Source organism: Blastococcus sp. SYSU DS1021, from assembly GCF_054050995.1.
Window position 1 is genome coordinate 1 of sequence record NZ_JBJHAL010000033.1, and the last position, 50745, is coordinate 50745.

Below are 50745 nucleotides of genomic sequence, written 5' to 3' on the forward strand. Positions count from 1 at the left end.
CCCCCCCCCCCCCCCCCCCCCCCCCCCCCCCCCCCCCCCCCCCCCCCCCCCCCCCCCCCCCCCCCCCCCCCCCCCCCCCCCCCCCACCACTCCACCGCAGCCCGTCCCCCTCCAACCGGTCCCCGCCACCTCCAGGAGCCGACCATGCCCCACCCGCCCGCGGCCGACCTCAGCGCCCCCGCCGCAGCGCCCCCACACGTCGCGATCCGGCGGGCCGCACCTGCCGACGCCGCCGTCGTCGCCGCGATGGCCGGCGAGATCGCCGCCCACGAGGACCAGAGCGCACACGTGCACGTCGATGTGGAGAAGTGGCGCCGGATGCTCGACCGCCCCGATGTCATCGTGCTGCTCGCCGAGCGCGCCGGACAGGCCGTCGGCTACGTCTCCGCCCTTCGCCAGCTGCACCTGTGGACCGGCGGCGACGTGCTCAACCTCGACGACCTCTACGTCCGCCCCGGCCACCGCGACGCCGGCGTCGGCCGCCATCTCATGGCCGCCCTCGCCGCTCTTGCCGCGCCCGAACAGCTGCTCATCCGCTGGGGCATGGAGGTCGACAACGCCGACGCCCAGCGCTTCTACCGCCGCCTCGGCGCCACCCTGCGGCCCAAGGTGCTCGCCGCCTGGACTCCCGCCGCCTACCGCCACCTCGCGTCCGCCCGCCCCCAGCCGGAGAACTGATGAGGCTCCACCTGCGCCCCGCCACGGCCGGCGACCTCCCGGCCGCGGCCGCGCTCCTCGCTGACGCCTTCACCGACTACCCCTGGACCCGCTGGACCGTCGCCGCCGACGACCACGACCGACGGCTGACCGCGCTGCAGGAGCTGTACCTCACCGCCGTCGCCCTGCCCTACGGGCACGTCGATCTCGGCTACACCGCCGAGCGCCTGACGACGGTCGCCGTCTGGCTGCCCGGCACCGCCATCCCCGACCAGGTGTGGCGTGAGATCGGGGCGACGGTCGCCGACCTGGCCGGTGACCGCGCGGCCACGGCCGCCGCAGCCGACGCCGTGCTCGGCCCGCACCGGCCCGGCGGCACACATCTCCTGCTGGCCAGCGTCGGCGTGGACAGGAGCCACCAAGGGCGGGGCATGGGAGCCGTCGCCCTCGCACCAGGGCTCACCCGCGCCGATCGATACGGGCTGCCGGTGCACCTGGAGACCAGCGCGGCGCGCAACGTGCGCTTCTACCAGCGCCTCGGCTTCTCCGTCACCACCGCCGTCGACCTGCCGGACGGTGGGCCGCGCACCTGGTTGATGCATCGCGAGCCCCCTGCGGCGGTGGCCGACCCTGCCGACGCCGGGAGTGCGTCCGGAGCAGCGCCCATCCGGTGAACGGCTTCCTGCTCGCACTCATCGTGGCCTGCGAGGTCGGCTTCTGGTGCCTGCTCGGCGCCGGCCTGATGGTCCGCTACCTCCTGCGCCTGCGCCGCACCAGCGCGGTCCTGCTGGCCGGCGCCCCGGTGCTCGACCTGGTCCTGCTCATCGCCTCCTTCCTCGACCTCCGCTCGGGCAGCACAGCCGGCGCCGCGCACGGGCTCGCCGCCGTCTACATCGGCTTCTCCGTGGCGTTCGGGCCGCTCACCCTGCGGTGGGCCGATCAGCGCTTCGCCCACCGCTTCGCAGGCGGCCCGCCACCCGTGCGCCCCCCGGAGTACGGGCAGGCACGCGCTCGCCACGAGTGGAAGCTGTGGGCCCGCGCGCTCGCCGGGTGGGCGGTCGCCTGCAGCCTGCTCGGCCTGGCCGTCCTCGCCGCCGACGATGCCGCGCGCACGGCGCACCTGGCCGGCTGGATCAACGGGCTCACCGCCGGCGTCATCATCTGGGCGCTGGCCTGGCCGCTGCCCTACACCTTCTGGCCGAAGACCCACCGTTCACGATGCCCCACCTCGTGACCGGTGCACGATCGGCCGGTCCACCGGCACCGCCGACCGGTTCACGAGCCACTTCGGGAACGGTCACTGCTTCGTTGACGCATGTGCTGGTCCAGCAGCATCCCGATCAGCAGCGCGAGCGGGTCGCGGCTCAGCAGCTCGTCGGCGGCGGCGTCCTGGGCGATGCGGAGGGTCGGCACACCCGAGATGGTGCCGCAGAGCGATCCCGTGGCAATCACCACCGAGCACCGCGGGCCGTATGGTTCCGCCGGTGGACGATGTGCCTGCCAGAGAGCTCGTTCCAGGTTTTGTGAACGAGCGCTGACTTCCGGCTTCGCTCTACCCCGGTCACCACCACGCCGTCCGCATCCTGGGCGCCGGGCGCCACTTCCCGACATGCATAACGAGCTGGCGCGCGGTAGCGTCGCAACAGTAGTTGAGCATTCAATGAGATACGCCGACTGCTGCCCGTCATGTCCGAACCAACGCGCTACAGGGAGAACCGTGCCCAACATCGCTGTCGTCTACTACTCGTCGACCGGGAACGTCCACCAGCTCGCCGCCGCTGTTGCTGACGGCGCCCGCGAAGCCGGGGCCGAGGTTCGCCTGCGTCGAGTCCCCGAGCTGGCTCCCGAGGAGGCCATCGACTCCAACCCGCTCTGGCGCGCCCACGTGGACACCACCGCCGATCAGGTCGAGGTGGCCACGCCGGCGGACCTCGAGTGGGCCGACGGCTACGCCTTGGGCACGCCGACCCGATTCGGCACCCCTGCAGCCCAGATGAAGCAGTTCATCGACACCCTCGGTGGGCTCTGGTTCACCGGGAAGCTGGCCAACAAGGGCGCCACCGCCTTCACGAGCGCGCAGAACGTCCACGGCGGCCAGGAGTCGACGATCCTGACACTGTTCAACGTGTTCTCCCACTTCGGGGCGGTCATCGTGCCGCCCGGCTACACCGACCCCCTGCTGTTCGAGGCCGGCGGGAACCCCTACGGCGTCTCCAACGCCTCGGGCGGCCAGGCGGCGACCGCCAACCAGGCCGAGCTGGCCGCGGCCCGCTACCAGGGCCGCCGCCTCGCCGAGGTGACCGCCAAGCTCGTCGCCTGACATGGATCACGGTTCCTGGGGCTGCTCCGCGGACTCGCCCCAGGAACCGGCCAGATCCAAGATCCCGGCGCTACCGCCGCAAGGTCGCCAGCGCCTCTCCCGCCCATACGGCACGGAGCGCGAACTCCACCCCGTCACGGGTCACCGGGCGCGTCGGCTGCCGCCCTTCCAGGGGCCACGCGGGTAGCGAGGGACTCTCGCGCCGCGGCCGCTCCGCGGGAAGCCGCGGTCAGAACCGGCCCTCCTCGTCGCGGCGGGCGAACTGCAGTCGACTTCTTCAGCTGCTTCGTCGACGCATGTGCTGGTCCAGCAGCCTCCCGGCCAGCAGGGCGAGGGCGTCCCGGCCGAGCAGCTCGTCGGCGGCGGCGTCCCGGGCGATGCGGAGGGTCGGCACGCTCGCGAATCCAGCCACGGGTCAGGGGGACGCCCTCCTGGCGACCGCGCTCCTCCACGACCGCAGTGCGCCGGAGCGAGACGCCGCCCAGGGCCCGGCCCCGTGACGGCGTGGTGCCGCCGCCCCTAGCCTGGAGCAGATGCAGTGGCCACGGTGGGACAGCTCGGCACGCTGGTGGCTGATGGCTGCGGCCGTCGTCATGGGCGCAGCCGCGGCTGTCGCGGAGCTCTGGTGGACGACCGCCGGCATGGCCGTCCTCGTCGTCGGTCACCTCGCCGCCCTCGTCCGCCAGCGTCGTCGAGAAGCCGGCGAGGATCGCCCGGGCCAGTGAGCCCAGCCGGACGCACCCGCTCTGCGAGCATCGACCCGCAACCGCAGCGCACGTGCCCGGCTCCGCCGCGCAGCACCCGCGCCTCCCCCGGTGCCCTCCACCCCGAGGGGACGCCCCGGTGGGCTCCGCAGGGAGTCGCGGACCGCGAGAGGATCGGGAGATGCCGCGCCGTCCAGCTCTCCGGGCCACCCTGGCGCTGGTGCTGGTCACGACCGTGCTCGCCGTCGCGGGGCTGGTGTGCCACCCGGCCGTGCGCGCGACCGCGAAGGCCGTGTTCGTGCTCGACAGCGCGCTCGACGGGCCGCTCCCCCGGCCGTGGGCGCCACCGGTCGAGCGCAGCGAGCAGCAGTTGGGGGACGTGGTCGTCGACCGCTACTCGCCCGCTGCTGTCGCGCCGCCGGTCCTCGTGGTGCCCGGTGCGGCCCCCGCCGGGCGGGACGACGAGCGTGTCGTGTCCCTGGCCTCGTCGCTCGCCGCCGCGGGGCGGGAGGTGGTGGTCCCCGAGCTGAGCCTCTACGGGCGGGTGCTGGACGTCGACGACCTCGACCGGGTGGTGGAGGTGGCCGCGGAGCTCTGCCGCGGTGGCGATGAGCTGGTGCTCCTCGGGTTCTCCTACGGCGGGTCCCTCGCCCTGGTCGCGGCCGCCGACGAGCGCGTGGCCGGCTGCATCGACCTGGTCGCGACCTTCGGCGCCTACGCCGACCTGGTCGGGGTCCTCCAGGCGGCGGTGACCGGGGTCTCTGTCGTGGACGGTGAGGTGCACCCGTGGCAGGGCTCCGACGAGTCCGTCGTCCGCACGGTGCTCCAAGACGCGGCGACGCAGCTGGTGCCCGAGGATCAACGGGAGCCGCTGCGCCGCGCGCTCGAGCGGCACGATCCGAGCGGTCTGCCCGCCGCCGCGCGCCACGTCTACCGCATGGCGACCACCGACGACCCGATGCTGGTGGTCGACCTCGCCCGGAGCCTCCCGCCGCCCGGGGACGCCCTCGTGGAGACGTTCTCCCCCGTCGACGTCGCCGACGACGTCGAGGCCGACGTGCTGGCCGCACACGCCCTCGACGACCCGGCCGTACCGGTCGCGGAACTCGTGCGCCTCCAGCGGGCCTTCCCCGAGGCGGAGGTGGCGGCTGTTCGTTCCTTCGAGCACGTCGACCTGGCCACGGACGCCGACCTCGGCGCCCTCCTCAGCGATCTGGTGACCGCGTGGGGATTCATGCAGGGCGTGCTGCGGGCGCAGGAGGACTGGCCCTGGGACTAGGGGCTCAGGGCGCGACCTCGTCGACCAGGTCCTCCGCGGCCCTGTGCGTGCGCCGCAGCAGCACCTCGCCGCCGGCCCAGAGCGCCCCGAGGCCCGCGACGATCAGGACCCACGGCGGATCGGGCCACTCGATGATCGACTGCACGTGGCGGTGCAAACCCAGGACCAGGCCGGCGAGGTGCACGAAGGGCAGGAGGAAGAAGGGCTCGTCTCGATCGCCGCTCCATCGGGGTCGTCCGGCGGCAGGGTCGTGACCGGGGTGACATGTCGCGGACGAGGCGACGAGGCAACGCGGTTCCGCCGTCCCTAGCCCGGGGCCGTGCGCAGGATGCGACCGGAGAGGGCGTCCCGCGACTCCCGGGACGGTCTGCACGGGTGGACCGGCGGCGGAGGCTAGTCCGAGACCTCGCGGGCGTCCTCGTCACCGGAGGAGACGAGGAGCCGCTCGGCGAACGCTGCTTCCAGGCTCTCGGTGAGCAGGTAGACCACCCCGCCGAGGAACGGCGCCAGCGCCCAGACGGCGACGTGCGAGAAGAAGGCGCTCAGCAACGCCGCGGCGCCCAGGCCGACGAGCACGGACAGGATGTTGAGACTGGTGCCGAGCGCCAGGGTCTGGGTGGGGTGCTGGGGCATCGGCCGCCGGAAGCCGGCCGAGAGGAGGCCCTCGAGGAGGGTGAAGGACATGACCGCGCCCGCCGCGTAGAGGAAGATGCGCGGCAGGTCGGGCGGCCCCTGCGTCACCTGGCAGACCCCGAAGGTGACGGTGGCGAGGATGGAGAAGCCGAAGGTGGTGCTCTCCCGCCCGACCGTGCTGCGCATTCCCCGGACGACCGTGCTGCCCACGCTCTCCGTGTCCCTGTCCGTCGGCACGACATCCCCCTCGCAGTTCCGGTAGCGGCGTGCTCCGGTAGGCCCGGACCGCTGCGACTGCCCGCCATACCCAGACGCGCCGACCCATGCCTCCGGGGAGCGTCCGCGGCAGCCCCGCTACGGAGATGCGCCCCCACGCTCCTGCGCCGGCCGGGTGCAGCGCAGGCGGGCACCGTGCTGGAACTCGCTCGGCCACGGCCCGCACACGCCCGTGCGAATCACACGCCTGTCCCTCCCGGCCACCTCGGCCCCGCCCCGTTCTGCGGTTACGACGATCACGTGAGCAGTCCTTCGTGCAGGGCACGAAGGACTGCATTCGTCCGGTCGCGTGCGCCCAGCTTGAGCAGGATGGCCGAGACGTGGTTCTTCACCGTGCCCTCCACCAGGAACAGCGCCCCCGCGATCTCCCGGTTGGTACAGCCCTCGGCCATCAGCCGCAGGACCTCCAGCTCGCGGGTGGTCAGCGCCTGGACCGCCGGGGCACCGGCGTCAGCCGGTGGGGCCCCGGAGCGGACGGCCCGCAGCAGCCGATCGGTGATCGATGGGGAGATGAGCGTGCCACCCTCGGCCAGGGTGCGCACCGCATCGGTCAACTGCTCCAGGGTCACGTCCTTGAGCAGGTAGCCCCGCGCCCCGGCTCGGAGGGCTCCGAGCACCAGCGTGTCGTCGTCGAAGGTCGTCAGGACGAGCACAGGGATCTCGATACCGCGCTGGTGCAGCTGCTCCAGCGTCCAGATGCCGTCGTGGCGAGGCATGCGCAGGTCGAGGAGGACGACGTCTGGCGCCGTGGCCGCGATGACCTCCAGTGCCGACTGCCCGTCGTCTGCCTCGCCGACCACCGCCACCTCGGAGAGCTCCAGCAGTGTGCGGATGCCCTGGCGGACGAGGGTCTGGTCGTCCACCACCACGACCCGCGTCACGTCACCGGCGCCCGGGCGGTGACGCGAAAGCCCTCGCTCCCGTCGAAGGTCACGTCACCGCCCAGCGCCTCGAACCGCTCGGCGATCCCACGCAGCCCGTTGCCGGGCGTCGGTTCCCGCGCACCGCGTCCGTCGTCGACAGCGGTCAGGACGGCTCGGGAGCCCTCGGCACGCACCTCGATCCGGAGGGTGCGGGCACCGGCGTGCTTGATCGTGTTGGTCAGGATCTCCTGCACGGCACGGACGAACGCGGCGGTCTCCTCCTCGCCGGCGCGTACATCGCGGTCGACAGCGACGGAGACGTCGAGCCCCGGGATGTCCCGGGCCACCTGACGAAGCGCCTCGGCGAGATCCGGCGACTCGGTCCGCAGCCGGCCCACGGTGCTCCGGACGTCCGCCAGCAGGTCCCGCGCGACCCGGCCCGCTCGGTCGACGTGCTCGCGTGCCTGCTCACCTGGCCGGTGGCGTGCCGCCTCCAGCTCCAGGCTGAGGATGGTGAGCTGGTGCCCGATCAGGTCGTGCAGCTCGCGGGAGATCCGCACCCGTTCGGCCGTGCGCGCCGAGTCCGACAGCAGGACGGCGGCAGCCTGCAGGTCGATGTGCGCCTCGGTCAGCTCCCGCCGCATCCGCTGCTCGCGGATCATGGCCACCGAGCTGAGGACAGCGGCCAACTGGATCAGCAGGTAGAAGCCCGAGACGACGAGCACCTCGGGGGAGGCACCGTCCCGACCGGTGGAGTAGGCGAGAACGGCGGTGTTGAGCCCGACCAGGAGGATGCCGGCACCCAGCGGCGCGACGTGGACGCTCACGGCCGCGGTCACCACGAGGAGGACCGGCAGCAGCCCCACGTGGGGGGCGGCCAGGACGACCGACCAGGAGAGGACGACGGCCGTGGTGAGAGCCCCGTACCTGAGCGCAGCCGGTCGCTCGATGGCCACGGCGGACAGCAGCGTGACGATGAACCCGGCGAACAGCACGATCCACCAGCCACGGGGGATCGATGTCTCGGCGACTCCGAACAGCACCGGCCCGACGACCACGACGGTCACGACGAGCATGGCGAGGCCCGACCACTCCTCGGGTCCGAGTCGTCGCATACGAGGAGCCTAGGGGCCGCTCGAGAGCCGGCCAGGTGCCGGAAGTCATGGTCACAGCTCCTGACCATCGGCACAGGCGACCGGGCGCAGGCCGCACCTAGCGTCGCAGCCATGGGAACTGCAGCTCCGGTGATCGATGCCGAGGACCTGCACAAGCACTACGGCGACAGAGTGGTCGTCGGCGGTGTCACCTTGCGGGTCGACCGGGGTGAGGTGTTCGGCGTCCTCGGGATCAACGGCGCGGGCAAGACGACCCTGGTGGAGATGATCGCCGGGTTGCGCAGGCCCGACCGCGGACGGGTGAGTGTCCTCGGCCTCGACCCGCACCGCGACCGGGCCCAGGTGCGCCAGGTCCTGGGCGTCCAGCTGCAGCAGGCCCACTTGCACCACGCCCTGACGGTCGCCGAACTGCTGGCGCTCTACCGCACCTTCTACCCCCGCCCCCGGCCCGCCGAGGAGCTCCTGGAACTGGTCGGGCTGCGAGAGCACCGCGACGCGCGCTTCGAGAAACTCTCCGGCGGCCAGCAGCAGCGACTGTCCGTCGCCCTCGCGCTCGCCGGTCGCCCGCAGGTCGCGATCCTGGACGAACTCACGACGGGCCTCGACCCGCGGGCCAAGCGGGCGATGTGGCGGACGATCGAGCGCCTCCGCGACGAAGGCGTCACCATCCTGCTGGTCAGCCACGCGATGGAGGAGATCGAACGCCTCTGCGACCGCGTGGCCCTCCTCGAGAGCGGCCGCATCATCGCCGTCGACACACCCGGCGGCCTGGTGACCCGGGCAGGTGCCGACGACCTCGACGACGCGTTCGTCGCCCTGACCGGCAAGGAACTGGAGGACGACGGATGAGCACCGAGGCGACGATGCGGCGTCACCGCCCGGGCCTGACGTCGTGGCTGACCCTGATCACCTGCGAGGCCAAGATGGTCGCGCGCGACACCTCCGGCCTCGTCGTGCCGATCGTCGTGCCGCTGCTGATCCTGGTGATAAACGCTTCGGCGGCCGGCGACGAGGTCGTGACCAACGGGCGCACCGTCTTCGACGTCTTCGTCCTGCCACTGGTGTTCACGATCGTCGTCGCGACCATCGGGATCATCAACCTGCCGAGCTTCCTGGCCTACTACCGTCGCACCGGGATCCTGCGGCGCCTCGCGGTCACCCCGGCTTCGCCGGTCATGGTGCTCGCTGCACAGGTCGCCGTGGGCGTGTTCCAGGCAGTCATCGGCATCGCACTCGCGCTCGCACTCGCGGTGGGCGTGCTCGACGCCAACCTCCCGGTGCGTCTCGGCGTCGCCACGGGCGTGCTCCTGCTGGCGATGGCCGCGATGTACGCCGTCGGCATGATCGTCGCGGCGACGGCGCCGACACCCAACTCCGCGGTCGCGATCGGACTCGTCACCTTCTTCGCCCTCGGCGCCCTCGGGGGGTTGTTGGGCGGCCGCGACTCCCTGCCGGACGCCCTCGCCCTCCTCGGCGAACGGCTCCCCTTCGGAGCAGCCGTGCAAGCCCTGTCCTCGGCCTGGGCCGGCGTCGCGGTCGACCCCGTCCATCTGCTGAGCCTGGGCGCGACGACGGTCGTAGGCGTAGTCCTCGCCGCTGCGCTCTTCCGCTGGGACTGACGCGGAGGCGCCTGGCCGCCTCCGACCAGCCGGCGCGGACGGGCACGCCTGGCACTGGTCGGCTCGGGGATGCCCGCGAGACGGTCCTCAGCGGGGGTGGCTGTGCGGCCGCGCGCCCTCGGGCGCGGCCCGCCGTTCGACGTAGGCCTGGATGGCCACGAAGGCGGTGACCACGAGGCCGGCGCCGATGGCGAGGGCGAACATCGGCAGCCCGCCGTCGTCCGGTGCCAGCAGGGTCCGCTCCTCGTCCTGCCACGGCCACAGCGCGCGCAGGCACCCCACCATGAGGCCGCTCATGATCGCCAGGGTCAGGGCGCGGTGCCGGTGGAGGGCTGCCTGCAGGGCCTTCACGAACATCCCCAGCCCGAGCGCCGCGCCCAGGGCGAAGGCGCCCACGTAAGCGAGATCGCGGTCGTTCACCGCGGTCAGGGTGGGCTGGTAGAGGCCCAGTGTCAGCAGGAGGAAGGAACCTGACAGCCCGGGCAGCACCAGCGCGCAGATCGCCACCGCCGCGGCGACGACGACCACCGCCAGGGGTGGGTCCACGTCACCTGCGGGCGGCAGGCCGGTGAGCACGAACGCCGCGACGGCGGCCAGCACCGCTGCGGCGGCGTCGCGCGAGGACCAGCGCCCCACCATCCGGGCCGGCACGATGATCGAGAACAGCACCATCCCGAAGAAGACCGCGCGGGCGCCCACGGGGTGGTCGGTGATCACCGGCTCCAGGAGGCGGGCGGCGGCGAGGACGGCGAAGAGCATGCCGACGAGCACCGGGACGATGGTCGACCACTCCGCTCGGCCCACCTGCTCCCGGGCTCGCGCCCACTGGCCCGTCACGGCCAGCCGCAACGCGGTCACGACGTGCCCGGCACCGTCGATGAGCCGCTCGTAGACCCCCACGACGAGGGCGACCGTTCCCCCGCTGACCCCCGGCACGACCTCCGCGGCGCCCATGGCCACGCCGCGGAGGACGTGACCGGGGGCGGGAGGCAGGCGCGACGGCCGCTCGGGTGGGGCAGAACTCTCGTTCACTGGTGGGCGCACCAGGACGAAGTTACCGCCGACACCCTGGCGCGATGTGGTCGTCGACCGGTGCGCCGCGAAGGCGTCGTGTGACGGAGCTGCCCGCCCGGTCCCACCGTTCCCGGCTGGCGCGATCGAGGCCCTCCCGTTGAGGTGGTCATCGGCGTCGACAGTGGCGCCCTGACACCTCCGGAGGTCACCCGCGTGAACCAGACCCAGTTCCTCTGGGACGGCTGGGACCCGATCCTGCGCATCCTCCTGGTCGGCACCCTCGGCTACATCTGGCTGGTGCTGCTGCTGCGCGGCACCGGCCCCCGCAACATGGCCAAGATGACGCCGTTCGACTTCGTCATCACCGTGACGCTCGGCTCGGCGTTCGGCCGGGTGCTCACCGCCTCGCAGGTGCCGTTGTCGGAGGCGTTCGTGACGTTCGCGCTCCTCGTCGCGCTGCAGTGGCTGTTCGCCGCGGGGCGGGCGCGGTGGTCTGCCCTCAGGCGGCTGGTGGACCCCGGCCCGACGCTGCTGTTCCACGACGGGCAGCCGGTGGACCGCGCGCTGCGCCGGCACCGCATGATCGAGGCGGACCTGCACTCGGCGGCGCGGGAGAAGGGGTTCGGTTCACTGGACGACGTCGCGGCGGTGATCCTGCAGGCCGATGGCACGCTCGCCGTGGTCGGCGCGGGCAAGATGGGCGACGGCGCTTCGGTGCTCCCCTTCACCTCGACCGGGAGGTGACGACGACGGCGGCGCGCCGCCCAGGGTCGGCACCGGCCGTCGTCGTGGCCATGATCAGCTTCTCCCGGTCGGTGTGCCGCGACCGATCCGGCAGCACCATCGGCGCCGCGGCTGTGGCGGGGCTGTGCGCCGGCCCCGCCCTCCATGCGGGTCCGCAGGTCCCCGCCCGTCGCCGGCGGGGGCGCGGGAGAATGCCGAGGTGCGAGCGGTGGTGAGCCGGGTGAGTACAGCGGCTGTAACTGTGGACGGCGGAGTCGTGGGCGAGATCGGCCCCGGCTTGCTGTCACTGGTCGGAGTGGGCCGGGACGACGACGCGGACCGGGCACGGGCGATGGCGCGCAAGATCCACGAGCTGCGCATCTTCCCGGGGCCTGACGGCGCGGTGTCCGCGTCCGACCTCGGGCTGCCGCTCCTCGTCGTCAGCCAGTTCACGCTCTACGCCGACACGCGCAAGGGCCGCCGCCCGTCCTGGCAGGACGCCGCCCCGGGCGAGCTCGCCGAACCCCTCGTCGACGAGGTCGTGGCCGAACTGCGCCGCCGCGGCGCGACCGTGGCCACCGGGGTCTTCGGTGCCAGCATGCGGGTCTCGTCGGTCAACGAGGGGCCGATGACCCTCCTCCTGGAGGTCTGACCTGCGGAACCGCCCGGGGTCAAATGACATGACTGGGACCCCGCGGCCCCGGGTACCGAGGGGTGACCGAAGACACTCCCTGTCGGTTTGCTGTGAACGGCGGGTTAGCGGAACACGAACCCCCGTGGCGGCCGTTGTGCAGGGCGTACCACACCGGACAGAGAAGAGCGGGACCGGCCGGTGACCCCGTAGCCGTGGACCCGCTCCACGCCTGGACCGCACCGCCGCCCGACGACGCCCGGCAGGTGCATCCGAACCCAAGGCAAGGACGAAGACCCATCGTGACGCTGCTGCAGTCCTCCCCCACCGACACCCTGGACGTGCGCACCCCCCGGCGGGAGCCCGACACCAGCGGCCTGGTCTCCACCGACCTCGTGCGCGTCTACCTCAACACGATCGGCAAGACCGCTCTGCTCACCGCGGAGCAGGAGGTGGAGCTGGCCAAGCGGATCGAGGCCGGGCTCTACGCCGAGCGCCTGCTCGCCGAGCAGGAGGGCCTCACCCCGGCCCGCAAGCGCGACTACAAGATCCTGGCGACCGACGGCAAGGCGGCCAAGGCGCACCTGCTGGAGGCGAACCTCCGGCTCGTCGTCTCGGTGGCCAAGCGCTACACCGGCCACGGCATGACGTTCCTGGACCTCATCCAGGAGGGCAACGTCGGCCTGATCCGTGCCGTCGAGAAGTTCGACTACACCAAGGGCTTCAAGTTCTCCACCTACGCCACCTGGTGGATCCGGCAGGCGATCACCCGCGCCATGGCCGACTCCGGGCGCACGATCCGGCTGCCCGTCCACCTGGCCGAGCAGGTCAACAAGGTGGTCCGGACCCGCCGGCGCATGCACCAGGAGCTGGAGCGCGAGCCCACCGCCGAGGAGCTGGGGCTGGAGCTCGATCTGCCCGAGGAGCGGATCACCGAGCTGCTCGAGTACAGCCGCGACCTGGTCAGCCTCGACCAGACCGTCGGCGCCGACGAGGAGTCCCGCCTGGGTGACTTCATCGAGGACGCCGACGCCGCCGTCGCGGAGGATGCCGTGGCCTTCCAGATGATGAAGGGCGATGTGCGCACCGTGCTCTCCACGCTGGAGGACCGCGAGCGGGACGTCGTCGTGCTGCGCTTCGGCCTCGACGGCGGCCAGCCCCGGACGCTGGAGCAGATCGGCAAGCAGTTCGGTCTCTCCCGCGAGCGGGTGCGCCAGATCGAGCGCGAGACGATGGCCAAGCTGCGCGACCCGCAGCGCGCCGACGCCCTGCGCGACTATCTCGCCTGAGCGATGACACCGTCGTCCTCCGGACGACACCACGGCCACGAGCCGTCCCCCGGCTGCGCTGAGCGTGTCCACGGACGTCCTGCCGGGAGCCTCCGGCCCCGCGCCAGGACGCCGTTGCGCGCAGAGCGGCTCACCTCGACGAGGTGACTGCCGGGCACGAGAGCCCGTCCCCGACTCCGGGGGCGGGCTCTCGGCGTCTCAGACCGGCGAGCGCATCCTCCTGGGCCCGGGGTCGACCCGGGCGGTGGGCGGACCGATGCGGGCGGTGCCGCCGGCCACCACGAGCGACCGGCCACCGTGCCACGGGTTCTTCGGACCCACGATGACCGGCTCCAGCTGCAGGTGCAGCACCTCGGGCAGGTCGTCGGCGAGGCGGGCCACCCGCAGCAGCAGGTCTTCCAGCGCCTCCACGTCGACCGGCTCCGCACCCCGGTAGCCGTCGAGCAAGGGCCAGGCGCGCGGCGCGCGGACGAGCTCGGCTGCGTCCAGGTCGGTCAGCGGCAGCGTTCGGTACGCCCGGTCGCCGAGCAGGTCGGTGGCCACGCCCCCGACGCCGAAGCTGACGAGCGCCCCGAACGACGGGTCGTCGACGATCTCGACCACGGTGGCGACACCGGGGGCGGCCATCTGCTGGACGATCACCGGATCGCCCGCCGGGATCGCGGCGTAACCGGCGCGGACGGCGTCGGCGTCGACGAGGTCGAGGCGCACCCCGCCGAGGTCGGACCGGTGCCGCAACCACGGCGCTGTGGACTTCAGGACGACGGGGTAGCCGATCTCGTCCGCGGCGGCGACGGCGTCCTCCGCGCTGGTCACCGTCCGCGTCGCGAGGACCGGGACGCCGTAGGCCCCGAGCAGCTCGATCAGCTCGTGGTCGACCAGCTCGCGCCCGCCGGCGCCCTCGGCCAGGACGCGGCGGACCAGGCCGCGGGCGGCGGCCTCGTCGACGTCGGGCAGGTCGGGCACCTCGCCGACCGGGCGGCGGCGCCATCGGCCGTACTCCACCACCTTGGCCAGCGCGATGACCGCCCGCTCGGGCGTGCTGTACGACGGCACCGAGCCGCGGGCGGGCATCCCGTGCTCGTCGAGCACCGCGAGCTCGGGCGGGATGCCCTCGGCGGAGAGGAAGCTGGCCACGATCGGCTTGCCCGACCCGGCCGAGACCTCACGCAGCGCCGGACCGTACTCGGTCGACCCGGCCATCAGCGGCGGCAGGAACACCGCGATCACCGCGTCGACGCCCTCGTCGTCGACGGCGGCCTGCAGCGCGGCCCGGAACTCCTCGGGGCTGCCGGCGACCCCGATGTCCACCGGCGCGTCGTGCGCCAGCTCCATCCCCTCCTCGAGGACGGCGTCGGCGACGAGCACCCCGATGGCGGTCGAGTTGCCCACGACCGCGACCCGGGTCCCGGCCGGCACGGGCTGGTGGGCCAGCAGCGTGCCGACGTCGAACAGCTGCGCGACGGTCTCCACGCGGATCACCCCCGCCGAGGCGAACAGCGCCGCCACCGACTGCTCGGGCACCGCCACCGACGTGCCCGCGAGGCCCGGGGTGACCCCGACGTGCCGGCCGCTCTTCACCGCGACGACCGGCTTGGTGCGCCCGACGGTGCGGGCCAGCCGGGCGAACTTGCGGGGGTTCCCGAAGCTCTCCAGGTGCAGCAGCACCACCTCGGTGCCGGGGTCGGTGGACCAGTACTGCAGCAGGTCGTTGCCGCTGACGTCGGCGCGGTTGCCGGCGGAGACGAAGGTGGACAGCCCGATGCCCCGGCTGCGGGCCCGCTCGAGCAGCGCGACGCCGAGCGCGCCGGACTGGGCGAAGAACCCGACCCGGCCACGGCCGGGCACCATCGGCGCGAGGCTGGCGTTGAGCCGCACCTCCGGGTCGGTGTTGACCACGCCCAGGCAGTTGGGCCCGACCACCCGCATGCCCGACGCGCGGGCCGCGGCGACCAGCCGGCGTTCGGCCTCACGCCCCTCCGGCCCGGCCTCCCCGAAGCCGCCGGAGATCACGACCAGGCCGCGGACCCGCTTCCGGCGGCAGGCCTCCACCACGCCGGCGACCTCGTCGGCGGGCACGGCCAGGATCGCCAGGTCGAGGTCGTCGGGGATGGACTCGATGTCGGCGTACGCCGGGACGCCGCGCACGTGCCGGGCGCCGGGGTTGACCGGGTAGACCGGCCCGGCGAACCCGTAGTCCAGCAGGTGCCGGAGCACCGCGTTGCCGATCTTGCCGGCGTCGTTGCTGGCGCCGACCACGGCCACCGAGGACGGCGTCAGCAGCCGGGCGATCGACCGCGACTCGCTGCGCTGCTCGCGCTCGTAGGCGACCGCGAGCGCGTCCTCCGTCTGCTCGATGGGGAAGGTCAGGTGGACGACGCCGTCCTCGTACGAGCGCTCGGCCTTGTACCCGGCGTCGCGGAAGACCCGCACCATCTTGCTGTTCTGCGCCAGCACCTCGGCGACGAAGCGCTTGATGCCCCGCTCCCGGCCGGCGGCGGCGAGGTGCTCGAGCAGCACCGAGCCCAGCCCCCGCCCCTGGTGGGCGTCCTCGACCAGGAAGGCCACCTCGGCGTCGTCGGTGCCGGGGTACCGGTCGTAGCGGCCGACGGCGACGACCTGGTCGCCCAGCAGCACGACGAAGGCGACCCGGTTGTCGTGGTCGACGTGGGTGAACCGATGCAGGTCGCGCTCGGACAGCCGCTTCATCGGCCCGAAGAACCGGTAGTAGCGGGTCTGGTCGCTGCTGCGCTCCATCAGCCCGTTGAGGCCGGCGGCGTCCTCGGGGCAGATCGGCCGCAGGTGCACCGTGCCGCCGTCGGCGGCGACGATGTCGGCCTCCCAGTGCGGCGGCGGCGTCGGGTTCTGCTGCTGCTCGTCGGGCGGCCCCTCTCCAGGGGCCCGCTGCGAGCCTGCGAGCGGTGGGGGGGAGAGGGGTCCTTGTTCAGTCACGGGGGTCGTCCGGGTCGAGGCCGAAGTAGGGGAAGCTGGCACGACGGGTGCGCATGATCGCCCGGTCGACCCGGGACTCGGTGAAGGTGTCCCACCGGGAGAAGCCGGTGTACCCGCCCTCGGTCATGTGCGTGGGCGGTCGGGCGCGCAGGCCGCGGCGCAGCACGTCCTCGCGCCACGGCTCGGGGATCTCCGTGGCCGGGTCCAGCGTCGCGCCACCGGCCTCGGCGATCAGGTGGGTCCACGCTCGGGGCACGCAGCGCACCAGGCCGTACCCACCGCCACCGAGGGCGACCCAGCGCCCGTCGCAGATCTCGTGGGCCAGTTCGTGCATGGCCTTGTAGCTGGCGCGCTGCCCGTCGACGGTGAGCGCGAGGTCGGCCAGCGGGTCCTCGTGGTGGGCGTCGCACCCGCACTGGGTCACGATGATCTGCGGCGCGAAGGCCTTGAGCACGCTGGGCACGACGGCGGTGAACGCCCGCAGCCAGGACGAGTCGTCCGTGCCGTTGGGCAGCGCGAGGTTGACGGCGCTGCCCAGGGCCTTGCCGGGGTCGCCGGTCTCCTCCGGGAAACCGGTGCCCGGGAACAGCGTCAGCGGCGTCTGGTGGATGCTCACGGTGAGCACCCGGGGGTCCTCGTAGAACGCGGCCTGGACCCCGTCACCGTGGTGGACGTCGAGGTCGACGTAGGCGATCCGCTCGTACCCCTGGCCGAGCAGCCAGGCGATGGCGATGGCGGCGTCGTTGAAGATGCAGAAACCCGAGGCGGCCCCCCGCATCGCGTGGTGCAGGCCGCCGGAGATGTTCACCGCGTGCTGTGCGGCGCCGCTGTGCACCTGCTGGGCGGCGAGCACGCTGCCCCCGGTGATCAGCGCCGCGGCCTCGTACATCTCCGGGAAGATCGGGTTGTCCGGGGTGCCCAGACCGTGGCCGACGCCGGGATCGGCCGGCGCCTGGCGCACCGCCTCCAGGTACAGCGGGTCGTGGACCAGGGTGAGCAGGTCCTCGCCGGCCGGTTCCGGTGCGAGCACCCGCAGCCGGTCGCTGGACAGCAGGCCGAGGCCGTCGGCCAACCGCATCGTCAGGTCCAGCCGCACCGGGTGCAGCGGGTGGTCGCCTCCCATCGTGTAGCCGAGCAGCGCGTCGTCCCAGACGACGGCGACCGAGTCGCTCACGGCACCTCCCCTCCGGCGCGCCCGGCCGGGCGCGGCGGCTCGGTCGCCGACGCTACCGGGTCCCGTGGTGACCGGTACCTCGGCGAGACCGCTCGCCGGGGGGCCGGTGACCGCCCTCCGGCCCCGTAGACTGGACGCCGACACGGAGGAGACCTGTGAACGACCTCATCGACACGACCGAGATGTACCTCCGGACGATCTTCGAGCTGGAGGAAGAGGGCATCGTCCCGCTCCGGGCCCGCATCGCCGAGCGCCTGCACCAGAGCGGTCCGACGGTGAGCCAGACGGTCGCCCGGATGGAGCGCGACGGCCTCCTGACCGTCGAGGGCGACCGGCACCTGCAGCTCTCCGAGGAGGGCCGCCAGCTGGCCACCGCGGTCATGCGCAAGCACCGGCTCGCGGAGTGCCTGCTCGTGGACGTGATCGGCCTGGACTACGCCGACGTCCACGAGGAGGCCTGCCGCTGGGAGCACGTGATGAGCGAGGCGGTCGAGCGCCGTCTGCTGTCCCTGCTCGGCAACCCCACCGTGTCGCCGTTCGGCAACCCGATCCCCGGGCTGGAGGCCCTGCGCGGCGACGAACCGCTGGGCGGTGAGACCTCCGCGGTCCTCGACTCCCTGACGCTGCTGTCGACCACCGCCTCGGCAGAGGGCCGGCCGGTGGTGATCCGCCGGATCAGCGAGCAGCTGCAGGAGAACGCCGAGCTGCTGCGTGCGCTGGCCGACCACGGGGTGCGCCCGGGCGTCACGATGACGGCCCAGCTGGTCGACGGATCGGTGAGCCTGGACGGGTACGTGCTGCCCGCCGGTGTCGCCCAGCACATGTTCGTGAGCGCCGTCGACGAGGAGCTGACCCCGCTCGAGGCCGCGCCGCGCCTCTGAGCCGACCGGATGCAGGAGGTGGGCGTGGACGAGCACGCGGCGACGGCTCCCCGGGCCGCCGAGGTGTTCCTCGCGCGGCTGCTGCCCCGGCCCGGCGGGGCGCTGCTGCACCGCCTGCGGGTGGCCGGGGCGTTCGCCTCCGGGCTCCTGTGGGGCCTGCTGCCCGCGCCGTCGGTGCATGACGTCGTGGTGACCCGACGGGACGACGGCAGGGAGGTGCTGCGCTTCCCGGCCGGTGACCCGTTCGCGGCCGGGGACATGCTGCGGGCGGTGGACACGGAGCTGGCGACGCTGGGCCCGGAGGAGTTCCTCCAGGCCTGGGACGTGCGCTGACGCACAGCGGGGCGCTGCCCGGCTCACTACGGTGAGGCGGTCCCCCGCTGCCGTGCGAGAGAAGGCCCTGGTGAGCTCGTCCGCTCCGGCACCCGCAGACACCTCCCCCGAGCCGGCACCCACGCCGTTCCACCGGCTGGCCGATTTCACCGCGTTGCCGCGGATCGGCGCCCTGGCGCTCTCTCCGGACGGGACCCGGCTGGCGGTCTCGCTGCAGACGCTGGACCGCGAGGGCAAGAAGTGGCAGTCGGCGGTGTGGGAGCTCGACCCGCGGGGTGCGCGGCCCGCCCGGCGGCTCACCCGCAGCGCACCGGGCGAATCCGCCCCCGCCTGGGCGCCGGACGGCTCGCTGCTGTTCACCTCGGCCCGGCCCGACCCCGGCGCGGAGCCGGCGGCCGAGCCGAAGCCGTCGCTGTGGCGCCTCCCCGCCGAGGGAGGCGAGGCCCGGCCGGTGCTGGGACGCCCGGGGGGCATCGGCTCCTTCGTCGTCGCCGCCGGCAGCGGGGACGTCGTGGTCGTCTCCGCCACCATGCCCGGCGGCTCCGACCCGGATGCCGACGAGGAGCGGCGCAAGGCCCGGAGCGAGGCCGGGGTCTCGGCGATCCTGCACGAGGCGTACCCGGTGCGGTACTGGGATCACGACCTCGGACCGGCGGCTCCGCACCTGTTCTGGGCCGGGCAGCTCCCGACCGAGGAGCAGCCGGCCGGCAACCCGCCGGTGGAGCTGCGCGACCTGACCCCGGACGCGTCCCCGCCCAACGGGTCGGGCGACGACATCGCGCTCTCCCCCGACGGCCGCCTGCTGGCCCGGGCCGAGGAGGTGCCCGACGGGCCGGCCGGCCGGCGCACCCGGCTGGTGCTCACCGACACCGGCTCCGGCGACACGCGGGTGCTGGTGGACGACCCGCTGGCCGACGTCCACTCCGCGGCCTTCTCCCCGGACGGCGCCCGCCTGGTCTGCGTACGGGAGGCGATGTCCTCCTACGCCGAGCCGCCGGACTACACGTTGCTCCTGGTCGAGGTCGCCGACGGCTCCGCCCGGGAGCTGACCCCCGACTTCGACCGCTGGCCGAGCGCACCGCAGTTCGCCGCCGACGGCACCGCCGTCCACTTCCTCGCCGACGAGGACGGCCGGCACGCGATCTTCTGCGTACCCGTCGACGGCGGGGAGCCGGTGCGGCTCACCGCCGACGGCGCCTACAGCCACCTGCAGGTCGCCCGGGACGGCAGCGCGCTGTACGCACTGCGGTCCGCGTACGACTCGCCGCCGCTGCCGGTCCGCCTGGACCCGACGGCCCCGATGCAGGACCCGGAGCCGCTGCCGAGCCCGGCGGCGATCGACCGGCTGCCCGGCAGCCTGCACGAGGTGGAGGCGACCGCGGCCGACGGCACCCGCGTGCAGTCGTGGCTGGTGCTACCCGACGGGGCCTCGGCGGAGGCACCGGCCCCGCTGGTGCTCTGGATCCACGGCGGCCCGCTGATGAGCTGGAACTCGTGGTCCTGGCGCTGGTGCCCGTGGGTGCTGGCGGCCCAGGGCTACGCGGTCCTCCTGCCCAACCCGGCGCTGTCCCAGGGCTTCGGCCAGGACTTCGTGCGCCGGGGCTGGGGCGAGTGGGGCGACACCCCCTACACCGACCTGATGGCGGCGGTGGACGCCGCGGAGCAGCGACCCGACGTCGACGCCGCACGGACGGCGGCGATGGGCGGCTCCTTCGGCGGCTACATGGCCAACTGGATCGCCACCCGGACCGACCGGTTCCGGGCGATCGTCACCCACGCCAGCCTGTGGAACCTCGAGCAGTTCACCGGCACCACCGACGCCGCGTACTACTGGGAGAAGGAGTGGGGTGACCCGTTCACCGAACCGCGGCGGTACGAGCAGAACTCCCCGCACCGCTACGTGGACCAGATCCGCACCCCGATGCTGGTCATCCACGGCGACAGGGACTACCGGGTGCCGATCGGTGAGGCACTGGCGCTCTGGTACGGCCTGCAGAAGCGCGGCGTCCCCTCGAAGTTCCTCTACTTCCCCGACGAGAACCACTGGGTGCTGACGCCGGGGAACAGCCGCCTCTGGTATGAGACCGTGCTCGCCTTCCTGGCCGAGCACGTGCGTGGCGAGCAGTGGCGGCGGCCCGAGCTGCTCTGAGGACCGGCGCACGGCTCACCCCGGCTGGCGGCTGCCGCCGTCGGTGCCAGCCCGCGCCAGCAGGTCGCGCAGCCCCGCCGGCGGCAGGCAGGCATCCAGGGCCTGGCGGAGCAGATGGGCCAGGCTGTACCCGGGATCGCCGTCCAGGGCCCGGTCGAGGGCGATGCCGGCCATCGCCCCGTCGCCGCGCAACCAGGCGCTGACCGCCAGCAGGGTGGCCGGGGCCGCGTCGAGCGGCGCGGGCAACCGCCGGGCGCACTCGGTCCAGAGCACCTCCGCCGCTGCGGCGTCGGCGCCGAGCGCCAGCTGCAGGGCGCGGTCGCGCACCTGCACGTCGCGCAGCGCCCAGGCCAGACCGGCCAGCTCGTCACCACCGAGCGGTCCCTCGCCGGACGGGCCCGGCCGGTACCGCGCGACCGCCCGCCGGACCGCGGCCCACGACTCCTCGGCCAGCGCCGCCCACCCCACCTCCCGGAGCCGGGCCGAGCGCTCCTCGGCGGCGCGGAGACAGGCGGCCCGCATGCCCCCACCCGGCCCGGGCGGCGAGGTGAGGCGCTCGGCCAGCGCCGCCCGGTCGGGGGCCACCACCTGCCCGGTGCTGATCGCGGCGGCCGCCAGCGCACTGACCCCGCCGGGCAGGGGCGTCCCCGCCGACGGTGCGCAGCAGGGGTGCGGGCAGTCGTAGGACCACCAGCGCCCGCGCCGGACGAGCAGCGCGTCGCGCGGGGCGATGCCGGTGGCTGCCAGGGCCAGGACGAGTTCGTGCACCAGCGTCCGGTGCGGCAGGACGCCGGCCGGCCCCTCCTCCGCGCCGCCCTGACCGGTGTCGTCGGGCGCCTCGGAGACCACCACGACCAGCGCGGCCGCGGGCCGGTCGCTGTGCAGGCTGTCGACCAGCAGCCGCGCGATCCCCGCGCCGTCGCCCGACGGGGGGAGGTCGCCCCGGACCGTGAGCCCGACCCGCCCGCCCGACGGGCCGCCCAGGCCGATCAGCACGATCGACTCGGCCGGGTGGAAGCCCAGCAGGTGCGGTAGCGCAGCGGCCACCTCCCCGGGGTCGGAGAGCCGGATCTCCAGCTGGTCGGCGGGTTGCTGCGCGGTGGGCACGTCCATGCGGGCGACCCTGCTCGCGCCCGGGCCGCGGCGAGCGGCCCCGGGTCGTTCTGTGGACGGCGACCGCTCCTGTGGACGCCTCAGCCCACCGGAGCGGGCAGGGCGCAACCGCCCGCGGAGCACGCCGTCCCGCCGCGGGTCCGGGACGACTCCGGGTGGGGGGCCTGGCGGAGCTCGTGCCCTGCCCACAGGGGCGGGCAGGGCACGAGCTCCGAGGCCGCTACCCGTGTCGCCCCCTCCCCCGGGACAGGGCAACCCCCGGGACGGCCCGGAGCGCCGGGCCGTCGTGGCATGGCCGGCGTGGCCGGCGGCCGGCTCAGCCCAGCGCGTCGGCCTGCGTCTCGTAGGCCTGCTGGAGCAGCTCGGCGAAGGGTGCCGGGTCGGCCGGTGTGGCGCCGGCGAGCCCGGTGTCCAGGGACACCAGGAGGAGCAGCCGGTCGTCGTCCTCCACCGCCCCGATCAGCGTCGGCACGGTCACCCGAGAACCGTCGGGGGCGGTGATCGCGGTCGTGTAGCGCACGAGGGCCGAGCCGTCACCCAGGTCGGCCACCGGGAGGTTCTCGAAGGAGACCGCCGCCTCACCGATCTGCGGGGAGGCGAGCTGCGCCTCGGGGCAGCGCTCGGCGGCGTCGGCCATCTGCGCGACGGCGCCGTCCAGCGGTCCGCCGCGCACCAGCATCTGCACCGTCGTCGCCGATCCGGTGGTCGCGCTCTGCGCGGCGACGTCCTCGAACGCCGCCAGATCGGGCTGGGTGCCGTCCACGGCGGCCCGGCAGCTGTCCGGGGTGATCTGCACGTCCGGCGCGGCGGCCGCGATGCCCGCGCCCAGGCGCAGCTGCTCCGGCGACACCGCCACCACGGTGGCGTCGGGACCGAAGGCGTCGGCGGGCAGCAGCCCAGAGGCCAGATCGGGCGCCTCCGTCGCCTGCGCGGCGGAGGCCTCCGCCGCCGAGGAGGCGGCCGCGGCGGTGCGGTCCGAGGCGTCCCCGCCACCGCAGCCGGTCAGCAGCACGACGGCGGCCGCCCCGGCCAGCAGGGCGCCGGGACGACGGTGCCGGCCGGGGAGGCGCTGTGCGGAGGTCATGGCGAAGACGCTAGTCGGCGGGCACCGCACCGCCCCTCAGATCCGGTGCTGGATCGCCGTCCGCGAGGCCAGGATGGGCCGCACGTGGTCGGCGATGACCGCCAGGTGCACGGGGTCCTGCGCGTAGTGGCGGAAGGCCTCGACATCGGGGAACTCGGCGATCAGCACGGTGTCGGCGTTGCCGTCGACCAGGCCCGCGTCGTCGGCGACCACCAGCGACGTCATCCCGCCGACCGTGCGCCGCAGCCCGCGCAGCGCCTCGATGGTCTGCGCCCGCCGCTCGGCGTCGGCATCCGGGGACCAGGTGAAGAGCACGACGTGACGGATCATGCGGGAACTGTGCCAGGCCCGGCGTCGACCGGCCGGGTGGTCCGGCTACCGGCTGGTAGCCGTCGCCCGGTGCGCGATCGTTAGAGTCCGGTCCATGGGACGGTCGTTGCGCATTGCACTGCTGTCCTACCGCAGCAAGCCGCACGGCGGCGGCCAGGGCGTCTACGTCCGGGCGCTCTCCCGCGAGTTGCGCGAGCTCGGTCACCGTGTCGAGGTGCTCAGCGGTCAGCCCTACCCCGAGCTCGACCAGGGCGTGCCGCTCACCCGCGTGCCGAGCCTGGACCTCTACCGGGAGCCCGATCCCTTCCGCACCCCGCGCCCGTCGGAGATCCGCGACTGGGTCGACGTGGCGGAGTGGGCCACGATGTGCACCGCCGGCTTCCCCGAGCCGCTGACGTTCAGCCTGCGCGCCGCCCGCCACCTGCTGCCCCGGCGGGACGAGTTCGACGTGGTGCACGACAACCAGTCGCTGGGCTACGGCCTCCTCCGGCTGGTGCGGGCCGGCGTGCCCACGGTGGCGACGGTGCACCACCCGATCGCCATCGACCGCGACCTCGAGCTGGCCGCGGCCCCGACGCTGCGCCGCAAGCTCACCCTGCGGCGGTGGTACGCCTTCACCCGCATGCAGGCGCGGGTGGTCCAGCGGCTGGATGCCGTCACCACGGTGTCGGAGAACTCCCGCCGTGACATCGCCGCCCGCATGGGGCTGGCGCCGGAGCGGATGAGCGTCATCCCGGTGGGGATCGACCCCGACCAGTTCACCCCGCCGCCGGCCGGGCAGCCCCGTGAGCCCGACTCGATCCTCGCGGTCACCAGCGCCGACGTGCCGCTCAAGGGGCTGGTGCACCTGCTGGAGGCGCTGGCGAAGCTGCGCACGGAGCGACCCGTGCGGCTCACCGTCGTGGGCTCCGCCCGGCCCGGCGGTCCCGCCGAGGCGGCGCTGGACCGGCTGGGGCTGCGCGACGCCGTCCGCTTCACCGGCCCGGTGCCCGAGGCGGAGCTGACCCAGCTGTTCCAGCGGGCGAGCGTCGTGGCGATCCCCTCCCTCTACGAGGGGTTCTCGCTGCCTGCCGTGGAGGCCATGGCGTGCGCGACCCCGCTGGTGACCACCGACGCCGGTGCGCTGCCCGAGGTGGTCGGCACGAAGGCGGGGCTGCGGGTGCGCGCCGGTGACGTCGGCGAGCTGACCGCCGCCCTGCAGCTGGTGCTCGACTCCCCCTCGCTGGCCGAGCAGCTGGGGCGCGCCGGCCGCCGGCGGGTCCTGGACACCTACACCTGGCGGGCCACGGCCGCGCGCACCGCCGAGTGGTACGCCGAGACGCTGGACCGGAAGGGAACCCCGTGCTGACCGTCGACTACGACCGGCTCGACCTGCGCCCGGGGATGACCGTCCTCGACCTGGGCTGCGGCGAGGGGCGGCACGCCTTCGAGGCCTACCGCCGCGGCGCGCGCGTGGTCGCCGTCGACTGGGGCCGGCACGAGGTCGAGACGACGAAGCGCTGGCTCGGCGCGATCGCCGAGGCCGGCGAGGCCCCGGCCGGTGCGCGCTTCGAGGTGGTGCGCGGCGACCTGCTGCACCTGCCCTTCCCCGACGCGAGCGTCGACCGGGTGATGGCCTCGGAGGTGCTCGAGCACATCCCGGACGACGCCGCGGCGATGGCCGAGATCGTGCGCGTCCTCAAGCCCGGTGGCCGGGTGGCGGTGACCGTGCCGCGCTACGGCCCCGAGCGGGTGTGCTGGGCGCTGTCGGACGAGTACCACGCCAACGAGGGCGGCCACATCCGCATCTACCGCGGCGAGGTGCTGCGCGCCCGCCTGGCCACCGCCGGCCTGGTCCCGGGGGCGAGCCACCACGCGCACGCCCTCCACGCCCCGTACTGGTGGCTCAAGTGCGCCGTCGGTGTCGAGAAGGACACCGCCGCGGTCCGGGCCTACCACCGGCTGCTGGTCTGGGACCTCACCACGCGTCCCTGGCTCACCCGGGCGCTGGAGCGCGTCCTCGACCCGCTGATCGGCAAGAGCTTCGTCGTCTACGCCGACAAGCCGGCCGGGGCCGGCGCGGCCGCGGCGGCCGGGCTGGACCTGGAGCGGTCCGCTGCGGCCCGCTGACCGGGGCGGCCCGGTGCTGCCCGAGCTGCCCGGGGTGCTCGGCGCCGACCAGGTGCGGCAGACGGTCGCCTGGATCGCCGGCGAGCAGCATCGCGACGGCGCGCTCCCCTGGTTCGCCACCGGGCAGCTGGACCCCTGGGACTCCGTCGAGGCGGCGATGGCGCTGGACCTGGGTGGCGAGCACGCCCGGGCGGCGGCCGCCTACCGGTGGCTGGCCGGCCGGCAGCGGGCGGACGGCAGCTGGGCGGCCGAGTACCGCGGCGGCGAGGAGTCCGCACCCGCCGCGGAGAGCAACCACGCCGGCTACCTCGCCGTCGGGCTCTGGCACTCCTGGCTGGTCTCCGGGGACGAGCAGCTGGTCACCGAGCTGTGGCCGGCGGTGCGGGCCGGCCTGGACCTGGTGACCCGGATGCAGCTGCCCGGCGGAGCGGTCTCGTGGGCGCTGCGGCCCGACGGCACCCCCGACGACCTCGCGCTGCTCACCGGGAACGCCAGCCTGTTCCAGGCGCTGCGCTGCGGCCTGGCGCTGGCCGAGCTGGCCGGCGAGGCCCAGCCGGACTGGGAGCTGGCCGTCGCCGACCTCGGCACGGCCCTCCGCCGGCGACCGGAGGCGTTCGCCGACCGGTCCCGCTACTCCATGGACTGGTACTACCCGGTGCTCGGCGGCGCCGTCACCGGTGCCGCGGCCCGCGACCGGCTGGCCGGCGACTGGCACCGGTTCGTCGTCCCGGGTCTCGGCATCCGCTGCGTCGCGGACCGGCCGTGGGTGACCGGGGCCGAGACCTGCGAGCTCGCGCTGGCCCTGGTCGTCGCCGGGCAGCGCGACGCCGCCCTCGAGCAGGTGGCCGCGATGCAGCACCTGCGGGACGACGACGGCTCCTACTGGACCGGGTTCGTCTACCCGGACGACGCGCGGTGGCCGGTCGAGCGCACCACGTGGACCGCCGCGGCCGTGCTGCTGGCGGCCGACGCCCTCTGCGGCGCCTCCCCCGCCAGCGGGCTGTTCGGCGACCCCTGGGCGCTGCCGGCAGCGGGCATGGCGGACGCCACTCCGACCGCCGATTGGCTGGCCGGAGGCGCGGGCACGGTGACCTCGTGACCGCGCCCTCCCCGACCGACCGGGCTCCCTCCCCCGACGTGACCGTCGTCGTCGCGAGCCGCAACCGCCGCGAGGACCTGCTGGCGACGCTGCCGCGTCACGAGGCCCCGGTGGTGCTCGTCGACAACGCCTCCACCGACGGCACCGTGGACGCGGTGCGCCAGGCGCACCCCGAGGTGACGCTGCTGCCGCTGGACCGCAACGAGGGCGCCCACGGCCGGACGCTGGGTGCCGCGCGCGCCCGCACCCCGTTCATCGCCTTCGCCGACGACGACTCGTGGTGGGCACCGGGCGACCTCGCCCGCGCGGTGGCGATCATGCGGGCCCACCCCCGGCTGGCCCTCCTCAACGCCCGCATCCTGGTCGGGCCCGAGGAGCGGCTCGACCCGGTCTGCGCGGAGATGGCCGCGAGCCCCCTCGGCACCGCGCGGGACCTGCCCGGCCCCTCGCTGCTGGGCTTCGTTGCCTGCGCCGCGCTGGTGCGCACCGAGGCGTTCGAGGCCGTCGGCGGGTTCGACCCGGTGGTCCGGTTCCCCGGCGAGGAGGAGCGGCTGGCCCTCGACCTGGCCGCCGCCGGGTGGGGGCTGGCCTACGTCGACGAGGTGACCGTGCACCACCACCCGTCCCCCCGGCGCGAGGCCCCCGGACGCCGGCAGACCGGGATCTGGCGCAGCCGGCTGCTCACCGCGGCGATGCGGCTCCCGATGCGGGACGTCGTCCGGACGGCCGGGCGGGCCGTGCGCGCGGGTCGCCCCGGCGTCGAGGGCCTGCTGCGGGCGCTGCCCGACGCCCCGGCCGCCCTCCGCCGGCGGGCACCGGTCCCCCCGGCGGTGCGGGCGGACCTGCGGGTGCTGGCCGGTGAGCGCGCGTGAGCACGACCGGCACGATCCCCGCGGCGGCCACCGGTGACCGCCCCGCCGGGCCCGACCCGCGCGTGGCCGTCGTCGTCATCACCCACCAGCGGCGGGACGAACTGCTGCTGGCCCTGGAACGCCTGGTGGCCCTGCCCGAGCAGCCGCACGTCGTCGTCGTGGACAACGGCTCGACCGACGGCACCGCCGATGCCGTGCGCGAGCAGTTCCCGCAGGTCGAGCTGATCGCCAGCCCGGAGAACCTGGGCGCGGTCGGTCGCAACCTCGGCGTCGCCCGGCTCGACACGCCCTACGTCGCCTTCTGCGACGACGACACCTGGTGGGAGCCGGGGGCGCTGCGCACGGCGGCGGACACGCTGGACGCCCACCCGCGGCTCGCCGTCGTCACCGCCCGGATCCTGGTCGAGCCGGGCGGTGTCGAGGACCCGATCGTCGCCGAGCTGCGCGACTCCCCCGTCCGCGGCGCCGACTGGCTCCCCGGCCCGGCGCTCGGCTCCTTCCTGGCCGGTGCCTCCGTGCTGCGCCGGGAGGCGTTCGAGGAGGTGGGCGGGTTCTCCGCGCGGCTGTGGCTGGGGGGCGAGGAGGAGCTGATGGCCGGCGACCTGGCCGCCCGCGGCTGGGAGCTGTGCTACCTGCCCGCGCTGACCATCCACCACCAGGCCAGCACCGCCCGGGATCCGCACAAGCGGCGGGCCGACGGCATCCGCAACACCCTGTGGACCACGTGGCTGCGGCGTCCGTTCCGCCCGGCGCTGCGGCGGACGGTGCACCTGCTGCGCACCGTGCCCCGCGACCGGGTGACCGCCCGCGGCCTGGTGCAGGCGGTCCGCGGCCTGCCGTGGGTGCTGCGCGAGCGGCGGGTGCTGCCGCCGCACGCCGAGGCCCGGTTCGCCGCGCTCGAGGAGGCGCAGCGGAACTCGAAGGCCCGGCGGTACGTCAGCTGAGACCTCGTGCGGCCGGGGTGCCGCCGGCCTACCGTGCGAGCCGTGGAGAACGGGCAGGGGCGGCGCCACGTCCGGCTGATGACGGACTACGGGGCCGAGTGGCCGTTGTGGACCGTCGGCCTCACCGACCCCGGCCGGCTCGGGCTCTCCGAGGAGCTCACGGCCCGCCTGGCCGCCTGGAACGAGCTCTTCCAGGAGCATTTCCACTGGGACGGCGGCTGGCGCGATCCGGATGCCCGCGCCCGCTTCGCCGCGGAGGGCCCGCGCCTGCTGCGGGATCTGCGACGCGAGCTGCCCGACGACGAGGTCGAGCTCGACGACTGGACGCAGTCGGGGGTGTTCGGCCCCGGGTGACCACGCGGCCGGCGCCTCAGCGGGCGCAGTCGATGCAGGTGCGGGCGGTGGGGCGGGCGGCGAGCCGCTCCGGCGCGATCGGCCGGCCGCAGGTCTCGCAGCGGCCGTAGGTGCCGTTCTCCACGGCGACGACCGCGGCATCGACGTCGGCCAGCCGGCGCCGCGCCTGTTCCAGCAGCGCGACCACCTGCTGGCGCTCGAACGCGATGGTGGCGCCCTCCGGATCGTGCTCGTCATCGGCGTTGGAGGCCTGCGAGGCCGCGACGATCGCGTCGAACTCGCGGGTCAGCGCCTCGATCTGCGCGAGCGCCTCGGTCCGCGCGCGGGAGAGGTCGTCGGGTGGGAGCACCGGGCCATCCTCCACCCCGGTGCCGACAGGACGACGCCTCCGCAGTGGGCGCCGACCTCACCCACGGGTCGCCGTCCGCGCGCTGCAGCACGCGGACGGCGGCCGTGCGGTGCGGTCCGCGGCGGGGGCGCCTCAGGCGGTGCGGCGCAGCAGCCGCAGCGACCCGCTGCCCGGCAGCTCGTCGAACTCCCCGCTGTCGAGCACCCGGCGGTAGACGCCGTAGGGCGCCTGACCGCCGTCGGCCGGGTCGGGGAAGACGTCGTGGATGGCGAGCGTGCCGCCGACGGCGAGCTTGGCCACCCACGCGTCCTGGTCGCGGCGCGCGGACTCCTCGGTGTGGCTGCCGTCGAGGAACAGCAGCGCGAGCGGCGTGCTCCACAGCGGGGCGAGCGTCTCCGACCGGGTGACGACGGCGATCACGACGTCCTCGGCGCCGGCCTCGGCGATGGTCTGGCGGAAACGCGGCAGGGTGTCGATCCGCCCGACGGCGGGATCCACCAGCGACGGGTCGTGGTACTCCCACCCGGGCTGGTGCTCCTCGGAGCCCCGGTGGTGGTCGACGGTGACCACCTGGCGACCGGTCTCCCGCGCGGCCGCGGCCAGGTAGAGGGCCGACTTGCCCATCCAGCTGCCCACCTCCAGCAGCGGCCCGGGGACGGCGATGGCGCGGGCGGCCTCGTACAGGGCGCGGCCCTCGTCGTCGGGCATGAAGCCGGAGGCCGCCCGGGCGGCGGCGAGCAGGTCGGTCACGCGCACAGCCTGGCTCATCGGGCGAACCGGGTGCGCAGGGCGGTCAGCCCTCGCTCCGTGGCGGTGCCGGCCTGGGTGTCCGCCGCCTTGGCGAAGAAGGCACCGGCCGCCGTCGTCACCGGGACGGCGAGCACCAGCGCGATCGCCCCGACCAGCGTGCGGATGACCTCCTCGGCCAGGGCTGCGCTGGTGATGAGCGTCCAGACGGGCGTGGCGTAGATCTCGAACAGCAGGAGGAGGGGCAGCGCCGCCCCGGCGTAGGCGAAGACGATGGTGTAGACCGTCGAGGCGATGTGGTCCCGGCCGACCGCCATGCCGCGGGCGTAGAGCTCCCGCCAGGTCATCTCCGGGGAGACCTCGTGCAGCTGCCAGATCGCCGACGCCTGGGTGATGGTCACGTCGTTGAGCACGCCCAGGCCCGCGACCACGATGCCGGCCAGCACCAGGCCGGAGAAGCTCAGCGTCGGGTCGTAGCGCTGGAGCGTGAAGGTCTCGTCGTTGGTGAGCCCGGTGAGCCGGGCGGCCGAGACCGCGAGCGACCCCATGACCGCGACCAGGGTGAGCCCGAAGAGGGTCCCCACCAGCGCGGTGGTCGTCCGGGCCGAGAACCCGTGCGCCAGGTAGAGGACGACGAACATGATCGCCGCGGAGCCGACCAGGCTGACCAGCGTCGGAGAGTCCTCGCTCAGCAACCCGGGCAGCACGAACTGCAGCAGCACGAAGAACGCGAACGCCAACCCCACCAGGGACGCCAGCCCCCGGAGCCGCGCCACCAGCCCGACGACGAGGGCGAAGGCGACGGCCAGGACGATGATCGGCGTGCTCCGCTCGTAGTCCCAGAAGGCGTACGTCGGGCCACCCTCGGCGCCCGCGTCGCGGGTGAGCACCAGCGTCTCCCCCTCCGAGACGCCGGCGGCGACCACCTCCGGCGGCATGTCCACCCGCTCGAAGTTCCCGGCACCCTCGCCCTCGAGGACCTCCACCACGGCGGTGGCGCACGTCTGCGGCGGGCCGGCGGGGTCGAGGCCGCAGTCGAACGTCTCGATCGAGACGATCCGCCCGTCGGGGTAGGTGGTCCCCGGCGGCAGCGCCTGCTCGGCCGCCTGTTCCGCCCGGGTCGGCTCCCCGCTGGGCCAGAGCGCGATCAGCCCGATGACCGTGGCCAGGCCGACGGGCACGAGCAGCAGGAGCATCAACCAGACGGCGCGCCGCCGCCGGCCGAGCGCCTCCTCGGTGGGCGGGGGCGCGTCCGGATCGGGACCGTGGCTGTGGGCATGCGTGGACGACACCCGGCCAGGCTAGGAGCCCCGTGGCCGCGGAGCCGCCCCGGCGCCGGGTCAGGTGTGTCGCGGGTCCGGCGGCGCGGGGCTCCCGCCGGTCGACGCCTCGGTGACCACCCGGCCGTCGTCCGTCACGACGGTGAAGCGGTGCCAGAGGCCGGTGAGCTGCAGGGGGCGCGACACCGAGGACGGCGGCTGCACCAGGACCGTGGGGATCCCGCGGGGCACCCCGAGCTTCTGCAGCTGCACCAGCACCGCGAGCCCCGCCGAGTTCATGAAGCCGACCTCACGCAGGTCCAGCTCCACCCGCTGCAGCGAGTGCTCGGCGAGCAGCAGGTCGGTGAGGGTGCGCACGAGTGGCCGGCGCGCGGCCTCGGTCAGCTCGCCGCCGACGACCAGCCTCGCGGTGTCCCCCTCGACCGTGTGCGACACGGAGGGCTCGGCGGACGGCGCGTCGGCGTGCGGTGAGTCGTTGGTCGTCTCCTCCACGGTCCGGTCCTGCCCCGCCGGGCCGCGGTTCACGCACCCGACGGTCGGCCCACCGGCAGCCGACGCGGGGAACATTTTTCCGCGAGGAACGTTTACCAGGGTGCGCGACCGAGGTAATCTGTAGCCGCCACTAGAGGTTCAGACCTCGGGCAGCGAACACGAGTACCACCGTCACAGGAGGTTCCAGCCATGATGCTGACCGCTTACGACCCGTTCGCCGCCACGTCCGCCGCCTTCCGCGCGTTGGATCAGCTCACCGGCCGTGGCGGGAATGCGACCGCCCGCCCGCTCTCGGGCATGCCGATGGACGCCTACCGGGTCGGCGACAACTTCGTCGCCCACTTCGACCTGCCCGGCGTGGACCCCGGCTCGATCGACCTCTCGGTGGAGGGCAACACCCTCACCGTGAGCGCCGAGCGCTCGGTCCCCCAGCTGGAGAACGCGGAGTGGACGGTCGCCGAGCGCCCGTTCGGCAGCTACACCCGTCAGCTGGTGCTCGGCCGCAGCCTCGACACCGACCGGCTCGAGGCCAGCTACCACGACGGCGTGCTGACCATCAGCATCCCGGTGGCCGAGCAGGCGAAGGCGCGCAAGATCACCGTGACCCGTGCCGACACGCCCGCGGCCGTCGAGGGCCGCACCATCGAGGGCGAGGCGCAGCGCGAGGCCAAGGCGGTCGAGAGCTGATCGCGGCCGAACCGGTCAGCACCACAGGGGCCGGGCCCGTCCAGGGCCCGGCCCCTGTTCCGTTCGACGCCCGACGCGGCGTCCCGACACCCGGAGGCGGGCGATGGACCCCGACCGCACTGATCCGCTGCGCCGACTGGACGATCCGGACTACCCGGCCCTGACCATGAGCCAGGCGGCCGAGCTGCTCGGCGTGCAGGCCGCCTTCCTGCGCAGCCTGGACAACTCGGGCGTGCTCTCCCCGCACCGCTCCCCCGGTGGTCATCGCCGCTACTCCCGCCAGCAGCTGGCCCTGGCCGCGCGCATGCGGGGCCTGCTCGACGACGGCCACCCCGTCGCCTCGGCCGAGATGATCGTCGGCCTGCAGGACGAGCTCGCCGCGGCCCGGGCCGACCTTGCCAGGCTCCGGGCGGAGGAGGAAGAGGAGGGCGCGACCGGACTTGACGCATAACCCTAGGGGGGTATGGTGTTCCTCGGCGTCGCGGGGCGCGGCGCCGGCAGGAGGGACGACGTGGACACGACCGACGGTGCCTGCAACGACCACGAGCACGCGCACGGCTACATCCACCGCAAGGACGACTACCTCAAGCGCCTGCGGCGGATCGAGGGGCAGGCCCGCGGCCTGCAGCGCATGGTGGAGGACGAGAAGTACTGCATCGACATCCTCACCCAGGTCTCGGCCATGACGAAGGCGCTGCAGGCGGTCTCACTGGGACTGCTCGAGGAGCACCTGAGCCACTGCGTCGTCGACGCGGCACGAGCCGGTGGCCGGGAGGCCGAGGAGAAGGTCCGCGAGGCCACCGACGCGATCGCCCGCCTCGTCCGCTCCTGACCCGTACACCCGAGAGGACCCCCCCATGACCACCACCGCCAGCTACACCGTCACCGGCATGACCTGCGGCCACTGCGTCAACTCGGTCACCGAGGAGGTCTCGCAGGTCCCCGGCGTGACCGGCGTCGAGGTCGACCTCGCCACCGGCGGCCTCACCGTCACCAGCGAGCAGCCGGTCGACGACACCGCCGTCCACGCCGCCGTCGAGGAAGCCGGATACGAGGTGAGCGGCCGCTGACGCGGCCGGTGCCATGAACACTCCCGCGAGGATCGCCGCGTTCGCCGTCGGCCTGGTCGCCGTCTTCGGCGCGGCGGTCGGCGTGGGCGCGGCGGTCGGCCCCGTGGGGCCGGCCGCGGACACCGCCGGTGCCGGGCACGCCGAGCCCGGCACCGGCCACGGCGACGGCGGCCACGACGCCGCCGCCCCCGCACCGGCGGACGGACCGGGCGGGCTCCAGGTGACCCAGGACGGCTTCACCCTCGCCCTGGCCGACGGCACCGCTCCGGCCGGCCCGGCGACCCCGGTCGCCTTCACCGTCCGGGGCCCCGACGGCTCCCCGGTGACCGCCTACGAGACCGACCACGACGTCGACCTGCACCTCGTCGCGGTGCGCCGCGACCTGACCGGCTACCAGCACGTGCACCCCGACCTCGGGGACGACGGCGTCTGGCGGGCACCCCTAGCCCTGGAACCGGGCAGCTGGCGGCTGTTCGCCGACTTCACCGCCGCCGCCGACGGCGAGAACCGCGTCCTGGGCGCGGACCTCGCCGTGCCCGGCACCTACGAGCCCACTCCCCTGCCCGCACCGTCGGCGGTCGCGGAGGTCGACGGCTACACCGTCGTCCTGACCGGCGACCTCGTCCCCGGGGAGGAGACGGAGCTGACCCTCAGCATCAGCCGGGACGGCGTGCCGGTCACCGACCTCCAGCCCTACCTCGGCGCCTACGGGCACCTGGTCGCCCTGCGGGACGGAGACCTCGCCTACCTGCACATGCACCCCGCCGAGCCCGCCGGCGGCAGCCGGCCCGCGCCCGGACCGCACGTCTCGTTCGTCACCACCGCCCCGTCGGCGGGTACCTACCGGCTGTTCCTGGACTTCCGGCACGGCGACGCCGTGCACACGGCCGCGTTCACGGTGCCCGCGCAGGAGCACGAGGAGCACCCATGACCGCCGCCCCCGGCAGCACCACCGACGTCGAACTGCTCATCGGCGGGATGACCTGCGCCTCGTGCGCGGCACGCGTCGAGAAGAAGCTGAACAAGCTGGACGGCGTCACCGCCACGGTCAACTACGCCACCGAGAAGGCGAAGGTCAGCTACGCCGACGGCGTCAGCACCGACGACCTCATCGCCACGGTGGAGAAGACCGGCTACACCGCGCGGCTCCCGGAGCCCCCGCGACCGGAGGCGCCCGCCGAGGACGACCAGGCCGACGGACCGGCGCGCGCGCTCGGCACCCGGCTCGCCGTGTCGACGCTGCTCAGCGTGCCGGTGATCCTGCTCGCGATGGTGCCGGCGCTGCAGTTCGAGTACTGGCAGTGGCTGTCGCTGACCCTGGCCGCGCCGGTCGTCGTCTGGGGCGGCCTGCCGTTCCACCGCGCGGCCTGGACCAACCTGCGCCACGGCGCGGCGACCATGGACACGCTGGTCTCCCTGGGCACCCTGGCGGCCTTCGGCTGGTCGCTGTACGCGCTCTTCTGGGGCACTGCCGGCGTGCCGGGGATGACGCACCCGTTCGAGCTGACCATCGCCCGCACCGACGGCGGCGCCAACATCTACCTCGAGGCCGCCGCCGGGGTGACGACGTTCATCCTCGCCGGGCGCTGGTTCGAGGCCAGGTCGAAGCGCCGAGCCGGGGCGGCCCTGCGGGCGCTCCTCGAACTCGGCGCCAAGGAGGTCTCGGTGCTGCGCGACGGCACCGAGCGGCGCATCCCCGTCGGCGAGCTCGGCCGCGGTGACCTGTTCGTCGTCCGCCCCGGCGAGAAGATCGCCGCCGACGGCGAGGTCACCGAGGGCTCCTCCGCTGTCGACGCCTCGATGCTGACCGGCGAGGCGGTGCCCGTGGAGGTCCGCCCGGGCGACACCGTCACCGGCGGCACCGTCAACGCCGGGGGCCGGCTCGTCGTGCGGGCCACCCGCGTGGGGAGCGAGACGCAGCTGGCCCAGATGGCCCGGCTGGTGGAGGAGGCGCAGAACGGCAAGGCGGAGGTGCAGCGCCTGGCCGACCGCATCTCGGGCGTCTTCGTCCCGGTCGTGCTGGTGATCACCGCCGGCACGCTCGGCTTCTGGATCGGCACCGGTGCGGGGCTGCCCGCCGCCTTCACCGCCGCGGTCGCCGTGCTGATCATCGCCTGCCCCTGCGCGCTCGGCCTGGCCACCCCCACCGCCCTCATGGTGGGCACCGGCCGCGGCGCCCAGCTGGGCATCCTGATCAAGGGGCCCGAGGTGCTGGAGTCCACCCGCCGGGTCGACACCGTGGTCCTGGACAAGACCGGCACCGTCACCACCGGCCGCATGACCCTGCTCGACGTCGTCCCCGCCGCCGGCGAGGACGCCGACCGCGTGCTGCGGCTGGCCGGAGCCCTGGAGGCGGCGTCGGAGCACCCCATCGCACAGGCCGTCGCCCGGGGCGCGACCGAGCGCACCGGCTCCCTCCCGTCGGTGGCCGAGTTCGCCAACGTCGAGGGGCTCGGCGTCCAGGGGGTGGTCGAGGGGTCCGCGGTGGTCATCGGCCGCAGGCGCCTGCTGGCCGACTGGGCCATGCCGCTGCCCGCCGACCTCGAGCTCGCCGTCACCGAGGCGGAGGGCGCCGGCCGCACCGCGATCGCGGTCGGCTGGGACGGCGCGGCGCGCGGCGTGCTCGTGGTCGCCGACGCGGTCAAGGACACCTCCCCCGCCGCGATCGCGCAGCTGCGCGCGCTGGGGCTGACGCCGATCCTCCTCACCGGTGACAACGAGCAGGCCGCGCGGGCCGTCGCCGCCCAGGTGGGCATCGACGAGGTCGTCGCCGAGGTGCTCCCGCAGGACAAGGTCGACGTGGTCCGGCGGCTGCAGGACGAGGGCAGGACGGTCGCGATGGTCGGGGACGGCGTGAACGACGCACCCGCCCTGGCGCAGGCCGACCTCGGCCTGGCGATGGGTACCGGCACCGACGTGGCGATCCAGGCGAGCGACCTGACCCTGGTGCGAGGTGACCTGCGGGTCGCGGCGGACGCCATCCGGCTGGCCCGCCGGACGCTGGCCACCATCAAGGGCAACCTGTTCTGGGCGTTCGCCTACAACGTCGCCGCCCTGCCGCTGGCCGCCGCCGGGCTGCTCAACCCGATGATCGCCGGCGCCGCCATGGCGTTCAGCTCGGTCTTCGTCGTCTCCAACAGCCTGCGGCTGCGCTCGTTCGCGCCGCTGCCGGAGAACCGGGACGCGACCCTCGCGGTGCCCTCCGGCCGCCCGGCGGCCGCTCCGGCCGAGCCGGCGGACCGCAGCTGACCGACGGGAGCGGCCGACTCCGGGGCGTGCACCGGACCGGCCGGGGTACCCCTGCGCGCAGTCGGACTCTGCCCAGTTGGACTGGGCAGAGCCGGACGTGCCCGGATACCTGTTCCCCCTCGGAGGCGTTCCGCTGAGTACCACCCTCGACCACGGCCGGCGATCGGCCGCCCGCGTCCTGTCCGGCGTCGGCCTAGCCGCCGGGCTGACCCTGGTCACGCGCCCGGCCACGCTCACCGGTCGGCTGGCGCCGCACTACCCGCGCCGCCGGCTGTGGGTGGCCCGGGTGCTCGGCGCGCGGCTGGTCGCCCAGCACCTCGCGGTGCTCGTCTCACCGGAACCCGCCGCGTTGCGCCTGTCCGCCGCGGTGGACGGGCTGCACGCGGCGAGCATGCTGCCGGTGCTGGCGCTCCCCCGCTACCGCCGGGCCGCGCTGGTCAGCGGCGGGTTCGCGGCGGGCTCGGCGCTGGCCGACCGCTTGCTCGCCGGGTCAGGACCCCGCTAGCAGCAGCACCTTGCCCACGTGGCTGCTGGCCTCCAGGAGCACGTGCGCGTCCGCCGCCTGGCTCATCGGCAGGCGACGGTCCACCACCGGCCGGATGACCCCTGCCTCGACGTCGGGCCACACCTCGGCGAGCACGGCGGCCACCACCTCGGCCTTCCTGCCCGGCCCGGTGGCCGGCCGGCCGGGCAACGTGGTGGTGCGCACCTTCCCCCGCTTCCGCATCAGGACGCCGAAGTCCAGCCCGCCCCGGGTCCCGCCCTGCATCCCGATGGTCACCAGCTGCCCGCCGGGAGCCAGGACGTCGACGTTGCGCCCGAGGTAGGCCGCACCCATGTTGTCCAGCACGACGTCGGCACCGTGCCCGTCCGTGGCCTCCCGGACCTCGGCGACGAAGTCCTGCTCGCGGTAGTTCACCAGGATGTCGGCGCCCAGCTCCCGGCACACCTGGAGCTTGGCCGCACTCCCGGCCGTGGTGGCCGCCCGCGCCCGGCCCGGGCGGCCAGCCGGATCGCCATCGTCCCGATCCCGCTGGAGCCGCCGTGCACGAGGAACGCCCGTCTCCCCGGGGGCCGGGTTGATCGTGGCGATCGCCATGGTCGCTCCCGTACGTGCGTCGTGGATGGGCGTCCGTGCTGCGGAGGGGGCTGCAGGCGGGGGGTCAGCTGCGCTGCTCGCGCAGCAGGTTCTTCTGCACCTTGCCGGTGGAGGTCTTGGGGAGCTCTCCGCGGACGAACCGCTTCGGCGTCTTGAACGCGGCCAGCCGGGACCGGACGAAGTCGGCCAGCTCCTGGTCGGTGACCTCGGCGCCGGCCCGCAGCGTCACGTACGCGACCGGCACCTCGCCCCACTTCTCGTGCGGTTCGGCGACCACGGCCGACTCGACGACGGCCGGGTGCGCGTCGAGCGCCCGCTCGATCTCCACCGAGGAGATGTTCTCGCCCCCGGAGATGATGATGTCCTTGCTGCGGTCCCGGATCTCCACGTAGCCGTCCGGGTGGACGACCGCGAGGTCACCGGTGCGGAACCAGCCCCGCTGACCGTCCGCGTCGGCGAGGGTAACCGCCGCGGTCGCCTCGTCGTCGCGGTAGTAGCCGAGCATCACGTCGTTGCCACGGGCGACGATCTCCCCGACCGTCGTCGCGTCGCGCGGCACGTCGGCACCGCTGTCGTCCACGACGCGCAGCGGATCGGCGACCACGTTCCCCACGCCCTGCCGCGCCTTGAGCTCGGCCTGCTGGTCGGTGCCCAGCTCGTCCCACTCCGGGTGCCACTCGTTGAGCGCCAGCGGGCCGTAGGTCTCGGTGAGCCCGTAGAGATGGGTGACCTCCATGTTCAGCGCCGACATGCGCGCCAGCAGGGTCGGCGTCGGGGGTGCCCCGCCGGTCTGCACCTCCACCCGGGGGTCCACCGGCCCCTCGGCCGCCTCTTCGGCGTTGAGGATCATCGTCAGCACGGTGGGCGCCGCGCTGAAGTGCGTGATGCCCTCGGTGCGCAGCAGCTGCCAGATGCGGGCGGGCTCGACCTTGGGCAGGCAGACGTGCGTGGCGCCGGCGGCCGAGACGGCCCACGGGAAGCACCATCCGTTGCAGTGGAACATCGGCAGCGTCCACAAGTACTGGCTGGAGGAGCCGAGCCCGGTGTGCATCGCCATCGCCAGCGCCTGGAGGTAGGCCCCGCGGTGGGCGTACATCACGCCCTTCGGCCGCCCCGTGGTGCCGGAGGTGTAGTTCAGGGCGAGCAGCCCGGTCTCGTCCGAGCACGGCATCGCCAGGGGCTCGCCGCCGGCCAGCAGCTGCTCGTACTCGCTGTCGCGGTCCCCGGCCAGGACCAGGGGGATGCCGGCCGTCGCCGCCACCTCGGTCGCGGTCGCGGCGAACTGCGGATCGGCGACCAGCAGGGACGCCCCGGAGTGCTCCAGGACGTACCCGAGCTCGGCCGGGGAGAGCCGGCTGTTCAGCGGCACGATCACCGCGCCCGCCCACGGAATCCCGTTGTGCAGCTCGAGCATCGTGGCGCTGTTGGCGCACAGCGCCGCGACGCGGTCGCCCGGCGCGATGCTGCGCGCGGCCAACCCACCGGCCAGCCGGCGGGAGCGGTCGGCGAACTCCCGGTAGGTGAACCGGCGGTCCCCGTCGATGATCGCGGTGCGCTCGGGGAACACCCGCGCCGACCGCTCGAGGTACGCCGTCGGGCTGAGCTGGCTGAACGTGAACGAGGCCATCCGGGTCTCCTGACGGGTCAGTCGGTGGGGAGCGGGCCGTGCTGAGCCCTGGGTCACACCCTGCCCGGTCCTGAGCCGACCGGCTCGCGGGACGGCGCGCCGACGGGGCCGAACCCGTACCGGCGGGCGGGGCTGTCCACCAGGACGGCGTGCCGGACGGCGGGGTCGGGCACCCAGCGGTCCAGTCGCTCGCGCAACCCCGCGGCGTCGGGGCGGGGCAGCTGCAGGTTCACGTGCGGCCAGTCGGTGCCCCACAGCAGGTTCTACGGCCGCACCTCGACGAGGGCGCGGACCGGGCGGCGATCGCCTCGTCGTGCCGTTTTCACGCCTCGGCGAACGCGGCGCCGCCGGCCTCGGCCTCCACGCCGGCCGGCAGCAGCCGCTCCAGCCCGGAGAGCGTCACCCAGACCTGGTCCTCGGCGAGGAGGACCTGCAGGAGCTCCGGGACATCGTGGCCCTGCAGAAGTCCATCTCCGTCGAGGATCCGCGGGTCCCCGCACTGGACGAGCAGTTCCACGGGGCCATCGCCCGCGCCTCCGGCAACCGCGTCCTGGCCTCCTTCGTCAGCGCACTGCACTTCGAGACCGAGCCGGTGCACTACCTCGACCTCTCCCCCCGAGGTGGGCCGGACGACGGTGCGCCAGCACCAGCGGATCGTGCGCGCGCTCGCCGAGCAGGATCCCGCGGCCGCAGAGGAAGCGGTGATCGAGCACCTCACCTATCTGCGCGAGCACCTGCTGGCCTACCAGGAGCGCTGAGGCCCGGCCCCGCTCAGCCCACCGCGGGCACCAGCAGCAGCGCCGTCGGCAGGAGCAGCAGCAGGACGGCGGCGGCGAGGGCCGTCACGCGGGCCGCGGGCGGGAGCGGGTCGGCCGGCTCGAGCAGCCGCACCACCCGGGCCCGCACCCCCGCCCCGGCCACCGCGAGGGCTCCGCTCGGCACCCCGCCGGAGCCACCCGCGGCCGCGACGATCGCCTCGGCGAGCGTGCGCCGGGGAGCGGCACCGCGCAGCGACCTCAGCGCCACGTCGTCGGCCCGCATCTCCACCAGCTCCCGGACCGCGCCGTAGGCACGCTCGGCCGCCGGCAGCACCGGCAGCGCCGCCTTCCACGCCACGAACGGCAGCAGCAGCAGGTGGTGGTGCTCACCCAGGTGCGCCCGCTCGTGCGCCACGACGGCGGCGAGCTGCTCGTCGTCCAGCTCGGCGACCATGCCGGAGGAGAGCACCAGCAGCGGCCGGGCCCCGGGGATGCAGAACGCCACGGGGGCCGGGTGCTCCAGCAGCCGGGCATCGGGCTGCGGCGCCGGCTGCACCACCAGCTCCAGCAGCGCGCGGTGCCGGCGCCGGGTGCGGGCGATCCGCACCCAGGAGAGCACCAGCACCCCGACCAGCTCGAAGGCCAGCACGCCGGCGAGGGTCAGCGTCACCCAGTGGTCGCCCCGGACCGGGTCGACGGCGGAGTGCCCGGTCAGCACCGCCCACCCCGCCTCGGGCAGCGAGTGCCCCCACGGCGCGAGCCCGTGCACCAGCAGCGCGCCGATGATCGACAGGCCGCCGGCCAGCCCGATCGCCTGCCAGCACAGCAGCGCGACGAGCGGGTCGCGCGAGGGCCAGCGGGACCGGGCCAGCAGCGCCGGCACCGGCCAGGCCAGGAGGGCGGCGAGCGCCGCGAGGGCGGCCGCGGTGGCGGGGAGCACGACGAGGGACGCGAACGGTCAGGCGGTGTCGCGGGAGGGCGGCCCCGCCAGCAGCTCGCGCAGCAGGCGCGCCTCCTCCTCGTCCACGCCGCCCACGAACCGGGCGAGCACGGCCTGCCGGTCGGCGGCCTGCCCCAGCACCTCGCGCATCACCTGGGCCGCGTGGTCCTCCCGGCTGGCCCGGGCGGAGAACCGGCGGGGCCGGGCGGCGTCGTGGACGACGAACCCCTTCTGCTCCAGCCGGGTCAGCACGGTGTGCACCGTGGTCAGCGCGACACCGCGATCGGCCAGCTCGTCCCGCAAGCGGGTCGCGGCCACCGGGCCGTCGGCGGCCCACAGCCGCTCCATGACGGCGCGCTCGAGCTCTCCCAGTGAAGCCATCGGTCCTCCTGTCCGGCGGATCACACCGCACTCTTCTACGTGTCGTAGAAAATCTCTTCTACGAAGCGTAGAAAGAACGTGTCGATAGTACGTCGGCCTCGACGACGAGGGGACAGGTGCCGTGGACGTCCTGGACGTGGCGCGCTGGCAGTTCGGGATCACGACCGTCTACCACTTCCTGATGGTCCCGCTGACCATCGGGCTGGGGCTCGCGGTCGCCGTCATGCACACCATGTGGGTGCGCACCGACAAGCCCGAGTGGCTCCGGATGACCCGGTTCTGGGGCAAGATCTTCCTGATCAACTTCGTGCTCGGGGTCGCGACCGGGCTCGTGCAGGAGTTCCAGTTCGGGTTGGCGTGGAGCGAGTACTCCCGCTTCGTCGGCGACGTGTTCGGCTCGCTGCTGGCGCTGGAGGCCCTGCTGGCCTTCTTCCTCGAGTCGACCTTCCTGGGGCTGTGGATCTTCGGCTGGGGCCGGATCCCGAAGAAGGTGCACCTGGCCGCCCTGTGGGCGGCGGTCATCGGCTCGACCGTCAGCGCCTACTTCATCATCGCCGCCAACTCCTGGATGCAGCACCCGGTCGGGGTGGTCGCCGACGACGCCACCGGCCGCCCGGTGCAGGTCGACTTCCTCGCCGTGCTGACCAACAACACCGCGCTCGCCGCTTTCACGCACACCATCGTGGCCGCCCTCATGGTCGCCGGCGCGCTGCTGGTCGGCGTCGGGTTGTGGCACCTGCGCCGGCGGAAGCTGGCCGGGCGCCCGGCCGACGAGATCGACCACGCGGTGTGGCGGCGGTCGGTCCGGATCGGCGGCTGGGTGTCGCTGGTGGCCTTCGTCCTGGTCGCCCTCACCGGTGACTGGCAGGCCAAGCTGATGTACCAGCAGCAGCCGCTGAAGATGAGCTCGGCGGAGGCGCTGTGCGAGACCGAGGCGCCTGCCTCCTTCTCGGTCTTCGCCTGGAGCAAGCTCGGCTCCAACGAGTGCGACGACGTCCACTCGATCACCGTCCCGGGCCTGCTGTCCTTCCTCGCGCACAACGACTTCACCAGCGAGGTCCCCGGCGTCAACGACCTCCAGGAGCGGTACGCCGAGGTCTACGGCGCCACCTACCCCGACGACCCGTCGCGCTTCGGCTCGCTGGCCGGGGAGCCGGTGGACTACCAGCCGCTGCTCGCGGTCACCTACTGGAGCTTCCGGCTGATGATCGGCATGGGTGCCGTCTCGGCGGGGGTCGCGGCCTACGCCCTCTGGGCGACCCGGCGCGGCCGGGTGCCCACCTCCCGGATCGGCGTGTACGGCGCGCTGGCCGCGGTGGGGGCTCCGTTCGCGGCCAACACCGCGGGCTGGGTGTTCACCGAGATGGGCCGCCAGCCGTTCGTCGTCGTCCCCAACCCGGACGTGCCGGTCGACGAGCAGATCTGGTTCTTCACCGCCCAGGCGGTCTCACCCGGCGTCACCGCGGGCGAGGTCTGGACGTCGCTGACCGCGCTGACCCTCGTCTACGGGGTGCTGGCCGTCATCGAGGTCGGCCTGCTGACCCGCTTCATCCGGGCCGGCGTCACCGCGGGCGACACCAGCGCCACGCCCCCCATCGGCACCGGGAAGGACGACGACCGCCGCGAGGGACCGGACGGCGACGCCGGCGGCGTCGGGGGCGACGGCCGCGACCGCCGCCCCGACGACGACGTCCTCCAGTTCGCCTACTGACGCCCCGCACCCGCTCGTAGACCCGAGGACACTGTCATGGACCTGCAGACCCTGTGGTTCGCCGCCGTCGCCGTGCTCTGGATCGGCTTCCTGCTCCTGGAGGGCTTCGACTTCGGCGTCGCCGCCCTCCTGCCCGTGCTGGGCCGCAAGCCCGCCGACCGGCACCTGATGCTGCGCAGCATCGGCCCGCTGTGGGACGGGAACGAGGTGTGGCTCATCACCGCGGTCGGCGCGGTGTTCGCCGCCTTCCCCGGCTGGTACGCCACCTGGCTGCCGGCGCTCTACCTGCCCTTCGTGCTCGTGCTGCTGGGGCTGATCGTGCGGGCGGTGGCCTTCGAGTGGCGGCACCAGTCGCACGACGCGCGCTGGGACACCAGCTGGACGCACGTGATCACCGCCGGCTCGCTGATCGCCTCCCTCGGCATCGGCGCCGCCCTGGGCGCCACCACGCTGGGGATGCCGATCGACGGCGACGGCAACCGGGTGGGCGGCGTCTTCTCCGGCCTCGGCTGGCCGGCGCTGCTGGGCGCGGTCGCGGTGCTGGCCTTCTCCCTGGTGCACGGCGCGCTGTTCCTGGCGCTCAAGGTCGACGGCGACGTCCGGCTGCGGGCGCGGGCGTTCGCGCTCCGCTGGGCCCCGGTCGCCGCGCTCCCCCTGCTGGCGTGGGCCGGCCTGGTGCACCTGCGGTACGGCACGACCATCACCGCCGCGCTGTGGGCGGTCGCCGGCGCGGCCGTCGTCCTGGCCTGGACGCGGATGAAGCTCGACCGCGAGGGCGCGGCGTTCACCGCGTGGGCGGTGTTCCTCGTCGCCGCCGCGGCGACGATCTTCGGGGCCGCGTACCCGGTGGTCCTGCCCTCGACCCTCGACGTCGCCTTCGACCTGACCATCGCCGAGGCGTCGGTCAGCGACTACACGCTCACCGTGATGACCTGGGCCGCGGCGGTCGGCCTCCCGGTCGTGCTCTGCTACCAGGCCTGGACCTACTGGGTCTTCCGCCGGCGGCTGACCGCCGAGCCCCAGCACGAGGACGCGCCCGGCGCGGGCCGGGCCCCGGCCCCGGGTGAGGTCCCGGCGTGAGCGGTCCTGCGGCCGGGGCGCCGGCGCGCGCCCGGGGACCCCTCAGGGCGCTGGCCGGCGTTCCCGATCTGCGCGCGGCGCTGGTCCGGGCCGCGCTCGCCGCCCTCGTCCAGACCGGTGGCCTGGTCCTGCTGGCCGCCGGCCTCGCGCACGCCGTCGCCCGGGGCGCGGGGCTCGCCGACGGCTCCCCCGTCGTGCCCCTGGCGCTCGCCGCCGCAGGTGCCGCGGTGCGGGCGCTCGCCGGCAGCCTCGGCGAGGTGCTGGCCGCCCGGGACGCACGCCGGGCCGAGGACCTGCTGCGCCGCGAGCTGCTCGACCGGCTCGCATCGTCCCCGGCTGCCCTGGCCGCCGGCGGCGGCCCCGCACCGGCGGCCGTGCTCGCCACCACCCGGCTGCACGACCTCGGGCCGGCGCTGGCCACCTACCTGCCGGCGCTGGCGCAGACCGTCGTCGTCCCGCCGGCGCTGCTGCTGGTCCTGGCGTGGACCGACCTGCTCTCGGCGGTGCTGGTGGCGGTCACCCTCCCGCTGGTGCCGCTGTTCATGGTGCTGGTCGGCAGGCACACGCAGGCGGCGACCGCCGACTCCGCGCGGGCCCTGGACCGCATCGCCGCGCACGTCGCCGAGCTGGTGCGCGGCCTGCCCGTGCTGGTCGGGCTGGGCCGGGCCGCCGAGCAGACGGCGGCGCTCGCCGCGCTGGGTGAGGCCCACCGCACCCGGACGCTGGCCACGCTGCGGATCGCCTTCCTCTCGGCGCTCGTGCTCGAGCTGATCGCCACCCTGTCGGTCGCGCTCGTGGCGGTGACCGTGGGCGTCCGGCTGGTCGAGGGGCACCTGGCCCTCGTGCTGGGGCTGACCGCGCTGCTGCTCGCCCCCGAGGCCTTCGCCCCGCTGCGGGCGCTCGGCGCGGCCCACCACGCCGCGGAGGACGCCGCCCTGGCCGCCGCCGAGGCGCGCGCGGTGCTGGCCGCGCCCGCCGGTGCTCCCGTCGCTCCGGCCCCCGGGGACGACGACCCGCGGGGCGCCGACGTGCTGGTCGCGGGCCTGACCGTCGCCTACCCCGGCCGGGCCGTCCCCGCCCTGCCGCCCACCGACCTCGCCGTCCGCCCCGGTGAGCTGATCGTTCTCCGCGGCGCGAGCGGATCGGGCAAGTCCACGCTGCTGGCCGCGCTCGCCGGCCTGACCGACCCGGCCGCCCGCGTCACGGGCGCGGTGACGGGTGGGAGCCCCGTCGCGGTCGTGCCGCAGTTCCCGCGCACCACCGGGGCCACCGTCGCCGACGAGCTGCGCCGGCACGCGGGCGCCGAGCCGGGGGTCGACGAGATCGTCGGCGAGGCGTACGTCATCGAGGCGCTGCGCCGCGTCGAGGCCGACGGGCTGGCCGGGCGGGCGCCGGAGTCGCTCTCCCCCGGCGAGCTGCAGCGGGTGGCGCTGGCCCGGGCCCTCGTACGGGTCCGCCGCGGCGCCCGGCTGCTGCTGCTCGACGAGCCGACGGCCCACCTGGACGACGACGCCCGCGGGCTGGTCGCGGCCGTGCTCGCGTCGCTGCGCGGCACGGTGACGATCGTGCTGGTCACCCACGACCCGGTGCTCGCCTCGCTCGCCGACCGCGCCGTCGACCTGCCCGTGCCCTCCCCCACCGCACCAGCCGTCGTCCGGCCTGCCGGCGCCGCTGCCACCCCGGCGCCCGGCGCGCGGTCGGGCACCGTGAGCACCGCGCTGCCCGGGCCGTCGCCGGCTGCCCCGACCGCCTCGACCGCACCGACCGCGGGCGCCCTGCGGCGCGCGGTGCTCGCCGGCGCCCTCTCCTCCGGCGCGGGGGTCGCGCTCACCGCGACCTCGGGCTGGCTGATCGTGCGGGCGGCGGAGATGCCGCCGGTGCTCACGCTGCTGGTGCTCACCGCCGGCGTCCGCTTCTTCGGTCTCGCCCGGGCCCTGCTGCGCTGGCTGGAACGCATGACCGCGCACGACGCCGCGCTGCGGCAGGCCACCGACCTGCGGGTGCGGGTCTGGCGGGCGCTCGCCGCGCAGGGCCTGGCCGCCGACCGCACGCCGGGATCGGCCCTGGCCCGCGTGGTGGCTGACGTCGGCGTGGTCCAGGACCTCACCGTCCGGGTCCGCCCGCCGCTGCTGGTCGCCGCGGTCGTGCCCGCGGTCACCGTCGCGGTGCTCGCGCTGATCCACCCGGCCGCCGCGGTCGTGGTCGCCGCCGTGCTGGCCGCCACGGTGGGCGCCGTCCTGCTCGCCCACCGCGGCCTCGACGCCGGCGCCGCCCGCGCGGAGAGCGCCCTGCGGGTCGCGGCGCTGCGCGAGACGAGCACGGTGCTCGAGGGGCTGCCCGACCTGCGGGCGCACGGGCTGGCCGCCCGGGCCGCGGCGGAGCTCGGGGCGTCGGCCGCCCGGCAGGCAGCCCGCGCCGGCACCCGCGACCGGGCCGCCGCGCTCGGCAACGGCCTGGTGGTGCTGGGCACGGGCCTCGCCGCGGTGCTCGGCACCGCCGCGGCCTGGGCGGGCGGCCTCTCCGGCCCCGCGCTGGCGGCGCTCGCGCTGGCTCCCCTGGCCCTCGCCGAGCCGCTGTCCGGTCTGGTCGCCGCCCTGCAGCGGCGCGGCGCGCTCGCCGACGCGTGGGCCCGCCTCGACGCCGTCCTCACCGCCCCGGTCGCCGCCGACCCCGCCGACCCGGTGCCCGCGCCGGCCGGCATCTCGTCCCTGCGCACCGAGGGCCTCGTCGCCGGCTGGCCCGGCCGGGCCGACGTGCTGCACGGCGTCGACGCCGAGGCCGAGGCCGGCGCGGGCTGGCTGGTCGTGCGCGGGCCGTCGGGCAGCGGCAAGTCGACGTTCCTGGCCGTGCTCATGGCGGCGCTGCGCCCCCGCGCCGGGGACTACCTGGTCGACGGCGTGCCCACCGAGCGGCTGACCGGCGAGGCCCTGCGCAACCGCATGGCCTGGCTGCCGCAGGAGGCACACGTGTTCGCCTCCACCATCCGGGCCAACCTCGCGCTGGCCGCCCCACGCGGGGAGCTCGCCGGCCCGGCCGGGGAGGCACGCATGCTGGCCGCCCTGACCGCCACCGGGCTGAGCGGGCTGCTCGCCACGCTCCCCGACGGCCTGGACACCCCGGTCGGGGCCGGAGGCACGGCGCTGTCCGGCGGCGAGCGCAGACGGCTGGCCGCCGCACGGGCGCTGCTGGCGGACCGGGACGTCGTGCTGCTCGACGAGCCGACCGCGCACCTCGACGCCCCGACCGCCGCGGCGCTGGTGCGCGACCTGCGGGCGGCACTGGCCGGGCGGGTGGTCGTCTGCGTGACGCACGACGAGCTGGAGAGCGCCGGCGACACCGTCGTCCGGCTCGGCGAGACGGCGACCCGCACGCCCGCCTGAGGCCGGTCAGCCGTTGGGGACCTCCACCGGGATCTCCGGCCCGAGGCGGGCCCCCCGCAGCAGCTGGAGGTCGTCGCCGGACCAGAAGCTCCCGGGGTCGTAGGCGTTGGCCGGTCGGTCGGCGGGGAGCAGCCCCATCGCCGTGTACGTCGCCGCGACGAGCTCGGCGCAGTAGACCGTCTCGGTGCTGGTGCCCCGGCGGAGCCGGCCGTTGATCCAGCCCCCGGCCAGCCGCCGGGTCGTCGGGAAGGGCCGGCCGTCCATGCGGGCGATCGTGCGCAGGACGGCGTCCTCCATGGCCGGGGTCACCCCGCCGTCGTCGGAGGGCCCGACCAGCTGCCGCAGCCACGCCCGCTGGCCGTACTTCACCCGCCAGGTGACGACGGCGTCGCGCAGGTCGTGCAGCTGGACCCCGCGCTGGTGCTTGCCCGTCCAGACGTCGGGCAGCGACCGTCCGAGCTCGGCGTGCCACAGCAGCGGGGGCAGGTCCTCCAGCACCACCGCCATCCCGACGTGGTTCACCGGGGCGTTGGTCAGCGTCTGGATGGCCCGGTCGGCGACGGACGCGCCGCGGAAGATCCACACGTCGCCGGTGCGGGTGAGGTCGACCGCCTCGTCCAGGGTCAGCGTCGGCACGGCGCTACCGTACGGACGTGCGCCTCTGGAAGCTGCTCGGCCTGGCCGGCCTGGCCGGGGTCACCGCCGGCGGTGTCGTGCTCGCCCGGAACGAGCGGCAGCGCCGCGCCTACACCCCCGACGACGTGCGGGCCCGCCTGCACGAGCGGGCGGCTGCGGCCCCGGAGCCGGAGGAGCCGGCACCGGCGACCGCCGCCGAGCTCACGGCGGGCCGCAAGCACCGGCTGGCCCGGGCGCTGCGCCGCCGTCGAGAGGCGCCCGCGGTCACCCGCGGCCGTCGGCCTCCCCCGCCTTGACGGCCAGCACCTGGCACTCGGCGTCCAGCAGGATCCGCTGGGCGTCGCTGCCGAAGATCAGCTTCCCGGTCGGCGACCGACGGCGGAGCCCGATGACGATCAGCGAGGCGCCGAGCCGGTGCGCCGCCGCGACCACCTCCTCGGCGCCGTCGCGTCCTCCCACGCGCTGCTCCAGCTCGAAGGGGACGCCGGACTCCTCCAGCACCCGCCGCACCTCGGCCAGGTCCTCGGCGGTCGCGTAGGACGGGTCGACGTAGGCATCCCCCCGCGACGTGTTGAGCACGTGCAGCGGCTGGTTGCGCAGGTCCGCCTCCTCGACCGCGGCGCGCAGCGCTGCACGCCCCTCCGGCTTGGGCACGTATCCGACCACGATGGTCACGAGCGGGTCCCTTCTGACGTCACGGGTTCGGACCGGGCCTGGCCGAGCTCCGCCTCGACCCGTGCCTGCCGGCGCTTGACGTACACGCCGGCGGCCAGGAAGACGAGGAGCAGGGTGTAGACGATCGCGGCGAACGGGCTGGTGACCAGCGCGCTCGGGTCGCCCTGGCTGATCGCCAGGGTCCGCCGCAGCTGCTCCTCGGCGATCGGCCCCAGGATGAGACCGACGACGGCCGGCGCGACGGGGAAGCCGAACTGACGCATGCCCCAGCCGAGGACGCCCACCGCGAACAGCAGGATCATGTCGGCGGTCGAGGCGCCCACCGCGTAGCTGCCGAGCGCGGCGAACGTGAGGATGCCGGCGTACAGGTACGGGCGCGGGATCTGCAGCAGCTTCACCCAGACCCCCACCAGCGGCAGGTTCAGCACCAGCAGCAGCAGGTTGCCGATGTAGAGGCTGGCGATCAGCGTCCACACCAGCGGCGCCTCCTGCTCGAAGAGCAGCGGGCCGGGCTGGATGCCGTAGCTCTGGAAGGCCACGATGATGATCGCGGCCGTCGCGGAGGTCGGCAGGCCGAGGGTCAGCAGCGGCACCAGCACGCCGGCGGCCGCCGCGTTGTTCGCCGACTCCGGGCCGGCCACGCCCTCGATCGCGCCGTGGCCGAACTCCTCTTTGCGCTTCGAGAGCTTCCGCTCCATGGAGTAGGAGAGGAACGTCGCGACGTCCGCGCCGCCGGCCGGGATGGTGCCGATCGGGAAGCCGACCGCGGCGCCGCGCAGCCACGGCTTCCACGAGCGCCGGAAGTCCTCGCGGTTCATCCAGCTGCCGCCGATGGGCACCAGGGGCAGGGGCCCCTTCCGCATCCGGGAGGCGACGTAGAGCGCCTCGCCGACGGCGAAGATGCCGACCGCGACCACGACGACGTCGATGCCGTCGGCCAGCGCCGGCAGCCCGAAGGTGAAGCGCTGCTGCCCGGTGAGCGAGTCGGTGCCGACCATAGCCAGGAGCAGCCCGACCGCCAGGGCGGCGATCCCGCGCGCCGGCGAGGCGCCGAACATCGCGGCCACGGTGAGGAAGGCCAGCACCGTGAGCGCCACGAAGTCCTGCGGGCCGAGCTGGACGGCGAGGTCGGCCACCACGGGCGCCAGGAAGGTCAGCGCGATCGTGGCGATGGTGCCCGCGACGAACGAGCCGATCGCCGCCGTCGCCAGCGCCGATGCCCCCCGCCCCGCCCGGGCCATCGCGTTGCCCTCCAGCGCGGTGACGATGGACGCCGCCTCGCCGGGGGTGTTGAGCAGGATCGACGTCGTCGACCCGCCGTACATGCCGCCGTAGTAGATGCCGGCGAACAGGATCAGGGCGGCGGCGGGCTCCAGGCTGTAGGTCAGCGGCAGGAGCAGGGCCACGGTCATGGCCGGGCCGATGCCCGGCAGCACGCCGACGGCCGTGCCCACGGTGACGCCGAGCAGCGCGTACAGGAGGTAGAGCGGCTGCAGGACGGCCGCGAAGCCGTCCATCAGCAGGCCGATGTCACCCAAAGAAGGGCACCCCCTCCAGCGGACCTGCGGGCAGGAACAGCCCGAGGACCTGCACGAACAGCACGTGGATGGCGACGTTGAGCACGGCGCCGACGACGGCGGCGCGCACGACGCGGGCGCCGAGGGCCCACGCCGTGCCGGCGAACAGCAGGGTGGCGGCGATGGGCCAGCCGAGCGGCTCGATCAGCAGCACCAGCGCCGCGAACGAGGCGACCAGCTTGGCCACGGTGACCCAGTCGGTAGGGGCGCCGGCGTCGACGTCCTCGCCCTCCTCGGCGTGCCCGTGCTGCCCGCGCGCCAGGCTGACCGCGAGCGCCAGGGACGCACCGATCAGCAGCACGCCGACCGCGTACGGGAAGGCCCGCGGCCCCAGCACGTTGGCCGAGCCGGGCACGGTGATCGACGTCGTCTCCACGAGGGTGAACACCCCCACGGCGAACAACCCCGCGGTGATGGCGGCCTCGCCCCAGGACCAGGTCCGGGAGCGACCGCCCCGCTCCGGCGCCGCTTCCCCGGAGGAAGCGGCGCC

The 50745-nt window shown here is 74.8% G+C and carries 56 protein-coding genes and 1 pseudogene; 32 read left to right on the plus strand and 25 right to left on the minus strand.

Annotation, left to right across the window (positions count from 1 at the left end; all coding sequences use genetic code 11):
* Window positions 1-144: 144 nt before the first annotated feature.
* Genes ACI8AP_RS19145 through ACI8AP_RS19155 form a run of 3 tightly spaced genes read left to right on the plus strand, consistent with a single transcriptional unit; the run spans window position 145 to window position 1891 of the window.
* Window positions 145-678: a GNAT family N-acetyltransferase gene (locus tag ACI8AP_RS19145; RefSeq protein WP_456590959.1), complete on the plus strand. Its 534-nt coding sequence runs from the start codon at window positions 145-147 to the stop codon at window positions 676-678.
* Entirely contained in the window at window positions 678-1331 is a 654-nt protein-coding gene (locus ACI8AP_RS19150; RefSeq protein ID WP_456590960.1) for a GNAT family N-acetyltransferase, read from the plus strand. Before ACI8AP_RS19145 ends, ACI8AP_RS19150 begins: the two co-directional genes overlap by 1 nt.
* Window positions 1328-1891 (plus strand): hypothetical protein, encoded by a 564-nt coding sequence (locus ACI8AP_RS19155; RefSeq protein WP_456590961.1) that lies wholly within the window; start codon window positions 1328-1330, stop codon window positions 1889-1891. The genes ACI8AP_RS19150 and ACI8AP_RS19155 overlap by 4 nt, the downstream gene beginning before the upstream one ends.
* 41 nt (window positions 1892-1932) lie before the next feature.
* Here ACI8AP_RS19155 and ACI8AP_RS19160 read toward each other — a convergent pair whose 3' ends face one another.
* Complete coding sequence (locus ACI8AP_RS19160) at window positions 1933-2070, minus strand: hypothetical protein (protein WP_456590962.1); 138 nt, start codon at window positions 2068-2070, stop codon at window positions 1933-1935.
* Window positions 2071-2374: 304 nt separating this feature from the next.
* On the opposite strand from ACI8AP_RS19160, the gene wrbA reads away from it, so the two are divergent.
* From wrbA to ACI8AP_RS19175, 3 genes are all read left to right on the plus strand, one after another.
* A complete protein-coding gene (wrbA, locus tag ACI8AP_RS19165) occupies window positions 2375-2977 on the plus strand; it encodes an NAD(P)H:quinone oxidoreductase (protein ID WP_456568071.1) in 603 nt (200 codons plus the stop codon).
* Between the two features lie 533 nt (window positions 2978-3510).
* On the plus strand, window positions 3511-3702 hold the full coding sequence (locus ACI8AP_RS19170; RefSeq protein WP_456590963.1) for a hypothetical protein: 192 nt from the start codon (window positions 3511-3513) through the stop codon (window positions 3700-3702).
* Window positions 3703-3862: 160 nt separating this feature from the next.
* Window positions 3863-4960 (plus strand): hypothetical protein, encoded by a 1098-nt coding sequence (locus ACI8AP_RS19175; protein WP_456590964.1) that lies wholly within the window; start codon window positions 3863-3865, stop codon window positions 4958-4960.
* A 4-nt stretch (window positions 4961-4964) separates the two neighbouring features.
* Here ACI8AP_RS19175 and ACI8AP_RS19180 read toward each other — a convergent pair whose 3' ends face one another.
* The 4 genes from ACI8AP_RS19180 to ACI8AP_RS19195 form a co-directional block, all read right to left on the minus strand.
* Window positions 4965-5144, minus strand: a complete 180-nt coding sequence (locus ACI8AP_RS19180) for a hypothetical protein (protein ID WP_456590965.1) — start codon at window positions 5142-5144, stop codon at window positions 4965-4967.
* 209 nt (window positions 5145-5353) lie between these two features.
* On the minus strand, window positions 5354-5779 hold the full coding sequence (locus ACI8AP_RS19185) for a hypothetical protein (RefSeq protein WP_456590966.1): 426 nt from the start codon (window positions 5777-5779) through the stop codon (window positions 5354-5356).
* A 326-nt stretch (window positions 5780-6105) separates the two neighbouring features.
* Window positions 6106-6750, minus strand: a complete 645-nt coding sequence (locus ACI8AP_RS19190) for a response regulator (protein WP_456590967.1) — start codon at window positions 6748-6750, stop codon at window positions 6106-6108.
* Window positions 6747-7847: a sensor histidine kinase gene (locus ACI8AP_RS19195; RefSeq protein WP_456590968.1), complete on the minus strand. Its 1101-nt coding sequence runs from the start codon at window positions 7845-7847 to the stop codon at window positions 6747-6749. Before ACI8AP_RS19195 ends, ACI8AP_RS19190 begins: the two co-directional genes overlap by 4 nt.
* Before the next feature lie 111 nt (window positions 7848-7958).
* Here ACI8AP_RS19195 and ACI8AP_RS19200 point away from each other — a divergent pair, with 111 nt between their 5' ends.
* Together ACI8AP_RS19200 and ACI8AP_RS19205 are read left to right on the plus strand one after the other, a co-directional pair.
* Window positions 7959-8696: an ABC transporter ATP-binding protein gene (locus tag ACI8AP_RS19200; protein WP_456590969.1), complete on the plus strand. Its 738-nt coding sequence runs from the start codon at window positions 7959-7961 to the stop codon at window positions 8694-8696.
* On the plus strand, window positions 8693-9466 hold the full coding sequence (locus tag ACI8AP_RS19205) for an ABC transporter permease (RefSeq protein WP_456590970.1): 774 nt from the start codon (window positions 8693-8695) through the stop codon (window positions 9464-9466). The genes ACI8AP_RS19200 and ACI8AP_RS19205 overlap by 4 nt, the downstream gene beginning before the upstream one ends.
* A gap of 87 nt (window positions 9467-9553) precedes the next feature.
* On the opposite strand, the gene ACI8AP_RS19210 is transcribed toward ACI8AP_RS19205, so the two are convergent.
* A complete protein-coding gene (locus tag ACI8AP_RS19210) occupies window positions 9554-10420 on the minus strand; it encodes a DUF368 domain-containing protein (RefSeq protein ID WP_456591011.1) in 867 nt (288 codons plus the stop codon).
* Between the two features lie 273 nt (window positions 10421-10693).
* Between ACI8AP_RS19210 and ACI8AP_RS19215 the strand changes: the two genes are divergently transcribed.
* From ACI8AP_RS19215 to sigB, 3 genes are all read left to right on the plus strand, one after another.
* On the plus strand, window positions 10694-11224 hold the full coding sequence (locus ACI8AP_RS19215) for a DUF421 domain-containing protein (RefSeq protein ID WP_456590971.1): 531 nt from the start codon (window positions 10694-10696) through the stop codon (window positions 11222-11224).
* A 211-nt stretch (window positions 11225-11435) separates the two neighbouring features.
* Window positions 11436-11855 carry a D-aminoacyl-tRNA deacylase gene (gene dtd / locus ACI8AP_RS19220; protein ID WP_456590972.1) on the plus strand — a complete coding sequence of 140 codons (420 nt, stop codon included), beginning with the start codon at window positions 11436-11438 and terminating at the stop codon, window positions 11853-11855.
* A 281-nt stretch (window positions 11856-12136) separates the two neighbouring features.
* Entirely contained in the window at window positions 12137-13123 is a 987-nt protein-coding gene (gene sigB, locus ACI8AP_RS19225; RefSeq protein ID WP_456590973.1) for an RNA polymerase sigma factor SigB, read from the plus strand.
* A 198-nt stretch (window positions 13124-13321) separates the two neighbouring features.
* Here sigB and ACI8AP_RS19230 read toward each other — a convergent pair whose 3' ends face one another.
* Together ACI8AP_RS19230 and ACI8AP_RS19235 are read right to left on the minus strand one after the other, a co-directional pair.
* Window positions 13322-16075 carry a bifunctional acetate--CoA ligase family protein/GNAT family N-acetyltransferase gene (locus ACI8AP_RS19230; RefSeq protein WP_456590974.1) on the minus strand — a complete coding sequence of 918 codons (2754 nt, stop codon included), beginning with the start codon at window positions 16073-16075 and terminating at the stop codon, window positions 13322-13324.
* On the minus strand, window positions 16068-17249 hold the full coding sequence (locus ACI8AP_RS19235) for an acetoin utilization protein AcuC (protein ID WP_456590975.1): 1182 nt from the start codon (window positions 17247-17249) through the stop codon (window positions 16068-16070). Before ACI8AP_RS19235 ends, ACI8AP_RS19230 begins: the two co-directional genes overlap by 8 nt.
* A gap of 155 nt (window positions 17250-17404) precedes the next feature.
* On the opposite strand from ACI8AP_RS19235, the gene ACI8AP_RS19240 reads away from it, so the two are divergent.
* The 3 genes from ACI8AP_RS19240 (at window position 17405) to ACI8AP_RS19250 (ending at window position 20612) form a co-directional block, all read left to right on the plus strand.
* Complete coding sequence (locus ACI8AP_RS19240; RefSeq protein WP_456590976.1) at window positions 17405-18130, plus strand: metal-dependent transcriptional regulator; 726 nt, start codon at window positions 17405-17407, stop codon at window positions 18128-18130.
* Between the two features lie 24 nt (window positions 18131-18154).
* Window positions 18155-18463, plus strand: coding sequence for a hypothetical protein (locus ACI8AP_RS19245; RefSeq protein WP_456590977.1), 309 nt, complete (start codon window positions 18155-18157; stop codon window positions 18461-18463).
* Window positions 18464-18533: 70 nt separating this feature from the next.
* A complete protein-coding gene (locus ACI8AP_RS19250) occupies window positions 18534-20612 on the plus strand; it encodes a S9 family peptidase (RefSeq protein WP_456590978.1) in 2079 nt (692 codons plus the stop codon).
* A 15-nt stretch (window positions 20613-20627) separates the two neighbouring features.
* Here the strand turns inward: ACI8AP_RS19250 and ACI8AP_RS19255 are convergent, their stop codons facing one another.
* From ACI8AP_RS19255 to ACI8AP_RS19265, 3 genes are all read right to left on the minus strand, one after another.
* Entirely contained in the window at window positions 20628-21725 is a 1098-nt protein-coding gene (locus ACI8AP_RS19255; RefSeq protein ID WP_456590979.1) for a DUF4192 domain-containing protein, read from the minus strand.
* A gap of 316 nt (window positions 21726-22041) precedes the next feature.
* Window positions 22042-22809, minus strand: coding sequence for a hypothetical protein (locus ACI8AP_RS19260; protein ID WP_456590980.1), 768 nt, complete (start codon window positions 22807-22809; stop codon window positions 22042-22044).
* A 36-nt stretch (window positions 22810-22845) separates the two neighbouring features.
* Complete coding sequence (locus tag ACI8AP_RS19265) at window positions 22846-23139, minus strand: Dabb family protein (protein ID WP_456590981.1); 294 nt, start codon at window positions 23137-23139, stop codon at window positions 22846-22848.
* Between the two features lie 94 nt (window positions 23140-23233).
* Here ACI8AP_RS19265 and ACI8AP_RS19270 point away from each other — a divergent pair, with 94 nt between their 5' ends.
* Genes ACI8AP_RS19270 through ACI8AP_RS19295 form a run of 6 tightly spaced genes read left to right on the plus strand, consistent with a single transcriptional unit; the run spans window position 23234 to window position 28517 of the window.
* The gene (locus tag ACI8AP_RS19270) at window positions 23234-24487 is read left to right on the plus strand and encodes a glycosyltransferase family 4 protein (protein ID WP_456590982.1); all 1254 of its coding nucleotides are present in this window, start codon (window positions 23234-23236) and stop codon (window positions 24485-24487) included.
* The gene (locus ACI8AP_RS19275) at window positions 24481-25248 is read left to right on the plus strand and encodes a class I SAM-dependent methyltransferase (RefSeq protein WP_456590983.1); all 768 of its coding nucleotides are present in this window, start codon (window positions 24481-24483) and stop codon (window positions 25246-25248) included. Before ACI8AP_RS19270 ends, ACI8AP_RS19275 begins: the two co-directional genes overlap by 7 nt.
* Before the next feature lie 13 nt (window positions 25249-25261).
* Window positions 25262-26347, plus strand: a complete 1086-nt coding sequence (locus ACI8AP_RS19280; RefSeq protein WP_456590984.1) for a prenyltransferase — start codon at window positions 25262-25264, stop codon at window positions 26345-26347.
* Complete coding sequence (locus tag ACI8AP_RS19285) at window positions 26344-27219, plus strand: glycosyltransferase family 2 protein (RefSeq protein ID WP_456590985.1); 876 nt, start codon at window positions 26344-26346, stop codon at window positions 27217-27219. The genes ACI8AP_RS19280 and ACI8AP_RS19285 overlap by 4 nt, the downstream gene beginning before the upstream one ends.
* Window positions 27216-28163, plus strand: a complete 948-nt coding sequence (locus ACI8AP_RS19290) for a glycosyltransferase family 2 protein (RefSeq protein WP_456590986.1) — start codon at window positions 27216-27218, stop codon at window positions 28161-28163. The genes ACI8AP_RS19285 and ACI8AP_RS19290 overlap by 4 nt, the downstream gene beginning before the upstream one ends.
* Window positions 28164-28205: 42 nt before the next feature.
* Window positions 28206-28517 (plus strand): hypothetical protein, encoded by a 312-nt coding sequence (locus ACI8AP_RS19295; RefSeq protein WP_456590987.1) that lies wholly within the window; start codon window positions 28206-28208, stop codon window positions 28515-28517.
* A gap of 16 nt (window positions 28518-28533) precedes the next feature.
* On the opposite strand, the gene ACI8AP_RS19300 is transcribed toward ACI8AP_RS19295, so the two are convergent.
* From ACI8AP_RS19300 to ACI8AP_RS19315, 4 genes are all read right to left on the minus strand, one after another.
* Window positions 28534-28866, minus strand: coding sequence for a TraR/DksA family transcriptional regulator (locus ACI8AP_RS19300; protein ID WP_456590988.1), 333 nt, complete (start codon window positions 28864-28866; stop codon window positions 28534-28536).
* A 132-nt stretch (window positions 28867-28998) separates the two neighbouring features.
* On the minus strand, window positions 28999-29616 hold the full coding sequence (locus tag ACI8AP_RS19305) for a class I SAM-dependent methyltransferase (protein WP_456590989.1): 618 nt from the start codon (window positions 29614-29616) through the stop codon (window positions 28999-29001).
* A gap of 14 nt (window positions 29617-29630) precedes the next feature.
* Window positions 29631-30905: a YibE/F family protein gene (locus ACI8AP_RS19310; RefSeq protein WP_456590990.1), complete on the minus strand. Its 1275-nt coding sequence runs from the start codon at window positions 30903-30905 to the stop codon at window positions 29631-29633.
* 48 nt (window positions 30906-30953) lie between these two features.
* Window positions 30954-31418 carry an STAS domain-containing protein gene (locus tag ACI8AP_RS19315; RefSeq protein ID WP_456590991.1) on the minus strand — a complete coding sequence of 155 codons (465 nt, stop codon included), beginning with the start codon at window positions 31416-31418 and terminating at the stop codon, window positions 30954-30956.
* 156 nt (window positions 31419-31574) lie between these two features.
* Between ACI8AP_RS19315 and ACI8AP_RS19320 the strand changes: the two genes are divergently transcribed.
* From ACI8AP_RS19320 to ACI8AP_RS19350, 7 genes are all read left to right on the plus strand, one after another.
* A complete protein-coding gene (locus tag ACI8AP_RS19320) occupies window positions 31575-32072 on the plus strand; it encodes an Hsp20/alpha crystallin family protein (RefSeq protein ID WP_456590992.1) in 498 nt (165 codons plus the stop codon).
* Window positions 32073-32175: 103 nt separating this feature from the next.
* Window positions 32176-32523, plus strand: a complete 348-nt coding sequence (locus ACI8AP_RS19325) for a helix-turn-helix domain-containing protein (RefSeq protein ID WP_456590993.1) — start codon at window positions 32176-32178, stop codon at window positions 32521-32523.
* Window positions 32524-32583: 60 nt separating this feature from the next.
* Window positions 32584-32904: a metal-sensitive transcriptional regulator gene (locus ACI8AP_RS19330; RefSeq protein WP_456590994.1), complete on the plus strand. Its 321-nt coding sequence runs from the start codon at window positions 32584-32586 to the stop codon at window positions 32902-32904.
* A gap of 25 nt (window positions 32905-32929) precedes the next feature.
* Window positions 32930-33142: a heavy-metal-associated domain-containing protein gene (locus ACI8AP_RS19335; protein ID WP_456590995.1), complete on the plus strand. Its 213-nt coding sequence runs from the start codon at window positions 32930-32932 to the stop codon at window positions 33140-33142.
* Between the two features lie 13 nt (window positions 33143-33155).
* Window positions 33156-34073 carry a hypothetical protein gene (locus tag ACI8AP_RS19340; RefSeq protein WP_456590996.1) on the plus strand — a complete coding sequence of 306 codons (918 nt, stop codon included), beginning with the start codon at window positions 33156-33158 and terminating at the stop codon, window positions 34071-34073.
* Window positions 34070-36391, plus strand: a complete 2322-nt coding sequence (locus ACI8AP_RS19345; protein WP_456590997.1) for a heavy metal translocating P-type ATPase — start codon at window positions 34070-34072, stop codon at window positions 36389-36391. The genes ACI8AP_RS19340 and ACI8AP_RS19345 overlap by 4 nt, the downstream gene beginning before the upstream one ends.
* Window positions 36392-36467: 76 nt before the next feature.
* Window positions 36468-36896, plus strand: coding sequence for a hypothetical protein (locus ACI8AP_RS19350; RefSeq protein WP_456590998.1), 429 nt, complete (start codon window positions 36468-36470; stop codon window positions 36894-36896).
* Here ACI8AP_RS19350 and ACI8AP_RS19355 read toward each other — a convergent pair.
* The 4 genes from ACI8AP_RS19355 to ACI8AP_RS19370 all read right to left on the minus strand — a co-directional run bounded on the left by ACI8AP_RS19355 (window position 36882) and on the right by ACI8AP_RS19370 (window position 39634).
* Complete coding sequence (locus tag ACI8AP_RS19355; RefSeq protein WP_456590999.1) at window positions 36882-37490, minus strand: zinc-binding dehydrogenase; 609 nt, start codon at window positions 37488-37490, stop codon at window positions 36882-36884. The two genes, ACI8AP_RS19350 and ACI8AP_RS19355, sit on opposite strands and share 15 nt — an antisense overlap.
* A gap of 64 nt (window positions 37491-37554) precedes the next feature.
* Window positions 37555-39117, minus strand: a complete 1563-nt coding sequence (locus ACI8AP_RS19360; RefSeq protein WP_456591000.1) for an acyl--CoA ligase family protein — start codon at window positions 39115-39117, stop codon at window positions 37555-37557.
* Between the two features lie 53 nt (window positions 39118-39170).
* Window positions 39171-39377, minus strand: a complete 207-nt coding sequence (locus ACI8AP_RS19365; RefSeq protein WP_456591012.1) for an amidohydrolase family protein — start codon at window positions 39375-39377, stop codon at window positions 39171-39173.
* A 62-nt stretch (window positions 39378-39439) separates the two neighbouring features.
* On the minus strand, window positions 39440-39634 hold the full coding sequence (locus tag ACI8AP_RS19370) for a hypothetical protein (protein WP_456591013.1): 195 nt from the start codon (window positions 39632-39634) through the stop codon (window positions 39440-39442).
* Between ACI8AP_RS19370 and ACI8AP_RS19375 the strand changes: the two are divergent.
* Window positions 39569-39875, plus strand: a pseudogene (locus tag ACI8AP_RS19375) (FadR/GntR family transcriptional regulator). The gene ACI8AP_RS19370 and the pseudogene ACI8AP_RS19375 overlap by 66 nt on opposite strands.
* A gap of 13 nt (window positions 39876-39888) precedes the next feature.
* Here ACI8AP_RS19375 and ACI8AP_RS19380 read toward each other — a convergent pair.
* A complete protein-coding gene (locus ACI8AP_RS19380; protein WP_456591001.1) occupies window positions 39889-40815 on the minus strand; it encodes a M56 family metallopeptidase in 927 nt (308 codons plus the stop codon).
* An 18-nt stretch (window positions 40816-40833) separates the two neighbouring features.
* The gene (locus ACI8AP_RS19385) at window positions 40834-41196 is read right to left on the minus strand and encodes a BlaI/MecI/CopY family transcriptional regulator (protein ID WP_456591002.1); all 363 of its coding nucleotides are present in this window, start codon (window positions 41194-41196) and stop codon (window positions 40834-40836) included.
* Window positions 41197-41317: 121 nt separating this feature from the next.
* On the opposite strand from ACI8AP_RS19385, the gene ACI8AP_RS19390 reads away from it, so the two are divergent.
* The 3 genes from ACI8AP_RS19390 to cydC are packed head-to-tail and all read left to right on the plus strand — an operon-like array spanning window position 41318 to window position 47367.
* On the plus strand, window positions 41318-42907 hold the full coding sequence (locus ACI8AP_RS19390; protein ID WP_456591003.1) for a cytochrome ubiquinol oxidase subunit I: 1590 nt from the start codon (window positions 41318-41320) through the stop codon (window positions 42905-42907).
* A 36-nt stretch (window positions 42908-42943) separates the two neighbouring features.
* The gene (cydB, locus tag ACI8AP_RS19395; protein WP_456591004.1) at window positions 42944-43987 is read left to right on the plus strand and encodes a cytochrome d ubiquinol oxidase subunit II; all 1044 of its coding nucleotides are present in this window, start codon (window positions 42944-42946) and stop codon (window positions 43985-43987) included.
* Window positions 43984-47367 carry a thiol reductant ABC exporter subunit CydC gene (gene cydC, locus ACI8AP_RS19400; protein WP_456591005.1) on the plus strand — a complete coding sequence of 1128 codons (3384 nt, stop codon included), beginning with the start codon at window positions 43984-43986 and terminating at the stop codon, window positions 47365-47367. The genes cydB and cydC overlap by 4 nt, the downstream gene beginning before the upstream one ends.
* A 6-nt stretch (window positions 47368-47373) precedes the next feature.
* Here cydC and ACI8AP_RS19405 read toward each other — a convergent pair whose 3' ends face one another.
* Window positions 47374-48003, minus strand: a complete 630-nt coding sequence (locus ACI8AP_RS19405) for a hypothetical protein (RefSeq protein ID WP_456591006.1) — start codon at window positions 48001-48003, stop codon at window positions 47374-47376.
* Window positions 48004-48020: 17 nt separating this feature from the next.
* On the opposite strand from ACI8AP_RS19405, the gene ACI8AP_RS19410 reads away from it, so the two are divergent.
* Window positions 48021-48299 (plus strand): hypothetical protein, encoded by a 279-nt coding sequence (locus ACI8AP_RS19410; RefSeq protein WP_456591007.1) that lies wholly within the window; start codon window positions 48021-48023, stop codon window positions 48297-48299.
* On the opposite strand, the gene ACI8AP_RS19415 is transcribed toward ACI8AP_RS19410, so the two are convergent.
* The 3 genes from ACI8AP_RS19415 to ACI8AP_RS19425 all read right to left on the minus strand — a co-directional run.
* Window positions 48268-48678 carry a universal stress protein gene (locus ACI8AP_RS19415; protein WP_456591008.1) on the minus strand — a complete coding sequence of 137 codons (411 nt, stop codon included), beginning with the start codon at window positions 48676-48678 and terminating at the stop codon, window positions 48268-48270. The genes ACI8AP_RS19410 and ACI8AP_RS19415 overlap by 32 nt on opposite strands.
* On the minus strand, window positions 48675-50216 hold the full coding sequence (locus tag ACI8AP_RS19420) for a tripartite tricarboxylate transporter permease (protein ID WP_456591009.1): 1542 nt from the start codon (window positions 50214-50216) through the stop codon (window positions 48675-48677). The genes ACI8AP_RS19415 and ACI8AP_RS19420 overlap by 4 nt, the downstream gene beginning before the upstream one ends.
* Window positions 50209-50745, minus strand: a 537-nt coding sequence (locus ACI8AP_RS19425; RefSeq protein ID WP_456591010.1) for a tripartite tricarboxylate transporter TctB family protein, incomplete at its 5' end; no start/stop codon positions are given. The genes ACI8AP_RS19425 and ACI8AP_RS19420, both read right to left, overlap by 8 nt.

What these genes read in the sequence shown, in the direction of transcription:
- ACI8AP_RS19175 (WP_456590964.1), top strand. Translation starts at nt 3,863, where the DNA reads ATGCCGCGCCGTCCAGCTCTCCGGGCCACCCTGGCGCTGGTGCTGGTC.
- ACI8AP_RS19210 (WP_456591011.1), bottom strand. Translation starts at nt 10,420, where the DNA reads ATGGGCGCCGCGGAGGTCGTGCCGGGGGTCAGCGGGGGAACGGTCGCC.
- ACI8AP_RS19360 (WP_456591000.1), bottom strand. Translation starts at nt 39,117, where the DNA reads ATGGCCTCGTTCACGTTCAGCCAGCTCAGCCCGACGGCGTACCTCGAG.
- ACI8AP_RS19145 (WP_456590959.1), top strand. Translation starts at nt 145, where the DNA reads ATGCCCCACCCGCCCGCGGCCGACCTCAGCGCCCCCGCCGCAGCGCCC.
- ACI8AP_RS19200 (WP_456590969.1), top strand. Translation starts at nt 7,959, where the DNA reads ATGGGAACTGCAGCTCCGGTGATCGATGCCGAGGACCTGCACAAGCAC.
- ACI8AP_RS19325 (WP_456590993.1), top strand. Translation starts at nt 32,176, where the DNA reads ATGGACCCCGACCGCACTGATCCGCTGCGCCGACTGGACGATCCGGAC.
- ACI8AP_RS19170 (WP_456590963.1), top strand. Translation starts at nt 3,511, where the DNA reads ATGCAGTGGCCACGGTGGGACAGCTCGGCACGCTGGTGGCTGATGGCT.
- ACI8AP_RS19340 (WP_456590996.1), top strand. Translation starts at nt 33,156, where the DNA reads ATGAACACTCCCGCGAGGATCGCCGCGTTCGCCGTCGGCCTGGTCGCC.
- ACI8AP_RS19265 (WP_456590981.1), bottom strand. Translation starts at nt 23,139, where the DNA reads ATGATCCGTCACGTCGTGCTCTTCACCTGGTCCCCGGATGCCGACGCC.
- ACI8AP_RS19150 (WP_456590960.1), top strand. Translation starts at nt 678, where the DNA reads ATGAGGCTCCACCTGCGCCCCGCCACGGCCGGCGACCTCCCGGCCGCG.
- ACI8AP_RS19270 (WP_456590982.1), top strand. Translation starts at nt 23,234, where the DNA reads ATGGGACGGTCGTTGCGCATTGCACTGCTGTCCTACCGCAGCAAGCCG.
- ACI8AP_RS19185 (WP_456590966.1), bottom strand. Translation starts at nt 5,779, where the DNA reads ATGCGCAGCACGGTCGGGCGGGAGAGCACCACCTTCGGCTTCTCCATC.
- ACI8AP_RS19345 (WP_456590997.1), top strand. Translation starts at nt 34,070, where the DNA reads ATGACCGCCGCCCCCGGCAGCACCACCGACGTCGAACTGCTCATCGGC.
- ACI8AP_RS19320 (WP_456590992.1), top strand. Translation starts at nt 31,575, where the DNA reads ATGATGCTGACCGCTTACGACCCGTTCGCCGCCACGTCCGCCGCCTTC.
- ACI8AP_RS19355 (WP_456590999.1), bottom strand. Translation starts at nt 37,490, where the DNA reads ATGGCGATCGCCACGATCAACCCGGCCCCCGGGGAGACGGGCGTTCCT.
- ACI8AP_RS19385 (WP_456591002.1), bottom strand. Translation starts at nt 41,196, where the DNA reads ATGGCTTCACTGGGAGAGCTCGAGCGCGCCGTCATGGAGCGGCTGTGG.
- ACI8AP_RS19260 (WP_456590980.1), bottom strand. Translation starts at nt 22,809, where the DNA reads ATGACCTCCGCACAGCGCCTCCCCGGCCGGCACCGTCGTCCCGGCGCC.
- ACI8AP_RS19195 (WP_456590968.1), bottom strand. Translation starts at nt 7,847, where the DNA reads ATGCGACGACTCGGACCCGAGGAGTGGTCGGGCCTCGCCATGCTCGTC.
- ACI8AP_RS19205 (WP_456590970.1), top strand. Translation starts at nt 8,693, where the DNA reads ATGAGCACCGAGGCGACGATGCGGCGTCACCGCCCGGGCCTGACGTCG.
- cydB (WP_456591004.1), top strand. Translation starts at nt 42,944, where the DNA reads ATGGACCTGCAGACCCTGTGGTTCGCCGCCGTCGCCGTGCTCTGGATC.
- ACI8AP_RS19255 (WP_456590979.1), bottom strand. Translation starts at nt 21,725, where the DNA reads ATGGACGTGCCCACCGCGCAGCAACCCGCCGACCAGCTGGAGATCCGG.
- ACI8AP_RS19335 (WP_456590995.1), top strand. Translation starts at nt 32,930, where the DNA reads ATGACCACCACCGCCAGCTACACCGTCACCGGCATGACCTGCGGCCAC.